This is a genomic window from Pseudomonas migulae NBRC 103157 (genome assembly GCF_002091715.1).
GTDB lineage: Bacteria > Pseudomonadota > Gammaproteobacteria > Pseudomonadales > Pseudomonadaceae > Aquipseudomonas > Aquipseudomonas migulae_A.
Window position 1 is genome coordinate 115344 of the sequence record NZ_BDAG01000007.1, and the last position, 57377, is coordinate 172720.

Annotated in this window: 52 protein-coding genes and 1 pseudogene (1 of these 53 only partly in view); 31 read left to right on the forward strand and 22 right to left on the reverse strand. The window is 60.2% G+C overall.

Annotated features, from left to right (window positions below; all coding sequences use genetic code 11):
- The 4 genes from arcC to arcD (PMI01S_RS07885) all read right to left on the reverse strand — a co-directional run.
- Positions 1-504: the 5' portion of a carbamate kinase gene (arcC, locus tag PMI01S_RS07870; RefSeq protein WP_084318995.1), read on the reverse strand. 426 nt of this gene lie to the left of the window's left edge; 504 of the gene's 930 nt are visible here — the first part of the coding sequence; its start codon is at positions 502-504; its stop codon lies off the left edge, out of view.
- A 159-nt stretch (positions 505-663) separates the two neighbouring features.
- On the reverse strand, positions 664-1674 hold the full coding sequence (locus tag PMI01S_RS07875; protein WP_084318997.1) for an ornithine carbamoyltransferase: 1011 nt from the start codon (positions 1672-1674) through the stop codon (positions 664-666).
- Between the two features lie 69 nt (positions 1675-1743).
- A complete protein-coding gene (gene arcA, locus PMI01S_RS07880) occupies positions 1744-3000 on the reverse strand; it encodes an arginine deiminase (protein ID WP_084318999.1) in 1257 nt (418 codons plus the stop codon).
- Positions 3001-3035: 35 nt separating this feature from the next.
- Entirely contained in the window at positions 3036-4463 is a 1428-nt protein-coding gene (gene arcD, locus PMI01S_RS07885) for an arginine-ornithine antiporter (protein WP_084319001.1), read from the reverse strand.
- Positions 4464-4910: 447 nt separating this feature from the next.
- Here arcD (PMI01S_RS07885) and arcD (PMI01S_RS07890) point away from each other — a divergent pair, with 447 nt between their 5' ends.
- Positions 4911-6338: an arginine-ornithine antiporter gene (arcD, locus tag PMI01S_RS07890; RefSeq protein ID WP_084319003.1), complete on the forward strand. Its 1428-nt coding sequence runs from the start codon at positions 4911-4913 to the stop codon at positions 6336-6338.
- Positions 6335-7198, forward strand: a complete 864-nt coding sequence (locus PMI01S_RS07895) for a DNA-3-methyladenine glycosylase family protein (protein WP_084319005.1) — start codon at positions 6335-6337, stop codon at positions 7196-7198. Before arcD (PMI01S_RS07890) ends, PMI01S_RS07895 begins: the two co-directional genes overlap by 4 nt.
- Before the next feature lie 141 nt (positions 7199-7339).
- On the opposite strand, the gene PMI01S_RS07900 is transcribed toward PMI01S_RS07895, so the two are convergent.
- The 10 genes and pseudogenes from PMI01S_RS07900 to gap form a co-directional block, all read right to left on the reverse strand.
- Entirely contained in the window at positions 7340-8671 is a 1332-nt protein-coding gene (locus tag PMI01S_RS07900; RefSeq protein WP_084319006.1) for a CoA transferase, read from the reverse strand.
- A gap of 195 nt (positions 8672-8866) precedes the next feature.
- Positions 8867-9622, reverse strand: coding sequence for a methyl-accepting chemotaxis protein (locus tag PMI01S_RS32345; RefSeq protein WP_371850911.1), 756 nt, complete (start codon positions 9620-9622; stop codon positions 8867-8869).
- 102 nt (positions 9623-9724) lie between these two features.
- A pseudogene (locus PMI01S_RS32350) lies at positions 9725-11116 on the reverse strand (methyl-accepting chemotaxis protein); the annotation flags it as partial.
- Between the two features lie 91 nt (positions 11117-11207).
- The gene (locus tag PMI01S_RS07910) at positions 11208-11600 is read right to left on the reverse strand and encodes a YbaN family protein (protein ID WP_084319010.1); all 393 of its coding nucleotides are present in this window, start codon (positions 11598-11600) and stop codon (positions 11208-11210) included.
- A 96-nt stretch (positions 11601-11696) separates the two neighbouring features.
- The gene (locus PMI01S_RS07915; RefSeq protein ID WP_084319012.1) at positions 11697-12305 is read right to left on the reverse strand and encodes a biliverdin-producing heme oxygenase; all 609 of its coding nucleotides are present in this window, start codon (positions 12303-12305) and stop codon (positions 11697-11699) included.
- Between the two features lie 115 nt (positions 12306-12420).
- Complete coding sequence (locus PMI01S_RS07920) at positions 12421-15012, reverse strand: TonB-dependent receptor (RefSeq protein ID WP_084319014.1); 2592 nt, start codon at positions 15010-15012, stop codon at positions 12421-12423.
- Between the two features lie 122 nt (positions 15013-15134).
- Complete coding sequence (locus tag PMI01S_RS07925) at positions 15135-16100, reverse strand: FecR family protein (protein WP_084319016.1); 966 nt, start codon at positions 16098-16100, stop codon at positions 15135-15137.
- An 82-nt stretch (positions 16101-16182) separates the two neighbouring features.
- Positions 16183-16701: an RNA polymerase sigma factor gene (locus tag PMI01S_RS07930; protein WP_084319017.1), complete on the reverse strand. Its 519-nt coding sequence runs from the start codon at positions 16699-16701 to the stop codon at positions 16183-16185.
- Positions 16702-16778: 77 nt separating this feature from the next.
- Positions 16779-17243, reverse strand: coding sequence for a methylglyoxal synthase (locus PMI01S_RS07935; protein WP_084319096.1), 465 nt, complete (start codon positions 17241-17243; stop codon positions 16779-16781).
- 215 nt (positions 17244-17458) lie between these two features.
- Positions 17459-18460 carry a type I glyceraldehyde-3-phosphate dehydrogenase gene (gene gap / locus PMI01S_RS07940; protein WP_008031008.1) on the reverse strand — a complete coding sequence of 334 codons (1002 nt, stop codon included), beginning with the start codon at positions 18458-18460 and terminating at the stop codon, positions 17459-17461.
- Positions 18461-18680: 220 nt separating this feature from the next.
- Between gap and edd the strand changes: the two genes are divergently transcribed.
- The 11 genes from edd (at position 18681) to PMI01S_RS07995 (ending at position 32331) form a co-directional block, all read left to right on the forward strand.
- Complete coding sequence (gene edd, locus PMI01S_RS07945; RefSeq protein WP_084319019.1) at positions 18681-20507, forward strand: phosphogluconate dehydratase; 1827 nt, start codon at positions 18681-18683, stop codon at positions 20505-20507.
- Positions 20504-21454: a glucokinase gene (locus PMI01S_RS07950; protein WP_084319021.1), complete on the forward strand. Its 951-nt coding sequence runs from the start codon at positions 20504-20506 to the stop codon at positions 21452-21454. Before edd ends, PMI01S_RS07950 begins: the two co-directional genes overlap by 4 nt.
- A gap of 157 nt (positions 21455-21611) precedes the next feature.
- Complete coding sequence (locus PMI01S_RS07955) at positions 21612-22343, forward strand: response regulator (protein WP_007903365.1); 732 nt, start codon at positions 21612-21614, stop codon at positions 22341-22343.
- Positions 22333-23802 carry an ATP-binding protein gene (locus PMI01S_RS07960; RefSeq protein WP_084319023.1) on the forward strand — a complete coding sequence of 490 codons (1470 nt, stop codon included), beginning with the start codon at positions 22333-22335 and terminating at the stop codon, positions 23800-23802. The genes PMI01S_RS07955 and PMI01S_RS07960 overlap by 11 nt, the downstream gene beginning before the upstream one ends.
- Positions 23803-24027: 225 nt before the next feature.
- Entirely contained in the window at positions 24028-25287 is a 1260-nt protein-coding gene (locus PMI01S_RS07965; RefSeq protein WP_084319025.1) for a D-mannose isomerase, read from the forward strand.
- Positions 25288-25404: 117 nt separating this feature from the next.
- A complete protein-coding gene (locus tag PMI01S_RS07970; RefSeq protein WP_084319027.1) occupies positions 25405-26712 on the forward strand; it encodes an ABC transporter substrate-binding protein in 1308 nt (435 codons plus the stop codon).
- A gap of 159 nt (positions 26713-26871) precedes the next feature.
- Complete coding sequence (locus PMI01S_RS07975; RefSeq protein WP_084319029.1) at positions 26872-27780, forward strand: carbohydrate ABC transporter permease; 909 nt, start codon at positions 26872-26874, stop codon at positions 27778-27780.
- On the forward strand, positions 27773-28618 hold the full coding sequence (locus tag PMI01S_RS07980) for a carbohydrate ABC transporter permease (RefSeq protein ID WP_084319031.1): 846 nt from the start codon (positions 27773-27775) through the stop codon (positions 28616-28618). Before PMI01S_RS07975 ends, PMI01S_RS07980 begins: the two co-directional genes overlap by 8 nt.
- Positions 28619-28622: 4 nt before the next feature.
- Entirely contained in the window at positions 28623-29783 is a 1161-nt protein-coding gene (locus PMI01S_RS07985) for an ABC transporter ATP-binding protein (protein ID WP_084319033.1), read from the forward strand.
- A 193-nt stretch (positions 29784-29976) separates the two neighbouring features.
- The gene (locus PMI01S_RS07990) at positions 29977-31323 is read left to right on the forward strand and encodes a carbohydrate porin (RefSeq protein WP_084319035.1); all 1347 of its coding nucleotides are present in this window, start codon (positions 29977-29979) and stop codon (positions 31321-31323) included.
- Positions 31324-31476: 153 nt separating this feature from the next.
- Complete coding sequence (locus PMI01S_RS07995) at positions 31477-32331, forward strand: D-hexose-6-phosphate mutarotase (protein ID WP_084319036.1); 855 nt, start codon at positions 31477-31479, stop codon at positions 32329-32331.
- Positions 32332-32473: 142 nt separating this feature from the next.
- Here PMI01S_RS07995 and PMI01S_RS08000 read toward each other — a convergent pair whose 3' ends face one another.
- Complete coding sequence (locus tag PMI01S_RS08000) at positions 32474-33334, reverse strand: MurR/RpiR family transcriptional regulator (RefSeq protein WP_173667542.1); 861 nt, start codon at positions 33332-33334, stop codon at positions 32474-32476.
- Between the two features lie 226 nt (positions 33335-33560).
- Here PMI01S_RS08000 and zwf point away from each other — a divergent pair, with 226 nt between their 5' ends.
- The 4 genes from zwf (at position 33561) to PMI01S_RS08020 (ending at position 37404) form a co-directional block, all read left to right on the forward strand.
- Complete coding sequence (gene zwf / locus PMI01S_RS08005; protein WP_084319038.1) at positions 33561-35030, forward strand: glucose-6-phosphate dehydrogenase; 1470 nt, start codon at positions 33561-33563, stop codon at positions 35028-35030.
- Positions 35017-35730, forward strand: a complete 714-nt coding sequence (gene pgl, locus PMI01S_RS08010) for a 6-phosphogluconolactonase (RefSeq protein WP_084319040.1) — start codon at positions 35017-35019, stop codon at positions 35728-35730. Before zwf ends, pgl begins: the two co-directional genes overlap by 14 nt.
- Before the next feature lie 17 nt (positions 35731-35747).
- Complete coding sequence (locus tag PMI01S_RS08015) at positions 35748-36413, forward strand: bifunctional 4-hydroxy-2-oxoglutarate aldolase/2-dehydro-3-deoxy-phosphogluconate aldolase (protein WP_017340425.1); 666 nt, start codon at positions 35748-35750, stop codon at positions 36411-36413.
- A gap of 265 nt (positions 36414-36678) precedes the next feature.
- Positions 36679-37404: an intradiol ring-cleavage dioxygenase gene (locus PMI01S_RS08020; protein ID WP_084319042.1), complete on the forward strand. Its 726-nt coding sequence runs from the start codon at positions 36679-36681 to the stop codon at positions 37402-37404.
- Positions 37405-37406: 2 nt separating this feature from the next.
- Here PMI01S_RS08020 and PMI01S_RS08025 read toward each other — a convergent pair whose 3' ends face one another.
- The gene (locus PMI01S_RS08025; RefSeq protein ID WP_084319044.1) at positions 37407-38588 is read right to left on the reverse strand and encodes an aminotransferase class V-fold PLP-dependent enzyme; all 1182 of its coding nucleotides are present in this window, start codon (positions 38586-38588) and stop codon (positions 37407-37409) included.
- Positions 38589-38597: 9 nt separating this feature from the next.
- The gene (locus tag PMI01S_RS08030; protein ID WP_003213031.1) at positions 38598-38834 is read right to left on the reverse strand and encodes a DUF3820 family protein; all 237 of its coding nucleotides are present in this window, start codon (positions 38832-38834) and stop codon (positions 38598-38600) included.
- 203 nt (positions 38835-39037) lie between these two features.
- On the opposite strand from PMI01S_RS08030, the gene PMI01S_RS08035 reads away from it, so the two are divergent.
- The 4 genes from PMI01S_RS08035 to PMI01S_RS08050 all read left to right on the forward strand — a co-directional run bounded on the left by PMI01S_RS08035 (position 39038) and on the right by PMI01S_RS08050 (position 42767).
- Positions 39038-39505, forward strand: a complete 468-nt coding sequence (locus tag PMI01S_RS08035; RefSeq protein ID WP_084319046.1) for a PA2169 family four-helix-bundle protein — start codon at positions 39038-39040, stop codon at positions 39503-39505.
- 212 nt (positions 39506-39717) lie between these two features.
- Complete coding sequence (locus tag PMI01S_RS08040; protein ID WP_084319048.1) at positions 39718-41706, forward strand: FUSC family protein; 1989 nt, start codon at positions 39718-39720, stop codon at positions 41704-41706.
- Positions 41693-41899 (forward strand): DUF1656 domain-containing protein, encoded by a 207-nt coding sequence (locus PMI01S_RS08045; protein ID WP_084319049.1) that lies wholly within the window; start codon positions 41693-41695, stop codon positions 41897-41899. Before PMI01S_RS08040 ends, PMI01S_RS08045 begins: the two co-directional genes overlap by 14 nt.
- 10 nt (positions 41900-41909) lie before the next feature.
- Entirely contained in the window at positions 41910-42767 is an 858-nt protein-coding gene (locus tag PMI01S_RS08050) for an efflux RND transporter periplasmic adaptor subunit (protein WP_084319051.1), read from the forward strand.
- Between the two features lie 50 nt (positions 42768-42817).
- Here the strand turns inward: PMI01S_RS08050 and PMI01S_RS08055 are convergent, their stop codons facing one another.
- Together PMI01S_RS08055 and PMI01S_RS08060 are read right to left on the reverse strand one after the other, a co-directional pair.
- On the reverse strand, positions 42818-43288 hold the full coding sequence (locus PMI01S_RS08055; protein ID WP_084319053.1) for a MaoC family dehydratase: 471 nt from the start codon (positions 43286-43288) through the stop codon (positions 42818-42820).
- 41 nt (positions 43289-43329) lie between these two features.
- The gene (locus tag PMI01S_RS08060; RefSeq protein WP_084319055.1) at positions 43330-44274 is read right to left on the reverse strand and encodes an alpha/beta hydrolase; all 945 of its coding nucleotides are present in this window, start codon (positions 44272-44274) and stop codon (positions 43330-43332) included.
- 227 nt (positions 44275-44501) lie between these two features.
- On the opposite strand from PMI01S_RS08060, the gene fadD2 reads away from it, so the two are divergent.
- Positions 44502-46190 carry a long-chain-fatty-acid--CoA ligase FadD2 gene (gene fadD2, locus PMI01S_RS08065; protein WP_084319057.1) on the forward strand — a complete coding sequence of 563 codons (1689 nt, stop codon included), beginning with the start codon at positions 44502-44504 and terminating at the stop codon, positions 46188-46190.
- A gap of 360 nt (positions 46191-46550) precedes the next feature.
- Positions 46551-48251: a long-chain-fatty-acid--CoA ligase FadD1 gene (gene fadD1 / locus PMI01S_RS08070; protein ID WP_084319059.1), complete on the forward strand. Its 1701-nt coding sequence runs from the start codon at positions 46551-46553 to the stop codon at positions 48249-48251.
- A 168-nt stretch (positions 48252-48419) separates the two neighbouring features.
- Here fadD1 and PMI01S_RS08075 read toward each other — a convergent pair whose 3' ends face one another.
- Positions 48420-48797 (reverse strand): hypothetical protein, encoded by a 378-nt coding sequence (locus PMI01S_RS08075; RefSeq protein ID WP_007996168.1) that lies wholly within the window; start codon positions 48795-48797, stop codon positions 48420-48422.
- A gap of 200 nt (positions 48798-48997) precedes the next feature.
- Between PMI01S_RS08075 and PMI01S_RS08080 the strand changes: the two genes are divergently transcribed.
- From PMI01S_RS08080 to def, 3 genes are all read left to right on the forward strand, one after another.
- Positions 48998-49189, forward strand: coding sequence for a CsbD family protein (locus tag PMI01S_RS08080; protein ID WP_017340413.1), 192 nt, complete (start codon positions 48998-49000; stop codon positions 49187-49189).
- A 171-nt stretch (positions 49190-49360) separates the two neighbouring features.
- Positions 49361-50317 (forward strand): YihY/virulence factor BrkB family protein, encoded by a 957-nt coding sequence (locus PMI01S_RS08085; protein WP_084319061.1) that lies wholly within the window; start codon positions 49361-49363, stop codon positions 50315-50317.
- Positions 50314-50853 carry a peptide deformylase gene (def, locus tag PMI01S_RS08090; RefSeq protein WP_084319063.1) on the forward strand — a complete coding sequence of 180 codons (540 nt, stop codon included), beginning with the start codon at positions 50314-50316 and terminating at the stop codon, positions 50851-50853. The genes PMI01S_RS08085 and def overlap by 4 nt, the downstream gene beginning before the upstream one ends.
- A gap of 121 nt (positions 50854-50974) precedes the next feature.
- On the opposite strand, the gene PMI01S_RS08095 is transcribed toward def, so the two are convergent.
- The gene (locus PMI01S_RS08095) at positions 50975-51391 is read right to left on the reverse strand and encodes a GNAT family N-acetyltransferase (protein WP_084319064.1); all 417 of its coding nucleotides are present in this window, start codon (positions 51389-51391) and stop codon (positions 50975-50977) included.
- Between the two features lie 403 nt (positions 51392-51794).
- Between PMI01S_RS08095 and PMI01S_RS08100 the strand changes: the two genes are divergently transcribed.
- The 4 genes from PMI01S_RS08100 (at position 51795) to PMI01S_RS08115 (ending at position 55451) form a co-directional block, all read left to right on the forward strand.
- Entirely contained in the window at positions 51795-52736 is a 942-nt protein-coding gene (locus PMI01S_RS08100) for a fatty acid desaturase (protein WP_084319066.1), read from the forward strand.
- A 137-nt stretch (positions 52737-52873) separates the two neighbouring features.
- Complete coding sequence (locus tag PMI01S_RS08105) at positions 52874-53665, forward strand: phosphate/phosphite/phosphonate ABC transporter substrate-binding protein (RefSeq protein ID WP_084319068.1); 792 nt, start codon at positions 52874-52876, stop codon at positions 53663-53665.
- A gap of 242 nt (positions 53666-53907) precedes the next feature.
- On the forward strand, positions 53908-54441 hold the full coding sequence (locus PMI01S_RS08110) for a sigma-70 family RNA polymerase sigma factor (RefSeq protein WP_084319070.1): 534 nt from the start codon (positions 53908-53910) through the stop codon (positions 54439-54441).
- Entirely contained in the window at positions 54438-55451 is a 1014-nt protein-coding gene (locus tag PMI01S_RS08115; protein WP_084319072.1) for an ABC transporter substrate-binding protein, read from the forward strand. Before PMI01S_RS08110 ends, PMI01S_RS08115 begins: the two co-directional genes overlap by 4 nt.
- Before the next feature lie 120 nt (positions 55452-55571).
- Here PMI01S_RS08115 and gstA read toward each other — a convergent pair whose 3' ends face one another.
- Positions 55572-56174, reverse strand: coding sequence for a glutathione transferase GstA (gene gstA, locus PMI01S_RS08120; protein ID WP_084319074.1), 603 nt, complete (start codon positions 56172-56174; stop codon positions 55572-55574).
- 99 nt (positions 56175-56273) lie between these two features.
- On the opposite strand from gstA, the gene PMI01S_RS08125 reads away from it, so the two are divergent.
- The gene (locus tag PMI01S_RS08125; RefSeq protein ID WP_084319076.1) at positions 56274-57146 is read left to right on the forward strand and encodes a LysR family transcriptional regulator; all 873 of its coding nucleotides are present in this window, start codon (positions 56274-56276) and stop codon (positions 57144-57146) included.
- The last annotated feature ends 231 nt before the right edge of the window (positions 57147-57377 follow it).

The following is a 57377-nucleotide window of genomic DNA, read 5'->3' on the forward strand; positions in this document are numbered from 1 at the left end:
CGGACGGATTTCGAAGATGCGTTTCGGTCTCGGGCTGGCCACCACGCGGCGGAACTTGTCGCCGTCCGGGGCAATCGCCCAGCCTTTTTCGGCGGCGAGTTTTTCTGCCTCGGCCTTGGTGTACACCGGGCCGATGGGTTTGCTGGGATGCTGGAAGGCTGGGTCGTTGGCGTCGACTTCGACCTGGGTGAGCAGGGTTGCGAACGGCACTTCGAAGTCCAGCAGGTTGCCCAGTTCCTGTTCGATGATGTAGCCGATCATGCCTTCGGTTTCGGCACCGAGCACGTCCAGCGGGTATGGCGACACCGAGGTGTAGGCCGCCGCTTGCAGCGACAGCAGGCCGACCTGCGGGCCGTTGCCGTGGGCGATGACCAGTTCGTTGCCGGCATGGATCTTGGCGATCTGTTCGGTGGCGATCCGGATATTGGCGCGTTGGTTGTCCGCGGTCATGGGTTCACCACGGCGGAGCAGGGCGTTACCGCCCAGAGCAACGACGATACGCATAATGCAGTCCTTCTGAATGAGGTGACTCGGTCTCCACGTCGAAACCGTATTTCTGTAGGAGCCGGCTTGCTGGCGATGGCATCACCGCGGTGTATTTGACAGACCGAGTCGATGCCATCGCCAGCAAGCCGGCTCCTACAAGGGAACCGGGGCGGGCCGTTAGATATCCGCCAGCGCCGACACCAGAATCGCCTTGATGGTGTGCATGCGGTTTTCCGCCTGCTCGAAGGCGATGTTGGCCGGGGATTCGAAGACCTCTTCAGTCACCTCGACGCCATTGGCCAGGTGCGGATACCGCGCGGCGATGTCCTTGCCTACCTTGGTTTCGCTGTTATGGAACGCCGGCAAACAGTGCATGAACTTCACGCGCGGGTTGCCCGAAGCCTTCATCATTTTCGCGTTGACCTGGTACGGCAGCAGTTGCTCGATGCGTTCGTCCCACGCTTCCACCGGCTCCCCCATCGACACCCAGATGTCGGTGTGGATGAAGTCCACGCCCTTGACCGCTTCTTCCGGGTTTTCGGTGATGGTGATGCGTGCGCCGCTGTCTTCGGCGAAGGCTTTGCACTGGGCGATGAAATCAGCGTGCGGCCACAGCGCTTTCGGCGCGGCGATGCGCACGTCCATGCCCAGTTTGGCGCCGATCATCAGCAGCGAATTGCCCATGTTGTAGCGGGCATCGCCGAGGTAGGCGTAGCTGATGTCATGCAGTGGTTTGTCGCTGTGTTCGCGCATGGTCAGGGTGTCGGCGATCATCTGCGTCGGGTGAAATTCAGCGGTCAGGCCGTTGAACACCGGCACGCCGGCGAACTTGGCCAGTTCTTCGACGATTTCCTGTTCGAAGCCACGGTACTCGATGGCATCGAACATCCGACCCAGCACGCGGGCGGTGTCTTTCATGCTTTCCTTGTGACCAATCTGCGACGACACCGGGTCGATGTAGGTGACGTGGGCGCCCTGGTCATGGGCCGCCACTTCGAAGGCGCAACGGGTGCGGGTCGAGGTTTTTTCGAAGATCAGTGCGATGTTCTTGCCTTGCAGGTGCGGACGCTCGGTGCCGGTGTACTTGGCGCGCTTGAGGTCCCGGGACAGGTCCAGCAGGTAATGCAGCTCGCGAGTGGTGTGGTGCATCAGCGAGAGCAGGCTGCGGTTGCGCATATTGAAAGCCATGATGGATCTCCTTGGGTTTCGGTTATCCGCCTGCTTCACGCGTGATAAGCGTGAAGCAGGACTCAGGAATTAATAGTCGATAGGGTCGCGAATGATCGGGCAGGTCATGCAGTGGCCGCCGCCACGTCCGCGCCCCAGTTCGCCGGCGCTGATGGTGATGACTTCTACACCGGCCTTGCGCAGCAGGGTGTTGGTGTAGGTGTTGCGGTCATAACCGATCACCACGCCCGGCTCCACGGCCACCACGTTGTTGCCGTCGTCCCACTGTTCGCGTTCGGCGGCGAAGCTGTTGCCGCCGGTTTCCACCACGCGCAATGCTTTGAGGTTGAGGGCCTTGGCCACGGCGTCGAGGAAGTTGGTTTCCTCACGGCGGATGTCGATGCCGCCCGGTTTGCTTTCGTCTGGGCGCAGGGTGAAGGCGACGATCTGGTTTACGACTTCAGGGAAGATCGTCACCAGGTCGCGATCGCAGAAGCTGAACACCGTGTCCAGGTGCATTGCTGCGCGGGACTTCGGCAGGCCGGCGACGATGACTTTTTCGACGGCTTTGTTCTTGAACAGGTTCACCGCCAGTTGGCCGATGGCCTGGCGAGACGAGCGTTCGCCCATGCCGATCAATACCACCCCGTTGCCGATCGGCATCACGTCGCCGCCTTCAAGGGTGGCACTGCCGTGATCCTGATCCGGATCGCCGTACCAGATCTCGAAGTCGGCGTTGGTGAATTGTGGGTGGAATTTGTAGATGGCGGTGGTCAGCAAGGTTTCCTGACGGCGCGCTGGCCAGTACATCGGGTTCAGCGTCACGCCACCATAGATCCAGCACGTGGTGTCACGGGTGAACTGGGTATTGGGCAGTGGCGGCAAAATGAAGCTCGAGTGACCGAGAAATTCGCGGAACATCTGAATGGTCTTGCCGCCGAAACTGTCCGGCAGGTCATCGGCGGATACGCCACCGATCAGGAATTCAGCGATTTTTCTCGGCTCCAGGCTGCGCAGCCACGAGCTGGTTTCGTGGACCAGGCCCAGGCCGACCGAGTTGGCCGTGATCTTGCGTTCCAGAATCCAGTCCAGCGCTTCCGGGATCGCGACGATGTCAGTCAGCAGGTTATGCATTTCCAGCACGTCGACGCCGCGTTCGCGCATTTTGGTGACGAAGTCGAAATGGTCACGCTTGGCTTGGGCGACCCACAGCACATCATCGAAAAGCAGTTCGTCGCAGTTGTTCGGGGTCAGCCGCTGGTGGGCCAGGCCGGGGGAGCAAACCATGACTTTGCGCAGTTTGCCGGCTTCGGAATGTACGCCGTACTTAACTTTTTCCGTGGTCATTACAGTGATCCTCCAGATGACAAATCAATCAGGTGTTACAGGGTCAGGAAGCCGTCATACAGACCATAGGCCGCCACCAGGGCGCCCACGATGACTGCAGCGAAAATCAGCTTCTCGACGTTGGTGAAAACCGGTTTGTTGAGTTCCATCTTGGCCTTGGCGAACAGGATCGCGCCGGGGGCATAGAGCAGGGCGGACAGCAGCAGGTATTTGACGCCGCCGGCATAGATCAGCCAGACCGCGTAAATCAACGCGACGGCGCCGATGAACAGGTCTTTGCGGCGTTCGGCCGCGGCGTTTTCATAGCTCTCGCCACGCACCGCCAGCAGCAGCGCGTACGCCGCCGACCACAAGTACGGCACCAGGATCATTGACGTGGCGAGGTAGATCAGCGACAGGTAAGTGCTGGCTGAAAACAGGGTGATGACCAGAAACAGTTGCACCATGGCGTTGGTCAGCCACAAGGCATTGACCGGCACTTGCTTGGCGTTTTCCTTGCGCAGGAACGCTGGCATGGTGTGGTCCTTGGCGGCGGCGAACATGATTTCGGCGCACAACAGCACCCACGACAGCAGCGCTCCCAGTAGCGAGATGATCAGACCGACGCTGATCAGTACCGCGCCCCACGGACCGACCACATGTTCCAGCACGGCGGCCATCGACGGGTTCTGCAGTTTGGCCAGTTCCGGTTGGGTCATGATGCCCAGCGACAGCACGTTCACCAGCACCAGAAACAGCAGCACGGTGATGAAACCGATCACGGTGGCTTTACCGACGTCGCTGCGTTTTTCCGCGCGGGCCGAGAAAATGCTCGCGCCTTCGATGCCGATGAACACCCATACGGTGACCAGCATCATGTTGCGCACCTGGTTCATCACGCTGCCCAGGTCCGGGTTTTTCAGGCCCCAGATGTCGGCCGTGAAAATATCCAGTTTGAATGCGAAAACAGCGATCAACACAAACAGCAGCAGCGGCACGACCTTGGCGACAGTGGTCACCAGGTTGATGAACGCCGCTTCCTTGATCCCGCGCAGCACCAGGAAATGCACGGCCCAGAGCAGCACCGACGCGCCTATGACGGCGGCCACTGTGTTGCCTTCGCCGAAGATCGGAAAAAAGTAACCAAGGGTGCTGAACAGCAGAACGAAGTAACCGACGTTGCCCAGCCAGGCACTGATCCAGTAACCCCACGCGGACGAGAAACCCATGTAGTCGCCGAAACCGGCCTTGGCGTAGGCGTAGACACCGCCGTCCAGATCAGGTTTTCGGTTAGCGAGCGTCTGGAAGACAAAAGCGAGTGTCAGCATGCCGACGGCGGTGATGGCCCAGCCGATCAGCACGGCACCGACATCGGCACTGGCGGCCATATTCTGGGGCAAGGAAAAAATCCCGCCACCAATCATCGAGCCGACAACCAGCGCAACCAGTGCACCGAGTTTCAGTTTTCCGGGGGATTCAGTCATTGCATGACTCCAATGCAGGAGAATGAGAGAAAACAGGTTAAGTTTATTAGCTGTTCAATCATCTGACTTAGATCAATGCATGGGCATATTTCATTGTTAATCAAAGACTTTTGAAACTTTGTTAGGCATAAGGCTACTACCGGTAAAGCCCTTTCCAGAGGCCTCGGCTGGAGGTTGAATCAATAACGCGTACCGTTTGAAGTCTAGACGCTAGTTCGTTTTTGTGTTTTGGCAAGTATCGGTTCCCGATTTTTCAATGGTATTGATTTATTAGGAACTGCCGAGGAAACCGCTATTTATGACCGACGGCGCTAGAGTGAATGGTTATAAATAAAAGAGGTAGATTGGCGTTAATTGATAAACGTTATTACGCTTTACCTATTTAGTTAAAACCAACTATGTGACGGTCTCGCAGTGACAGTCGCGGCGGAAAATGGAGACGCAGGAATGTCGCAACCGACGCAAAAGCTTCGCCTGAGTGCGCTGATCGCGCTGGTGGTGGGATCGATGATTGGCGGCGGGATTTTTTCCTTGCCCCAGAACATGGCCGCCCGGGCTGATGCCGGGGCGATCTTGATCGGTTGGGCCATCACTGCCGTGGGCATGCTGACCCTGGCCTTCGTGTTCCAGACGCTGGCCAATCGCAAACCCGAACTGGATTCCGGGGTGTACGCCTATGCCAAGGCCGGGTTCGGTGACTACATGGGTTTCTCGTCCGCGTGGGGTTACTGGATCAGTGCCTGGCTGGGCAACGTTGGCTATTTCGTTTTGCTGTTCAGCACCCTCGGTTATTTCTTCCCCATGTTCGGCCAGGGCAACACGCCCGTCGCCATTGGCTGCGCGTCGGTGTTGCTGTGGGCGGTGCATTTTCTGGTGATGCGCGGGATCAAGGAGGCGGCGTTCATCAACCAGCTGACCACCGTCGCCAAGATCGTGCCGCTGATCATGTTCATCGTGATCGCCGCCGTGGCGTTCAAGGCCGACATCTTCACCCGTGACATCTGGGGCCGCAGCAACCCGAGTTTCGGCGGCATCATGGATCAGGTGCGCAACATGATGCTGGTGACCGTGTTCGTGTTTATCGGCATCGAAGGCGCCAGCGTCTATTCGGCGCGGGCGGAGAAACGTTCGGATGTCGGACGGGCGACGGTCATCGGTTTTCTCGGCGTGTTGGCGCTGCTGGTGATGGTGAATGTGTTGTCGCTGGGGATCATGAGCCAGCCGGAACTGGCCAAACTGCAGAACCCGTCACTGGCCGCCGTGCTGGAACACATCGTCGGGCCTTGGGGCGCTTTGTTGATCAGCATTGGCCTGGCGATTTCGCTGCTCGGTGCGCTGTTGTCCTGGGCATTGCTCTGTGCCGAGATCCTCTTCGCCACGGCTAAAGACAAAACCATGCCGGCCTTCCTGAAAAAGGAAAACGCCAATCATGTGCCGGTCAACGCGCTGTGGCTGACCAACGTGATGATCCAGATCTTCCTGCTGATCACACTGTTTTCCGCCGGCACTTACACCAGCCTGATCTACCTCGCGTCGTCGATGATTCTGGTGCCGTATCTGTGGTCGGCGGCGTATGCGGTGCTGTTGAGCGGGCGGGGTGAAACCTACGAACACGCGTCGGCGGAGCGCACCAAAGACTTGCTGATTGGCGGCATCGCGCTGAGTTATGCGGTGTGGCTGTTGTATGCCGGCGGGGTCAAATATTTGCTGCTCTCGGCGCTGCTGTATGCGCCGGGGGTGATTCTGTTTGCCAAGGCCAAACACGAGCAGGGCGAACCTTTGTTCACTCACATCGAGAAAGGGATTTTTACCTGCGTGATCATCGGTGCGGGGCTGGCGGCCTACGGTTTGTACAGCGGCTTGCTGTCGCTGTGAGGTTGTTGCTGGAGTATCAGCCGCCCTACGACTGGCCGGCGATGCTGGGTTTTTTGTCGGCGCGGGCTGTGGTCGGGATGGAGACGGTGGTCGATGGCGTGTATTCGCGCAGCATCGGGTTGAACGGTGTGCATGGCACGGTTTCGATCAGGCCCGTGGCGGGCGATGCGCTGGAGGTGAGGCTGGATTTTCCTGACGCTGCGGCAGTGCCGGAGATCGTTGTGCGGCTGCGGCGGATGTTTGATCTGGATGCGCACCTGCCAAGCATCCATCGGCCGTTGAAGACTGATACGTTGATGGCGCGGTTGATTGCCGAGCGGCCGGGGTTGCGGGTTCCCGGCGCGTGGGACGGGCTGGAACTGGCGATCCGTGCGGTGTTGGGTCAGCAGATTACGGTGAGCGCGGCGATCCGGTTGGTGGGGAAACTGGTGGCGCAGTATGGGCAGCCTTTGGCGTCTGTTTTGCCTGGTGTCACGTCTGTGTTTCCTGAGGCGGACATTTTGGCGGAGGCGGATCTGGCGACGCTGGGCATGCCGAAAAGTCGTGGCCGGACGTTGTCGGGTGTCGCTCAGGCGTTGCTCGATGATCCGTTGCTGTTTGAACCGGGGCGTGAGGGCGGTGTGGCGCGATTGCTGGCGTTGCACGGGATTGGCGACTGGACGGCGCAGTACATCGCGTTGCGGCAGTTACGGGAGATGGATTCGTTTCCGGGTGGCGATGTGGGGTTGATGAAGGCGTTGGCGGTGTTGGAAGGCGAAGCGGTGACAGCTCGGGATTTGTTGGCGCGGGCCGAGGCGTGGCGGCCATGTCGAGGGTATGCGGCGCAGCTTCTTTGGACATCATTGAGCCGGTCGGACTGAGCTGATCCGAAAGGTGTGTTGGTTGTTCCGGCCTCATCGCGAGCAAGCCCGCTCCCACATGTGATTGATGTCGTACACATAATGAGTGATCGGCGATGATCCAATGTGGGAGCGGGCTTGCTCGCGAAGAGGCCCTTGCAGTCACCACCACTGCGCGCGATGGGAACCCAATTCGGAAGCCGGAATCGCCCACTGCAACGGCGTTCCGGTGATCTTCAGCGGCACTTGCAACCGATGCGCCGGGCCCCATGGCGTCTGCTCAACCAACAAGCCCTGATCGTTTTCATCCTCTGCCCGCAAGGCCTCGGCTGTGCCTGCGCCATGTTCAATCAACAACTTCGCCGTCCGCGCCAACGACAATCGCGCCGATCCTCCCCGTCCCAACAAGGTGATCGCCGCAGCCGCCATCAAATACCCGGTCGCATGATCCAGCGCTTGCACCGGCAAGGGCGTCGGCTTGTCCGATTTCTTCCACTGCATCCCCGCCTCGGCAATCCCGCTGCTCATCTGCACCAGGCTGTCGAAGCCGCGACGGTTCTGCCATGGCCCACTCCAGCCGTAGGCGTTGAGGCACACATCAATCAGGTCGGGCGCCAGTTTTTGACGCTCGGCGACACCGTAACCGATTTTTTCCAATGCGTCGGCGCGGTAGCCGTGGAGCAAAATGTCGGCGTCCTTGAGCAAGCTTTCAAATACTGCGCGATCAGTCTTGTCGTGCAGGTCCAGTCTTGCGCAACGTTTGCCCAACGTGACTTCCGGCACCACGCCCGGTTCATTCCAGGTCGGTGGGTCGATGCGTAAGACATCGGCGCCCAGGCCCGCGAGAAAACGACTGGCGATAGGCCCCGCGAGCACGCGTGTGAGGTCCAGCACCTTGATCCCGGCCAGCGGTTGCGCCACCGAGCCTTTCCACGATTTTCGCTGTTGCGGGTGACCGGCTCTGAACTGAATCAACGGCTCGGCGTTCACGGCCAAACCTTGTGGATGCGTTTGCCATTGCGCCCAGCTACGCATTTCAGCGGCGCAGCCACCGGCGTCGACCACGGCCTGTTCCAGATCACTTTTCGCCCATTGCGCCACCTTGCTCGCCACGTCTGCGCGGTCGGCACACGCGCCGAGCACGCTTTCGGCGGCCGCGCGGTGATGAGGTGCGTTGGTATGCAGGCGGATCCAGCCATCCTTGGTCGCATAGTCGCCGGCAACCGCGTCCCACAACGGAGGAACGCTCCAGCCGACGGGGCGGATCGACGTTGCGAACCAGAAAGAGGCCAGGCGCCGGTCGACTTCAAGGTTGGGCAAGCGCCCGGTCTGCTGCTGCAACCATTCGCTGGCAGCCTGGCCGGCGGCGGCGATGCTCGCGCAGGCGAGGTCGGTGACGGCAAACGCCGAGGGCAGGGCGCCACTCGAGGTGAACGCAATCGGGGTGTGGGGCAAGCCGAGTGCGGCTTGAATGGACGTGAGTAAACCAGTCATCGAAGGCCCTCCGGAACGAGAGCCCGAGCATAGATCAAAACACGGGGCCGTTAGATGAAAACGCCAGAAGCCCGCCGAACGCGAACTTGTAGGCGCCGGCTTGCTGGCGATAGCGGTGTGTCAGTTGACATCAACGTCGGCTGACATTCCGCTATCGCCAGCAAGCCGGCTCCTACAGGGATTTGCGGTGTGGCTTTACACTCGAAATTGGTCCATCAATTTCATCTGGTGGTTGGTCAAGGCGTTGAGCTGGCTGCTGATCTGCGCCGATTCAGTGGCCTGGCCGGTCAGGGTTTCGGTGACGGTGCGGATCGCCGAGACGTTGCGGTTGACCTCTTCGGCCACGGCGCTTTGCTGTTCGGCGGCGCTGGCGATTTGCAGGTTCATGTCGCTGATCACGGTGACCGCGTCGCTGATTTTGCTCAAGGCTTGCACGGCTTGCTGGATCTGCCCGGCGTTGCTGTGGGCCTGGGTCTGGCTCGAATGCATGGTGGCGACCACGCCGCGGGTGCCGGTCTGGATACGTTCGATGACGAGGCGGATTTCTTCCACCGAATCCTGGGTGCGTTTGGCGAGGTTGCGCACTTCGTCGGCCACCACCGCAAAGCCGCGACCGCTTTCCCCGGCACGGGCCGCTTCGATGGCGGCGTTCAGCGCCAGCAGGTTGGTCTGTTCGGCGATGCTGCGGATGACTTCCAGCACCGAACCGATTTGCTCGCTGTTGACCGCCAATGCTTCGACTTCGGTCACTGCCTTGCTGACTTCGTCGGCCAGTTGATTGATGTCGCGAGTGCTGCGTTCGATGATCGACATGCCATCGCGGGCCGATTGATCCGCACCTTTGGCCGCATTGGCCGCGCTCGAGGCACTGTTGGCGACTTCATGGGCGGTGGCGCTCATTTCGTTCGACGCGGTGGCCACCTGGTCGATTTCGCGGAACTGCACCTGCATGCCTTCGCTGGTCTGGCGGGCGATTTCCGAAGACTGGTCGGCGGTGCCACGGGCATCGGTGATGCTCTGTTTGATCTGGGCGATGGTCGGTTGCAGCTTGTCGAGGAAGCGGTTGAACCAGCTGACGAGTTCCCCCAGTTCATCTTTCTTGCTGTAGTGCAGGCGCTGCGTCAGGTCACCGTCGCCACTGGCAATCGCCTTGAGCATCTCGGCCACGCTGTTGATCGGCCGGGTTATGCCCGATGCCGTCAGCCAGATCAGCAACAGACCGACGAGGCCGGCAGTGACCGCCACCAGCACGGCCTTGATCGTGCCGCTTTGCTGGGCATCATCGAGGACCGCTTGCAGCTTCACCGAATCGGCCAGCAGCACTTGTTTCGGCAGGTCGATCACCACGCCCCAGGCTTTGGAATCGCTGATCGGGCTGACCGGGTACACCGCACGAATAAAATCACCTTGTTCGAGAATTTTCGGCGCGCCACCGCTGAGCAATTGCAGGACATCCTTGCCCTCTGCACCCAGGGTATCGCCGATACTTTTGCCGACCTTGCTCGCGTCGACGCTGTAACCGGCGAGCACGCCGCTGCCGGAGACAATCAGCATGTGCCCGGCGCTGTTGAACAGATCACGCTGGGAGTCGACCGCCGCTGCCTGCAGGGCGTCGAGGGCGATGTCCACACCGACCACGCCAATGGATTTGCCGTCCACCAGCAGCGGAACGGAAATGGTGGTCATCAGCATTTCCTTGCCGCCGACGGTGTCGGCATACGGGTCCAGCAGGCAGGTACGCTTGCTGTCGCGAGGGCAGGTGTACCAGCTGTTGTAAGGGGTGCCGCTGAGGCTCAAGGTGGTTTTGGTCATGTCGTCTTCGACCATGATCGTGTTGAGCGCGGTACCACCGGCGCGGCTCCAGTAACTGGCGAAACGACCGGCTTCGTTGGACTGGCGAGCGGCGTCATTGGCGAACTCGCTGTCCTTGCCGTCCAGCCCGTTGGGCTCGAACGCCAGCCAGATTCCCAGCACCTTGCTGTTGCGTTCAAACGCGGTTTTCAGGCTCTGGTTCAACTCTTCACGCAGGGCACCGGCCTCAAGCGAACGCTTGGCGGCCATATTGCGCATGTCCTTGATCTGGTCCGCCAGGGCGGTCACCACCAGCTGGCTTTCGCCGAACGTCTTCTGCACCCGCACCGCCTGCTCGGCGGCCTTGGCCTGAAGCAGGTCCTGCACACTGTCGGTGAGCATTTTGCTGCTGGAGGCGCTGACCAGTTCATCGTTCTGGTTGGTCTGGTAGATGTTCATGCTGACGATCAGGACGACCACGCCCAGCAGGCAGAGACCGGAGAGCAGAACGATTTTCAGGCGGATGGACAGAGAGTCGAACATAGGACGAACTCGCGAATGAATGAGGTGTTGGCTGTGGGTCGAAGTCGACCCTTCGGTTCGCCAAGTCCATTCAGCGCCATTTACTGCAATCGGCGAGGGGCGGGGATGCATGATGGTGGCTCCGACGAACGGTCATGGTTGACCGTTTGCGCGGAAAAATCTGCCGAAAAGCGGCGTAAAACAGGAAAAATCGCGGTGTGCTTCAGGCAGGTTGCGGCGCTGATTCCGGTCGCGACCAGATCCACAGATTGCCCAGGCCCATGCCGGCGATGGCGAGGTAAACCGGCCAGCCGTGATCGAGCGTGACCCACATCAGTCCTGCGCACAGCAGCATGCTGACGGTGGCGCTGACCTTGGCGCGACGCGCGACGATCTTGCCGTTGCGCCAGTTGCCGAGGATCGGGCCGAACAAGCGGTGGTTCTCCAGCCAGGCGCTCAGGCGCGGCGAACTCTTGGTCGCGGCCCAGGCCGCCAGCAGGATGAACTCGGTTGTCGGCAAACCCGGCACGACGATGGCGATCAGGCCGATGGCGAGGCTGATATAGGCCAGGAGGCCGAACAGGATGCGGGCGAGTTTTGAGGAAGAGCGAGTCATAAAAGTCGACGCTTACCCTGTAGGAGCCGGCTTGCTGGCGATGGCGATTCCAAAGACGCCATCGCCAGCAAGCCGGCTCCTACAAGGACGGTGTTGTCAGGCGAGTTCGGGGGTGGTGGCGTAAGCCTGTCCCAGCAGAACAGTAAAGCGGTTGAACGCTGCGATGGCGCCTCTATCCAGCTCTGCTTCTTCCTGCTCGGTGACCTCCAGACCATCCAGAGTCTTGACGAAGCTTTTCCAGCCTTCAGCGCGGCCACCGGCCGGTTCGCCGAGGTGACGGGCGCCGAAGGTTTCGCTCAGGCCCAAGCCCGCTGCGCGCTTGATCAGGAACGCTGCGCCAAGCTTCGAGCCTTCGGAAACAAACAACCAACCCAGCGCTTCGGCCTTGGTCGGATTCTTCACGGCACCCGCGACGGGTGCCGGCACTCCGGTTTCCAGATCAGCCAGGTCAGCCTTGGCCGCTTCGGCACGGCAGCGTGCCGCCAGATCAGGAACGATGGCGATCAGTTCGGCATCGTTGTACAGCCCCACCAGTTCCGACTGGAACAAATACTGCGCAACCACGAAACGGGCGAAATTGGCCTGGGTTTCGAACGGTGCGTGGGCTTTGACCAAGGCGTCGAGTCTGGTGTGTGGCTCGTTCGTGATCTGGTTCAAACGTTGCGAACGCAAAGCCGGGCGTCGAGCAGTGTCCTGGGTAGTCATGAGAAGTCCTTGAAGAAAAGAGGCGCTTGGTAACGAGACGAACAAGAAAGCGCCTGACAGTAAAAAAAACTCACTGTGCAGCTCTATTAAAAGCCGCACAGCGACATGGGCAGAATCAGATATCCCAGACCAGGTTGACCGCGAAGTTGCGACCCGGTTGGGTCAGGCGATCAAGGTTGGCCGGGCTGATGACCGAAGCCTCGCCGACGCCGTCGTAACCGCGCACGTCATCCCACAGCCAGTACTTCTTGTCGGTCAGGTTGTAGACCCCGGCGCTGACGGTCACCTCGTCGGTCACTTTGTAGAAACCGGTCAGGTCCAGCACGCCGAAGCCCGGTGATTTGAACTGGCTGCTGACGCCATCCGGCGATTTGAATTTGGTGTCGTCGACGCGATCCTTCTTTTTCACCAGCGTCCAGCTGAGCAAGCCACCGTAGTTGTCCTGGTCGTAACCGAGGCCGAACACACCGGTCAGCGGGTTGACGCTGTTGATCGGTTCGCCGTTGTCGTTGTTGCGACCGTAGGCGTAGGCCACCGAGCCTTGGGTATACAGCCCTTGTGGCGCGCCGAACACGTCGAGGTTCAGACGTCCCTTGATCTCTGCGCCCTTGATGGTGGCGTGTTTGATGTTGGCGCTCTGGAAGGTCAGCTCGCTGTAACCGGGGGTGATGGCGTCCTCTTCGATGAAGTCGCGGTACTTGTTATAGAACACGGCCACATCGAAGGAGCCTGACTCGAAATTACCGCGCAGCCCGGTTTCGAAGCCTTTGCTGGTTTCCGGCTCGAGGTTCGGATTCGGTTCCACGCGATAGCCAGTGGTGGTGTTCTCGAAGCGACCGAATAACGCCTTGGCGGTCGGCGTGCGGAAACCTTCGGCGTACTGGCCGTACCAGGTGTAGTGATCGGTCAGCGCGTAGGTCAGGCCGAATTTTGGTGACACACGGTGCCAGGTCTTGGTGTCGTCACTGACGGTGCCGCCAGGAGTAGCCGCCACCGTATTCATGAATTCCTGGGTGATGTGCGGCTTGAGCTCGGTGTAGTCGTAGCGCAGTCCCGGCAGGAAGGTCCATTTGTCCCAGCTGATCTGATCCTGGGCAAACAGGCTGTAGGTGTTGACGGTCGGGTCCGGGAAGTCGCTGGATTTTCTCAGGACATCCAGTGGGCTGACGGCACCGACGACGCGGCAGGAACCAAAAGACTGGTAGCAGGTGCCGTTGCCGCTGCGCGACCCGGTGACTTTCTGCTGCTTGATCGTGGTGCCGTAGGTCAGCAGGTGCTCGGTGTCGGCAATGCCGAAAGCCTTGTCCAGTTGTGCGTCGAATACCCACTGCTTTTCTTCGTAAAGGGTTTCCCGGGTGCGCAGCACTTTGCGCGAGAACGGGAAGTAGAACTCTTCGGTGCTTTGGTCAGTCTTGGCGACCTGATGGTTCAGGCTCCACTTGACGTTATCAACCAGCAGGCTGTCGAGGGCGAAGCTGTGTTCCAGGCCGAAACGCTCGCGGGTGACGGTGTCGTTGCCGGTGCGCCACTGGTACATGCCGCCGGGCAGAGCACTGTTTGAAACGGTTGGTGCGCCTTGGAAATAAGGACCGCCGTAAGCACTTTTCTGATCGGTGTCCCGGTCGTCCTTGTACTTTTCATATGTCAGGCCCAGACGCGAGTCTTCGTTGTAGTTCCAGCCAATCTTGGCCAGCACGTTGTAAGTGCGCACGTCTTCCGGGTTGGCCGCAGTGCGCGCCAGGCCGGTGCCATTGTTGCTACCGTAGGATTCGGTTTCGTGACCGTCGCGCTGGCTGTAATGCAGCAAGCCATCGAACTGGTCGGCGCGGCCGGCCACGGTGGCGGATTTCAGCCAGCTGTCGTCGGCGGAGCTGTAGCCGGTTTTCAGGCGGGCGCCGACGTCTTTGCCGGGCTTGATGATGTCGTTCGGGTCTAGGGTGAAATAGCTGACGGCGCCGCCGATGGCGTTGCTGCCGTACAGCACAGAGGCCGGACCGCGGAGGATTTCGACGCGTTTGATGATCTCCGGGTCGACGTAGTTGCGCTGGGTCTTGGCGTAGGGGCCGTTGAAGAAATCGTTCGGCACTTCGACGCCGTCGACCTGGGTCAAAATCCGGTCGCCGTCGATGCCGCGGATGTTGTAGCCGCTGATCCCGCCGCGCTGGCCGGCACCACCGACCGAAACGCCCGGTTCGTAACGCACCAGGTTCTTGATGGTGTTGACGTTGTTGCGGTCCAGCTCTTCGCGGGTGTGAACAGTGACGGTCCCCGGCACGCTCTCGATGCTTTGTTCCTGGCGGGTGGCGCTGATGGTCACCTGGTCCAGGTTGATCGCATTACTGTTACTGCGCTTCTCCAGCACGATGTTGTTGTTGCCCAGTTTGCGATAGCTCAGGTTGGTCCCCACCAACAGGCGATCCAGGGCTTTCTCCGGCGACAGGGAGCCGCGCGCACCCGGCGAGGCCACGCCTTGCGCGAGTTCTGCCGGCAAGCCGACCTGCCAGCCCGTCACGGCAGTAAAGGCATTGAGTGCCGAGACCAGCGACTGTTGCGGGATGGCAAACGCGTAATCGCCCATGTTGCGCACCGGCTGCTCGGCGGCGGTGGCGGCCATGAGCGGCGCGCTGCCAGCCATGAGGATGGCGGCGGTCAGCAGTGAGAGCACGCGGGAAGGTGAAGAGGAGTGGCGGGTAAGGCGAGAGGACATCGATAGCGCTCCGTGTCGCACGAATCTTTATAGGTGCTGATTGGCATATGAAGATGCGAATCAATTGCATTGGCTATAACGAGACGTACGGGCTCAGGCTATCGAGTAAAAATAATTCTCATTTAGTTCAGGATCACCAGCGCCGGAAATTCCTGGAGCCGTGCCGAGGTGATGTGGGCCAGCGAGCGGACGACGTCCAGCGGCTGGTCGAGGCGGTAATTGCCCGTCACGGCGACGTCCGCCAACTGTTCGTTGGTGTTGATGATCCAGCCCGGGTAGTAGCGCCGCAGTTCGGCCAGCACCTGGCTCAGCGGGCAGTTCTCGAACACCAGTCGGCCCTGGACCCAGGCCAGGTCGGTCGCGGCGTCGAGTTTGGCGGGCCGGTCGAAACCGTTGGGTCCGATGCGAATGCTCTCGCCGGCGGACAATCGGATTCGCGCGTCGTCGCGAGTCGCGCGTAGATCGACATCGCCGCGCTGCACGCGAACCTGGGTCACGCCATCGAGGTAACGTACGGCGAACGCCGTGTCGTGCACGCTGGCCTTCACCGGGCCGGCATCGATTTCCAATGGCTGGCCGAGATGGGCCGGCACTTCGAAAAACGCTTCGCCTTGATACAGACGGGCGACATGCCTTTGATCATTGATGGTGCTGGAGAACGCCGAATTGGTATTGAGCAGGACCTTCGAGCCGTCTTCCAGTTGCAGGCGCTGACGTTCACCGACCACGGTCAAGTGATCGGCCTGAAGGCGCATCGGCACATTGCTGAAGCTGAACAAACCGAGAATCAGCACGGCAGCAGTGGCCAGTGGTTTCCAGTGCGGGCGCAGGCGCGACAGCACCGTCACCCTGGGCGGCAGGGCGGCCAGGTTTTGCGCACATTGCACGACTTGCGGGCCGTCCCAGATTGCCTGGGCCTTGGCGAACGCTTGCGCATGCAATGGATCAGCGTCCAGCCATTCGTGGAACTGCCGGGTTTGTTCCTCGCTCGCACTGCCCATGATGATCAGCCAGTCCAAAGCCTGGTCCATCGCGCTTGCGGCGTCCCGTGCAGGGGAAGGCGGAGGGGAGCGGTGGGTGTCCGTCACGGTGTTTCCTCGGCAGTGTCTGTGCACGGCTGTTTTTTTAGTGAAACCTGAAAGTGGGCAAGGGTAGCAAAGCGTGGCGTGCTCAGTCGCCGTTCAACCGCTCGGCGACACCGACGCAGATGGCCATGATCAGCTTCAGCTCCTTTTGCACGGTGCTCAACGACACGCCGAGTTTCTCGCAAATCTCCAGGTAACTGTGCCCGTGCAGGCGACTGAGGATGAAGATCTGTTGCTGGCGGGCGCTGAGTTCACCAAGGCTCACGTTCAAGCGCTCCAGCAGTTGTTCGGCATGGGCAGCGTCTTCGGCACTGCTGGCGGGGGCGGCGATACTTTCCACCACGTCCGGCGGAACGTCGTCGAGCATCGTGCGGGACTGAATGCGCCGCGCACGCAAATGGTCCAGCGCCAGGTTGCGGGCGGTCTGGAAAACAAAGGGTTCAAGGTGATCGATGGCGCGCTCGCCAAGGGCCCGGGTCACGCGCAGGTAGGTTTCCTGCAGGAGGTCTTCGGCGGTGCTGTGATTGTTGACCATCCGCTCCAAAGTGCGCAGCAGCGAAACCCGCTGGGCGATGAAGACGTGATTGAAGCGCGATTGACTCACGGGAAGACCTGATCCATTTCGAGCGAATGATAATGCTTATCATCCGCTCGAGTGGTCAAGTATTGATTTGTGAAGGTTTATGCCCGGCCCAACAGATACGTCGCGTAATCAGGGATGCGCTGTGAGTGCGCCTGATCCATCAGCGGGCTGCTGAGCAGGTAGTCGGCGCTGCATTCGTTGCAGGCTACCGGAATGTTCCAGACCGCCGCGACCCGCAGCAACGCCTTGATGTCCGGGTCGTGGGGCTGCGGTTCGAACGGATCCCAGAAGAACACCAGCATGTCGACCCGCTGCTCGGCGATTCGCGCGCCGAGTTGCTGGTCGCCGCCCAATGGGCCGCTGATCATGCTCTCCACCGGCAGGTCGAGGCGTTGTTGCAACAACAACCCCGTGGTACCAGTGGCAACCAGCTCATGTTGCGCGAGCTTGTCTTTGTGCCGCTCGGCCCAGTCCAGCAAAAACAGCTTGCAGTGGTCATGGGCAACCAGGGCGATACGCTTGCGCGCTGCCACGGTCTTTTGCGTAAAGCTGATTCCGATCATGGGGTAGTCCGAAGGCAAATTACCGACGATGGTGTTCATGAGGCCGCCATCGCCAGCAAGATCGGGTACGCCGCAACCTTGTAGGAGCCGGCTTGCTGGCGATAGCGGTGTCACGGACGCCAACTTGAGTACGCCATCGCCAGCAAACCGGTCGGGTACGGTACAACCCTTGTAGGAGCCGGCTTGCTGGCGATGGCGGCATCACAGGTGCCAACTTACTCGGCGTTGCACAACGCCAGGCAGTTATCGAGCATGCGGTTGGAGAAGCCCCATTCGTTGTCGTACCAGGCCAGGACCTTGAGCAGCTTGCCGCTGGACTTGGTGTGGTTGGCGTCGAAGATCGACGACAGCGGGTTGTGGTTGAAGTCGCTGGAGACCAGCGGCAGGGTGTTGTAGCCCAGAATCTTCGAATGCTGGCTGGCTTCCTTGAGCAGCGCGTTCACTTCATCGGCCGACGCTTCGCGCTTCAGTTGCACGGTCAGGTCCACCAGCGAGACGTTGATCACTGGAACACGCACCGCCATGCCGGTCAGTTTGCCTGCCAGTTCCGGCAGCACCAGGCCGACCGCTTCAGCGGCGCCGGTTTTGCTCGGGATCATGTTCTGAGTCGCCGAACGGGCGCGGTACGGGTCGGTGTGGTAGACGTCGGTCAGGTTCTGATCGTTGGTGTAGGCGTGAATCGTCGTCATCAGACCGCTTTCGATGCCCAGCTCGCGGTGCAGCACCTGAGCCACCGGTGCCAGGCAGTTGGTGGTGCACGACGCGTTGGAAATAATCTGATGGGATTGGCGCAGAATGTCGTGGTTAACCCCATACACCACAGTGGCGTCGGCGCCTTTGGCCGGGGCTGAGATGATCACTTTGCGTGCGCCGGCCGTAATATGCGCAGCGGCTTTGGCCCGGTCGGTGAACAAACCGGTGCATTCGAACACGACATCAATCTTTTCCGCGGCCCAGGGTAGCTCGGCCGGGTTACGAATGGCGCTGACGGAAATCCGGTCGCCGTTGACGGTCAGGCTTTCCTGATCGTGCTGGACATCGGCATCGAACGTGCCGTGAACGGTGTCGTACTTGAGCAGATGAGCGTTCATCGCGCTGTCGCCCAGATCGTTGATGGCAACGATCTGCAGATCCTGGCGGTAGCCTTGGGTATACAGTGCGCGCAGGACGTTGCGGCCGATTCGGCCAAAACCATTGATTGCGATTCGAAGAGTCATTTAACAGGGCCGCCGTCGTTTTGTTGTTGGAATTACAAGATTATTCGCATAAAAATAGAAAACAAGCCTTTTTAATGGCAATATTTTGTTCAATCTACAACGAGTGACCTGAATCAACTGGTCCGAATGATCAAGAAAGCCGTCTGTCATCCCAACAACAACGGCTCTTGTTCAGCATAGACAATCAGGTCGCCACATCCGTTAGCCTGGAGTTCTACACATGCATCCCCGCGTCCTTGAGGTCACCGAACGGCTTATCGCCCGCAGCCGCGCAACACGCGAGGCTTACCTTGCGCTCATTCGCGGTGCAGCCAGCGACGGCCCGATGCGCGGCAAGCTGCAATGCGCCAACTTCGCCCACGGCGTGGCCGGTTGCGGCACCGAAGACAAGCACAGCCTGCGGATGATGAACTCCGCGAACATTGCGATCGTTTCGTCCTATAACGACATGCTCTCGGCGCACCAGCCGTATGAAGTCTTCCCTGAACAGATCAAAAAAGCCCTGCGCGAAATCGGCTCCGTCGGCCAGTTCGCCGGCGGCACCCCGGCGATGTGCGATGGCGTGACCCAAGGCGAGCCGGGCATGGAACTGAGCCTGCCAAGCCGTGAAGTGATCGCGCTGTCCACCGCTGTTGCCCTTTCCCACAACATGTTCGACGGCGCGCTGATGCTCGGCATCTGCGACAAGATCGTGCCGGGCCTGATGATGGGCGCGTTGCGCTTCGGTCATCTGCCGATGATTTTCGTACCGGGCGGGCCGATGGTCTCGGGCATTTCCAACAAGCAGAAAGCCGATGTGCGTCAGCGTTATGCCGAAGGCAAGGCCTCGCGCGAAGAGCTGCTGGAGTCGGAAATGAACTCCTACCACAGCCCCGGCACCTGCACCTTCTACGGCACCGCCAACACCAACCAGTTGCTGATGGAAGTCATGGGCCTGCACTTGCCGGGCGCCTCGTTCGTCAATCCGAACACGCCGTTGCGCGAAGCCCTGACCCGCGAAGCGGCGCATCAGGTCACGCGCCTGACCAAGCAGAATGGCAATTTCATGCCGATCGGCGAAATCGTCGATGAGCGTTCGCTGGTCAACTCCATCGTGGCGCTGCACGCCACTGGTGGTTCGACCAACCACACGCTGCACATGCCGGCGATTGCCATGGCGGCGGGCATTCAACTGACCTGGCAGGACATGGCCGACCTCTCCGAAGTCGTGCCGACCCTGAGCCACGTCTACCCGAACGGCAAAGCCGACATCAACCACTTCCAGGCGGCGGGCGGCATGTCGTTCCTGATCCGCGAACTGCTGGAAGCCGGCCTGCTCCACGAAAACGTCAACACGGTTCTGGGCCACGGCCTGAGCCGTTACACCAAGGAACCGTTCCTCGATAACGGTGAGCTGGTGTGGCGCGAAGGCGTCACCGACAGCCTCGATGAAACCATCCTTCGCCCGGTGGCGCGTGCGTTTTCGCCCGAGGGCGGCTTGCGCGTGATGGAAGGCAACCTTGGACGTGGCGTGATGAAAGTCTCGGCGGTCGCCCTGGAAAACCAGATCGTCGAAGCACCGGCGATGGTGTTCCAGGATCAGCAGGATCTGGCTGACGCGTTCAAGGCCGGTTTGCTGGAGAAGGACTTTGTCGCGGTGATGCGCTTCCAGGGGCCGCGCTCTAACGGTATGCCGGAACTGCACAAGATGACGCCGTTCCTCGGCGTGCTGCAGGATCGCGGTTTCAAAGTCGCGCTGGTGACTGACGGGCGCATGTCCGGCGCCTCGGGGAAAATCCCGGCGGCGATTCACGTCAGCCCCGAAGCATACGTGGGCGGCGCTTTGGCGCGAGTCCAAGAGGGCGATATCATCCGCGTCGATGGCGTCAAAGGCACCCTGGAGCTTAAGGTGGACGCCGAAGAATTCGCAGCGCGCACGCCGGCCAAGGGCCTGTTGGGCAACAACATTGGCACCGGTCGCGAACTGTTTGGTTTCATGCGCATGGCCTTCAGCTCCGCAGAGCAGGGCGCCAGCGCCTTTACTTCTGCCCTGGAGACGCTTAATTGAAACTGGCTTTGGTCGGTGACATCGGTGGGACCAACGCACGTTTCGCGTTGTGGAAAAACCAGCAGCTGGAATCGGTCCAGGTGCTGGCGACGGCGGATCATGCCAGCCCGGAAGAAGCCATCGGCGTCTACCTGAGCGGGCTCGGTCTGGCGTTGGGTTCGATCGGTTCGGTGTGCCTGTCGGTGGCCGGTCCGGTGAGCGGTGATGAATTCAAGTTCACCAACAATCACTGGCGCCTCAGCCGCAAGGCGTTCTGTCAGACCTTGCAGGTCGATCAACTGCTGCTGGTCAACGACTTCTCGGCGATGGCGCTGGGCATGACCCGTTTGCAACCGGGCGAATTCCGCGTGGTGTGCGAAGGCACGCCGGAACCGTTGCGACCGGCGGTGGTGATTGGTCCTGGCACGGGCCTGGGCGTCGGCACCTTGCTCGACCTGGGCGAGGGCCGCTTCGCCGCATTGCCGGGCGAGGGTGGTCACGTCGATTTGCCGTTGAGCAGCCCGCGTGAAACTCAGCTGTGGCAGCACATCTTCAATGAAATCGGGCATGTCAGTGCTGAAACGGCGTTGAGTGGCAGCGGTTTGCCGCGCGTCTATCGGGCGATTTGTGCGGTGGACGGGCACACGCCTGTGCTCGAAACACCGGAAGCGATTACGGCGGCCGGTCTGGCAGGTGATCCGATTGCGCTGGAAGTGCTGGAGCAATTCTGCTGCTGGCTCGGTCGCGTCGCCGGCAACAATGTGCTCACCCTGGGCGCACGCGGTGGTGTGTTTATCGTCGGTGGGGTGATTCCGCGGTTTGCCGATTTCTTCCTTGAAAGCGGTTTCGCCCGGTGTTTTGCCGACAAGGGCTGCATGAGCGATTACTTCAAGGGGATTCCGGTGTGGCTGGTGACGGCGCCGTATTCCGGGTTGGTCGGCGCAGGTGTGGCGCTCGACCAGGCTTGAGACCGGGTTGGTTTCATCGCCAGCAAGCCGGCTCCTACCAAGACTCCGCGGCCCCCTGTAGGAGCCGGCTTGCTGGCGATGGGGCCAGAACAGACACCAACGATTTATGATCGATCAGGCATAATCCGCCCAATTCAAACAACAAGGACGCCGCCCCGTGAGCTCAGTCAACAAGTCGATTTTGTTGGTCGATGACGATCAAGAGATACGCGAGTTGCTGGACACCTACCTGACCCGCGCGGGTTTTCAGGTGCGTACCACGCCCGATGGCGCCGGTTTCCGCCAGGCGTTGAACGAGGCGCCGAGCGATCTGGTGATCCTCGACGTGATGCTGCCCGACGAAGACGGTTTCAGCCTCTGCCGCTGGATTCGCCAGCATCCGCGTCAGGCGCAGGTGCCGATCATCATGCTCACTGCCAGCTCCGATGAAGCCGACCGCGTCATCGGTCTGGAGCTGGGCGCCGACGACTACCTCGGCAAACCCTTCAGCCCCCGTGAATTGCAGGCGCGCATCAAAGCCTTGTTGCGCCGCGCGCAGTTCGGTCAGGAGCGTTCCGGCAGTGAAGTGCTGGCGTTCGATGACTGGCGTCTGGACATGGTCAGCCATCGGCTGTTCCACATCGACGGCGAGGAAGTGATTCTCTCTGGCGCCGATTTCGCCCTGTTGAAACTGTTCCTTGATCACCCGCAGGAAATCCTCGACCGCGACACCATCGGCAACGCCACCCGTGGCCGCGATCTGATGCCGCTGGACCGGATCGTCGACATGGCAGTCAGCCGTTTGCGCCAACGCCTGCGCGATACGGAAAAGCCGCCACGGCTGATCCGCACCGTGCGCGGCAGTGGCTACCAACTGGCAGCCAATGTGGTTGCCAGCAATGGTCACTGAGTTTTTCCGCAAGCTCGCGGCCAAGGTGCCAGTGCCACGTTCGCTGCTCGGGCGGATGTTGTTGCTGACCCTGCTGGCGGTGCTGTTCGCCCAGGCGCTGTCGAGTGTGATCTGGGTCTCGCAACTGCGGGCCACGCAGCTTGAAGGCCTGGTCACCAGCGCCCGCAGCCTCGCCCATTCGATGACTGCCAGCGTCAGTTACTTTCGTTCGTTGCCGGTCGCGTTCAGGCCGCTGGTGCTCGACCAGTTGCGCAGCATGGGCGGCACCCGTTTTGTCGTGACCCTCAATGACAAACCCTTGGGCATGGAAGTGCTGCCGGTTACCCCGCGCAAAGAAGCCGTGCTCAAAGCGGTGGACGAAGTGCTGCGCCAGTCGCTCGGCCAGGACACGGATATTTCGGTGACGTTCGTGAGTCCCGAAGACCTGCGGATTTTCAACGGTGGCCTGAAACTCGATGAGCTGCCGCGCTCCTGGGCGCATTACGCGTTGACCCTGGAACCGGTGAATCCGCCGGTGCTGGTCACGCAAATCCAGATGGCGCCGGGCGAGTGGCTGTACATCGCCTCGCTGTTGCCCGAGCCCTACACCAGCCTTGAAGAGCAGGGGCTGCCGGCGCAGCAAGTCTGGTTCATCGTCCTCACCAGCGGTTTTTTGCTGTTGTTCATCGGCCTGCTGGTGCACTGGCAGAGCCGGCCGCTCAAGCGTCTGGCGCGTGCTGCGCGGGACATGTCCCTCGGTGCCGAAGTCGAACCGGTGGCGGAGGGCGGCGGCAGTGAGGTGGTTGAAGTGGGTCGCGCCTTCAACGCCATGCGCGAACGCATCAGCCGTTACCTGACTGAACGCAGCCAGTTGTTCAGCGCGATTTCCCATGATTTGCGCACACCGATTACACGACTGCGACTGCGGGTGGAATTGCTCGAAGACGAAAAGCTGCAAGCCAAGTTCGGCCGCGATCTAGATGAGCTGGAGCTGCTGGTCAAAGGCGCGTTGCAATGCGTGAAAGACACAGACATCCACGAAAACATCGAGCAGGTGGATCTTAACCATGTGCTCGATTGCCTGGTGGAGCCGTATCTGGCGCCCAACGGCAACGGTCGCGTGACTCAGCAGGGCCGGGCGCTGGCGGCGTATCCGGGCAAACCGCTGGCGCTCAAGCGCTGCATCGGCAACCTGATCGACAACGCCCTGAAGTACGGGCAGAACGCGCACCTGTATATCGATGACGACGAGAACGCGTTTGTTCTGCATGTCGATGATGAAGGGCCGGGCGTGCCGGAGCAGCGGCTGGAGCAGGTGTTCGAGCCACACTTTCGCCTGGCCGGGCAGCAGCAGGGTTATGGGTTGGGGTTGGGCATTGCGCGCAATATTGCCCATAGTCATGGCGGGGAAGTCAGCCTGCAGAATCTGCGTGAAGGTGGATTGCGGGTGACCCTCCAATTGCCTCGATCAATCGACTGACACACAACCCCGTAGGAGCCGGCTTGCTGGCGATCAGCGATAACGCGGTGTGCCTGACACACCGCGTTATCGCTGATCGCCAGCAAGCCGGCTCCTACACAAACGACCAGGCGCCACGCCCGAGAATTGTCACGGGTTGGTGACATAACTCGCCCCCTTCGTTACAAGCCCGCCACTGCCCGTTGTTTAGACTGCCCGCAGTCATAACAACAAAAAAGGCACCCCATGGACACCTTCCAACCCGCCTTCAGCAGTTGGCTGAACGCACCGGCCCATCAGCAGTGGCTCGCCGCCGAAGGCCTGCGCCTGCTGGCGTTTGCCAAGGCATCGAAGCTCCCCGAAGGCTTCGGCAATCTCGATGAAAAAGGCCGGCTCCCGGCCGGCGCCCACGCCGAAACCATGAACACCGCACGCATGACCCACAGCTTCGCCATGGCGCACATCCAGGGCCTGCCGGGTTTCGCCGAGCTGGTGGATCACGGCATCAATGCCCTTCGCGGGCCGTTGCGCGATGCCGAACATGGTGGCTGGTTCGCCACTGCGCATCCTCTTGATGACAACACCGGCAAGGCCGCTTACCTGCACGCCTTCGTTGCCCTGGCCGCCAGTTCCGCCGTGATTGCGCAGCGTCCCGGCGCGCAAGCCTTGCTCGATGACGCGATCAACATCATCGACACGCATTTCTGGAGCGAAGAGGAGGGCGCGATGCGCGAATCCTTCAATCGCGACTGGAGTGAAGAAGAACGCTATCGCGGCGCCAACAGCAACATGCACGCCACCGAAGCCTTCCTCGCCCTGGCCGATGTCACGCAAGACAATCGCTGGTTGTGCCGCGCGCAACGGATCGTCGAGCGCGTGATCCACGGTCACGCCGCCGCCAACGATTACCTGGTGGTCGAGCATTTCGACCGCGACTGGCAGCCGCTGCGCGAGTACAACCACGACAACCCGGCCGACGGTTTCCGTCCTTACGGCACCACGCCGGGCCACGGCTTTGAATGGGCCCGGCTGTTGCTGCACCTCGAAGCCGCGCGAGTACAGGCCGGGATGCTGACGCCGGGGTGGCTCGCCACCGACGCGCAAAAACTCTTCGAGCACAACTGCCGCCACGGCTGGGAGGTCGACGGGCTGCCCGGGATTGTCTACACCCTCGACTGGGACAACCGCGCGGTGGTTCGCCATCGCCTGCACTGGACCCATTGCGAAGCCAGCGCCGCCGCCAGCGCGTTGCTCAAACGCACGGGCGAGGCGCATTACGAAACCTGGTACCGACTGTTCTGGGAATTTTGTGACAGTCATTTCATCGACCGTTGCGATGGCAGTTGGTATCACGAGCTCGATCCGCAGAACCGCCCGAGCGCCGATATCTGGGCCGGCAAACCCGATCTCTATCACGCCTGGCAAGCCGTGCTTATTCCGCGCCTGCCACTGGCGCCGAGCATGGCCAGTGCCTTGGCGAGGTTGTCCCAGAGCGGTTCTATGTAACCATGCGGTGACATTCACGCGTCCCTTCGTTACCTGCGAGGGGATGACTCCTGTTTAAAATCCAATACAGCGCAAGCACCAGACTTGCATGCATAACAACAAGAAAGGTACTTCTAGATGAACGCGATTTCTCGCCTCGCTACTGTCATTTCTCTCGCGTCGCTGCTTCCCCTCAGTGCATTTCCCCTCAGTGCCCTTGCCGCCGATTCCAAAGGTTCAGTGGAAGTCGTTCACTGGTGGACGTCGGGTGGTGAAAAAGCAGCGGTCGATGTCCTCAAGGCTCAAGTCGAAAAAGACGGCTTCACCTGGAAGGACGGCGCAGTCGCCGGGGGTGGCGGTTCCACGGCCATGACCGTACTGAAAAGCCGCGCCGTCGCCGGTAACCCACCGGGCGTTGCACAGATCAAGGGGCCGGACATCCAGGAGTGGGGCAGCACTGGTCTGCTCAGCACCGACACCCTGAAAGACGTTTCCAAGTCTGAAGGCTGGGATAACCTGCTGATCAAGAAAGTCTCCGACACCGTCAAATACGAAGGTGACTACGTTGCTGTTCCGGTGAACATTCACCGTGTGAACTGGCTGTGGATCAACCCACAAGTGTTCAAGAAAGCCGGCATCGACAAAGCACCGACCACCCTCGAAGAATTCTACGCCGCTGGCGACAAGCTCAAGGCCGCCGGCTTCATCGCGCTCGCCCACGGTGGCCAGCCTTGGCAGGACAGCACCGTGTTTGAAGACGTGGTGCTCTCGGTCATGGGCGCCGACGGTTACAAAAAAGCCCTGGTAGACCTGGATCAGAAAACCCTCTCCGGGCCTGAAATGACCAAGTCGTTCACCGAGCTGAAAAAACTCACCGGCTACATGGACCCGAACCGCGCCGGTCGTGACTGGAACATCGCTGCCGCCGACGTCATCAACGGCAAGGCCGGCATGCAGATGATGGGTGACTGGGCGAAAAGCGAATGGACCGCGGCCAACAAAGTCGCCGGCAAGGACTACCAGTGCGTGCCGTTCCCGGGCACCGAAAAAGCCTTCACCTACAACATCGACTCGATGGCTGTATTCAAGTTGAAAGCTGATCGCAAGGGTGACATCGCCGCCCAGCAAGACCTGGCCAAGGTCGCTCTGGGTACCGATTTCCAGAAAGTCTTCAGCATCAACAAGGGTTCGATCCCGGTCCGTACCGACATGCTGAACGAGATGGACAAGCTCGGTTTCGACGCCTGCGCTCAAACCGCCGCCAAGGACTTCCTGGCGGACGAGAAGACCGGCGGCCTGCAACCGAGCATGGCGCACAACATGGCCACTTCCCTGGCTGTGCAAGGCGCGATCTTCGACGTGGTCACCAACTTCATGAACGACAAGAACGCTGACCCGGCCAAGGCCAGCGCGCAACTGGCATCGGCTGTCAAAGCCGCCCAGTAATCCCGAGCGCCACGGGTTGACCTGTGGCCTCATTCGACGCGCTCTCCTGTAGGAGCCGGCTTGCTGGCGAGGCGGTGTGCCTGACACACCTCGCCGCCTGAATCGCTAGCAAGCCAGCTCCGACAGATTGCTCTTCAATTCTTACACTGGATTATCCCGATGAGCTCTGTGGCGGTTTTCAGCAAAGCCTCACCGTTCGATGCGCTGCAACGCTGGTTACCCAAGTTGGTACTCGCGCCAAGCATGCTCATCGTGTTGGTTGGTTTCTACGGTTACATCATCTGGACATTCGTACTGTCCTTCACCAATTCCAGCTTCATGCCGAGCTACAAATGGGTCGGCCTGCAGCAATACATGCGCCTGATGGACAACGACCGCTGGTGGGTCGCGAGCAAGAACCTCGCGCTCTTCGGCGGCATGTTCATCGGCATCAGCCTTGTCCTGGGCGTGTTCCTCGCGGTGCTGCTGGACCAGCGCATTCGCAAGGAAGGCTTCATCCGCACCGTTTACCTGTACCCGATGGCGCTGTCGATGATCGTCACCGGTACCGCCTGGAAATGGCTGCTCAACCCAGGCCTGGGCCTGGACAAAATGCTGCGTGACTGGGGCTGGGAAGGCTTCCGTCTCGACTGGCTGGTGGATCAGGATCGCGTGGTTTACTGCCTGGTGATCGCCGCTGTGTGGCAAGCCTCCGGGTTTGTGATGGCGATGTTCCTGGCCGGTCTGCGCGGTGTCGATCAATCGATCATCCGTGCCGCGCAAGTCGACGGTGCGAGCCTGCCGACCATCTATTTGAAGATCGTCCTGCCGAGCCTGCGCCCGGTGTTTTTCAGCGCCTTCATGATCCTTGCGCACATCGCGATCAAGAGCTTCGACCTGGTGGCGGCGATGACGGCGGGCGGTCCCGGCTACTCGTCCGACCTGCCGGCAATGTTCATGTACTCCTTCACTTTCAGCCGTGGCCAGATGGGCATCGGTTCGGCCAGCGCCATGCTGATGCTCGGTGCCGTGCTGACCATCCTCGTGCCGTACCTGTACTCCGAGCTGCGAGGCAAACGCCATGACTAATCAACTCGGAAAACCGACGCTGAGTTTCAGTCGCATCGCGATTTACGCCACGCTTCTGCTGGCTGCTGCGGTGTACCTGATTCCGCTGATCGTGATGCTGCTGACCAGCTTCAAATCCCCGGAAGACATCCGTACCGGCAACCTGCTGAGCTGGCCGACCGTCATTGACGGCATCGGCTGGATCAAGGCCTGGGATGTGGTCGGCGGCTACTTCTGGAACTCGGTGAAAATCACTGTGCCAGCGGTTCTGATCTCGACCTTCATCGGTGCCATGAACGGTTACGTGTTGTCGATGTGGCGCTTCCGTGGCTCACAGTTGTTCTTCGGCCTGCTGCTGTTTGGCTGCTTCCTGCCATTCCAGACCGTGCTGCTGCCGGCGTCGTTCACCCTCGGCAAGTTCGGCCTGGCCAACACCACCACAGGTTTAGTGCTGGTACACGTGGTCTACGGCCTGGCGTTCACCACGCTGTTCTTCCGCAACTACTACGTGAGCATTCCGGATGCGCTGGTCAAGGCTGCACGCCTGGATGGCGCAGGCTTCTTCACGATTTTCTGGAAGATCCTGCTGCCGATGTCGATCCCGATCGTGATGGTCTGCCTGATCTGGCAGTTCACCCAGATCTGGAATGACTTCCTGTTCGGCGTGGTCTTCGCCAGTGGCGATGCCCAGCCAATTACCGTGGCCCTGAACAACCTGGTCAACACCAGCACCGGGGCCAAGGAATACAACGTTGATATGGCTGCCGCGATGATCGCCGGGCTGCCGACACTGCTGGTCTACATATTCGCTGGCAAGTATTTCCTGCGTGGGCTGACGTCCGGCGCGGTCAAGGGGTAGAAACATGGCAACTCTCGAATTACGCAACGTCAACAAGACCTACGGCACCGGTTTGCCGGACACCCTGAAAAATATCGAACTGAAGATCGATGACGGTGAGTTCCTGATTCTGGTCGGCCCGTCGGGCTGCGGTAAATCCACACTGATGAACTGCATCGCCGGTCTGGAAAACATCAGCGGCGGCGCGATCCTGGTGGATGACGCCGACATCAGCGGCATGAGCCCGAAAGATCGCGACATCGCCATGGTGTTCCAGTCCTACGCGCTGTACCCGACCATGAGCGTGCGCGACAACATCGCCTTCGGCCTGAAGATCCGCAAAATGCCCGCCGCTGAAATCGACGAAGAAGTCGCTCGCGTCTCCAAGCTGTTGCAGATCGAACATCTGCTCAGCCGCAAGCCCGGACAGCTTTCCGGTGGTCAGCAACAGCGCGTGGCGATGGGCCGTGCCCTGGCGCGGCGGCCGAAGATTTACCTGTTCGACGAACCGCTGTCCAACCTCGACGCCAAGCTGCGCGTCGAGATGCGCACCGAAATGAAACTGATGCACCAGCGCCTGAAAACCACCACGGTCTACGTGACCCACGACCAGATCGAAGCGATGACGCTGGGCGACAAGGTGGCGGTGATGAAGGACGGGATCATTCAACAGTTCGGCACGCCGAAAGACATCTACAACAACCCGGCCAACCTGTTCGTGGCGAGCTTCATCGGTTCACCGCCGATGAACTTCATTCCCCTGCGTTTGCAACGCAAGGACGGTCGTCTGTTGGCGCTGCTCGACAGCGGTCAGGCGCGCTGCGAGTTGCCGTTGGGCATGCAGGATGCCGGTCTGGAAGACCGCGAAGTGATCCTCGGCATGCGCCCTGAGCAGATCGTGCTGGCGGGCAGCGAGCCGAATGGTTTGCCGACCATTCGCGCCGAAGTGCAGGTCACCGAGCCGACCGGTCCCGACACGCTGGTGTTCGTCAATCTCAATGAAACCAAGGTCTGCTGCCGTCTGGCGCCGGACGTTGCACCGGCCGTGGGCGAGACCCTGACGCTGCAATTCGATCCATCGAAAGTGTTGTTGTTCGATGCCAAGACCGGGGAACGCCTGGGGGTGGCCGGTCAACCGCAACTCGAAGCACGAGCTGCCAACGTGACCCAGTTCAAAGGCCGCTGAAGATCAATTGCAGGAGCCGGCTTGCTGGCGATAGCGGTGTGTCATTCAACGCAAATGTCGACTGACACACCGCTATCGCCAGCAAGCCGGCTCCTGCAAGGGGGAATCCGCGGCGGGTGGCCTGTCATCCGTCGCAACTGATGTAACCGCGTTAAATAAAAACAGTTAATAACAATAAAACGAGGATGTAGGGATGAAGAAGAACAACAGCGCTCAGCTTATCTGCCAGTTGTCAGCGATTGCGGCAATGATGCTGGCCGGCAGTGTGCACGCGGCTGACGCGTTCAGCGCCGATTCCGAATGGATGACCGGTGATTGGGGTGGTGAGCGGACCAAGCTGATCGAGCAAGGCATCGACATCAAGATGGACTACGTCGGTGAAGTGGGCGGCAACCTTCACGGCGGCTACAACAATGACAAGACAGCGCGTTACGCCGACCAGTTTGGCCTGGGCGTGGCGCTGGATCTGCAAAAGCTGTGGGGCTGGGATAACACCCAGGCGAAGATCCAGCTGACCAACCGTAACGGTGAGAACATCTCCAATGACCGTGTCGGCGACCCGCGTGCCGGCACCTTGAGTTCTTCCCAGGAAGTCTACGGTCGTGGCCACATGGTCCGACTGACCCAGTTGTGGATCAAACACCAGTTCCTCGACGGTAAACTGGACGTCAAGGCGGGTTACTTCGGCGAAGGCGAAGACTTCAACACCTTCCCTTGCGAGTTCCAGAACCTGGCGTTCTGCGGTTCCCAGGTGGGTAACTGGGCGACCAATATCTGGTACAACTGGCCGGTCAGTCAGGCCGCGATCCGTGTGAAGTACAACATCTCGCCCGAGTTCTATGCGCAGATCGGCGCCTACAACCAGAACCCGTCGCAACTGGAGCACGGCAACGGCTTCAAGCTCAGCGGCAGTGGTACCAAGGGCACCGTGTTGCCGGTCGAACTGGTCTGGTTGCCTAACCCGAACAACCTGCCGGGCGAATACCGTGTCGGTTACTACAAAAGCACGGCCAGCGCCGATGACGTTCGTGAAGACGACAACGGCAATGATGCGGCAACCAGCGGCAACGCTTACCGCAGCCACAGCAGCAAGTCCGGCTACTGGTTCGTGGCGCAACAACAGCTGACCGACCACAACGGTGACAAGAGCCGCGGCCTGACCGTTTCGGCCAACGCCACGTTCCACGACAAGGACACCAACATCGTCGACAACTATCAGTCGCTGATGTTTGTGTACAAGGGCCCGTTCGATGCTCGTCCGAAAGATGACGTCGGTATCGGTTTCGCCCGTATCCATGTCAACGATGACGTGAAGAAAAACGCCGAGCTGGTCAACGCCTCCAATGGTGTCACCCAGTACGAAGATCCACGCTTTGCGCCACTGCGTGACACTGAATACAACTACGAGATCAACTACGGCTTCCACGTTACCAACTGGCTGACCGTGCGTCCCAACCTGCAATACATCACTCACCCGGGCGGTGTGGATGAAGTCGACAACGCGCTGGTGGCCGGCCTGAAAATTCAGTCGGTGTTCTAACGCTGTTGCGATAAGCTCCTCTCTATGTGCGCATTTTTGCGGACAGCCCAGGCTGTCCGCTTTTTTTTGTGGTATGCCAACGCACACCTGTGGCGAGGGGATTCACTGGGCACAAGAGTATGAGTACATCCATGATTTTCAGGACCGTGGCACATGCATGAGCATCCGCTACAACGCTTCTTCAAATCCTTGCGCGAACGTCCGGTGTTTGCGTGGGAGCGCTATCAGATGCGCGACGTGCTGGTGATCGATCATCCCCTGTGTCAGGCGGTGTTCAGTCGGCAGGGCGCGCAATTGCTGCACTTCCAGCCCAAAGGGCAGAAACCCTGGCTCTGGTGCGCGGCGAAGTGGCCGCATGTCGGCGCGATTCGCGGCGGCGTGCCGGTGTGTTGGCCGTGGTATGGCCGGCATCCGAGTGAAAACGCGTGGCCGTCCCATGGCTGGGCGCGGTTGCTGGACTGGAAACTGCTCGACAGTCGCCATGACGAAGAGGGCGTGCACCTGCATTGGCAACTGCAGTTGTGTGACTGGCAAGTGGACCTGCATGCCCACCTTGGCGAACGCATGGAATTGCGCCTGAGCACCGAGCATCAGGACAGCCTGCCGTGCCAATTGAGTCAGGCGTTGCATGCCTATTGGCGTATCGGTGACGTCGGTGAGGTAGCGCTGTCTGGGCTCGACGGTGCGCAAGGTTACGACCAGTTGAACCGCCAGGTTTGCCAGCAGGAAGGCGAGTTGCGGGTAGAGGGTGGCTGTCAGCGAGTGTTCCAGCATGACGGCGAATTGCAGCTCAAGGATCACGCCTGGCAGCGGGAATTGTGCATTGATACCGGGGATGATGCGGACACGGTGGTCTGGCATCCCGGGACGCGTCCACTATTGGGCGTCAGTTGGAACGAGATTTCCGAGTTTGTCTGTGTGGAAGCGGCGAGTGGCGGGACCGATAGCCTGAGCCTGGCGCCGGGGCAGAAGGCTCATCTGAGTTTGCAGGCGCGGGTGGGGGCATGATTTTTTGGTGTTGCCGCCGACCCCTTCGCGAGCAAGCCTGCTCCCACAGTTGACCAGGTTCCTTGAGTTGGAATGGGGTCGAATGTGGGAGCGGGCTTGCTCGCGAAGGTGGCCTATCAGGCAACGAAGAACTCGGGCGATATCAGTTGAACTCATCCCCAATCGGATACCGACTGGCATTCAGACTCTCTTTGATCTTGCGCAGATGCGGCTGGAAGTCCACGCCACGGCGCAACGTCATGCCGGTCGCCAGCACGTCCAGCACGGTGAGCTGAATGATCCGCGACGTCATCGGCATATAGATGTCGGTGTCTTCCGGCAGCGGAATGTTCAGGCTCAGCGTACTGGCCTTGGCCAGCGGCGAGCCTTCGGCGGTCAGCCCAAGCACCGAGGCGCCGTTTTCCCGGGCGATGCGCGCCACTTCCACCAGTTCGCGGGTGCGGCCGGTGTAGGAAATGATCACGAACAGCTCGCCGGTGTGGGCCACCGAAGCAATCATCCGTTGCATCAGCACATCGGCATGGGCGGTGACTGCCAGGTTGAAGCGGAAGAATTTGTGCTGCGCATCCAGTGCCACCGGGGCCGAGGCGCCGAGGCCGAAGAAGTGGATCTGCCGGGCCTGAATCAACAGGTCGACGGCGCGGCTGATCAGGTTCGGGTCCAGCGCCTGCAAGGCACTGTCCAATGACGCGATGGCGCTGCCGAAAATCTTCTTGGTATAGGCTTCCGGATTATCGTCGGCCTCGACCGCGCGGCTGACATAAGCGGCGCCACTGGCCAGGCTCTGGGCCAGCTGAAGCTTGAGTTCCGGGTAGCCGCTGACGCCGAACGAGCGGCAGAAACGGTTCACTGTCGGTTCGCTGACCTTGGAGGCCTGGGCGAGGGCGGCGATGCTGAACCGGGTGGCCTGCTCTGGGTTGAGCAGGATCACTTCGGCGACTTTGCGTTCCGCCTTGTTCAGGTCTTCAAGGCGATTCTGGATTTGTTCCAGTAAATTTCGCACGCGGTCCATATGATTTCCTAGGTTTTGCAATGCAAATAAGGGCTCGGCTATGCAAATTGGGCCTTTGATGCGGCCCCAAGCGGTGGCCTATCCTACTGATGGCTCCGACCGACCACCACTCGGAATCTGTATTTTGCGAAAATGTTGTGGTTATTACTACATTTTCTCTTGAGCGATGCCTTGAAAAAAGGTATTTGTAGCTTAACTTGATAAAAGAACAAACATCATGCCTTCGATTACGGTTGAACCGTGCACCTTTGCCTTGTTCGGCGCCCTTGGCGATCTGGCCTTGCGCAAGCTGTTTCCTGCCCTTTATCAACTCGATGGCGCAGGCCTGCTGCACGAGGAGACGCGCATCATCGCGCTGGCCCGTGAGCCCGGCAGCGAGCAGGAACATCTGGCGTTCATCGCTTCCGAGCTGCGCCGCTACGTCGGCGCCAAAGAGCTGGACGAAGCGGTGGTCGAGCGTTTTCTGGCCCGCCTGACCTATCTGCACGTCGACTTCCTCAAGTCCGAAGACTATGTGGCCCTGGCGGAAATGGCCGGCAGCGCCCAGCGAGTGATCGCCTACTTCGCCACGCCGGCCGCTGTTTACGGTGCGATCTGCGAGAACCTGGCGAAGGTCGGTCTGGCCGAGAACACCCGTGTGGTGCTGGAAAAACCCATCGGTTCGGACCTCGAATCCTCGCGCAAGGTCAACGACGCCGTGGCGCAGTTCTTCCCGGAGAACCGCACCTACCGCATCGACCACTACCTGGGCAAAGAGACCGTTCAAAACCTCATCGCCCTGCGTTTTGCCAACAGCCTGTTCGAAACCCAGTGGAACCAGAATTACATCTCCCACGTGGAAATCACCGTGGCCGAGAAGGTCGGCATCGAAGGCCGCTGGGGCTACTTCGACAAGGCCGGTCAGCTGCGGGACATGATCCAGAATCACCTGCTGCAACTGCTCTGCCTGATCGCCATGGACCCGCCGGCCGACCTGTCTGCCGACAGCATCCGCGACGAGAAAGTCAAAGTGCTCAAGGCACTGGCGCCGATCAGCCCGGAAGGCCTGACCACCCAAGTGGTGCGCGGCCAGTACATCGCCGGTTACAGCGAAGGCAAACCGGTGCCGGGCTACCTCGAAGAACCGAACTCCAACACCCAGAGCGACACCGAAACCTTCGTCGCTCTGCGTGCCGACATCCGCAACTGGCGTTGGGCCGGCGTGCCGTTTTATCTGCGCACCGGCAAGCGCATGCCACAGAAACTGTCGCAGATCGTCATCCACTTCAAGGAACCGTCGCACTACATCTTCGCCCCGGAGCAGCGCCTGCAGATCAGCAACAAGCTGATTATCCGCCTGCAACCGGACGAAGGCATTTCCTTGCGCGTGATGACCAAAGAACAAGGCCTGGACAAGGGCATGCAGCTGCGCAGCGGTCCGTTGCAGCTGAATTTTTCCGACACCTGGCGCAGCGCACGGATTCCCGATGCCTACGAGCGGTTGTTGCTGGAAGTGATGCGCGGCAATCAGAACCTGTTTGTCCGTAAAGATGAAATCGAAGCCGCGTGGAAGTGGTGTGACCAGTTGATCGCCGGGTGGAAGAAATCCGGTGATGCGCCCAAGCCGTACGCGGCAGGGTCCTGGGGGCCGATGAGCTCCATTGCTCTGATCACGCGGGACGGGAGGTCGTGGTATGGCGATATCTGATTTGAAACTGCCTCAGGGCGTCAGCGCCCATGAGTTCAAGAGCCCGGTGCTGCTGGCCGATGGTTTGGCGCTGAAAGTGGCCAAGCAACTGAGTGACGCTATCGACGCTCGCGGGACCGCGACGCTGGTGGTGTCCGGTGGACGCAGCCCGGTGGCGTTTTTCCAGAACCTGGCGAAGCAGAAGCTGGACTGGTCCAAGGTCGTCGTGACTCTGGCCGATGAGCGTTGGGTGCCGGTGGAACACGCCGACAGCAACGCCGGTCTGCTCAAGCGTTACCTGTTGCAAGGTCTGGCGGCCAAGGCTCAGTTCCTGAGTCTGTACAGCGCCAGCGCCAACCTTGATCAAGCGGCCGAGCAAGCCGACCGGTTGCTCGCCGAGTTGCCTGCTATCGACGTGCTGGTACTGGGCATGGGCGACGACGGCCACACCGCGTCGTTGTTCCCGAACAGCCCGAACCTGGCCGACGCCTTGAAAGTCGACGGCACGCGTCGTTGCTACCCGATGCTGGCACCGACCGTGCCGCATCAGCGCCTGACCATGAGTCGCGCGTTGCTGGCCTCGGCCAAACACACCGTTCTATCGATTTCCGGTCAGTCCAAGCTGACCACCCTGAGTGCCGCATTGGCCGGTGACGATGTCGCCGCCATGCCGATTCGCGCGTTTCTGCAACCTACGTTAGAGATTTACTGGTGCCCATGAGCCAAGGAACAGCCGCTATGACAACCCCATCCCCGACCGTTTCCATGGCGGACAAAGTTGCCCTGATCGACAGTCTCTGCGCCAAGGCGCGGATTCTGCCGGTGATCACCATTGCTCGCGAACAGGACGTGCTGCCGCTGGCCGACGCCCTCGCGGCCGGTGGCCTGACAGCCCTGGAAGTGACCCTGCGTTCGCAGTTCGGCCTCAAGGCCATCCAGATCCTGCGCGAGCAGCGTCCGGAGCTGGTGACCGGTGCCGGCACGGTGCTCGATCGCCACATGCTGGCCGCTGCTGAAGCGGCGGGTTCGCAGTTCATCGTCACGCCGGGCATCACCCGTGACTTGCTCGAAGCCAGCGTCGATAGCCCGATTCCGCTGTTGCCGGGCATCAGCAACGCCTCGGGCATCATGGAAGGCTACGGCCTGGGCTATCGCCGCTTCAAACTGTTCCCGGCGGAAGTCAGCGGCGGCGTCGCAGCAATCAAAGCCCTGGGCGGCCCGTTCGGCGAAGTGAAATTCTGCCCGACCGGCGGCGTCAGCCCGGCCAACATCAAGAGCTACATGGCGTTGAAAAACGTGATGTGCGTGGGCGGTAGCTGGATGCTTGATCCGGAGTGGATCAAGAACGGCGACTGGGCCCGCATTCAGGAATGCACCGCCGAGGCCTTGGCGCTGCTGGACTGATCTGCTTTTACCTGACACTTCGTTGTGTGTTCTACGGCTTTAACGGTGCGCTTGGTCGGTGCACCGTTTTTTTTTGCCCAACGAAAAACCATTTTCCGTAGGAGCCGGCTTGCTGGCGATGGTATCGACTCGGTCTGTCAGATGCACCGAGTCGATACCATCGCCAGCAAGCCGGCTCCTATGGGACACCACGCGATACATAGTTACCGCATCTCGCCGCTCGTCCGGCGTTAACCTGCGTTCATCTTATGGAAGAGAGAACGTCATGGACGACAACACCTTGGTTACATCCGCACAACCGGCTTGCCTGCTGTCACCCGAACAGATCGCCGGCCCCTATTTTCGAAACCCGAAACTGATCAGACGAAACATCAGCGAAGGCCTGGACGGTGTTCCCCTGGTGCTGAAACTGACGATCGTCGATGCGATGACCGGGCAGCCGGTCAACGGCGCCATCGTCGATATCTGGCATTGCAATGCACGTGGTGCGTATTCGGGCTGGAGCAAGATCGACCCGGACAAGGAAGTCGATGACGGCGCTATCGGCGCGATCCCGCGTACCGACGACGATACGTATCTGCGCGGCGGGCAGTTCACGGATCAGAACGGCATCGTGCGCTTTACCACGATCTATCCGGGGTTCTATGCCGGACGCGCGCTGCACATCCACGTGGCAGTCCGAGTCACCGCTGGCAACAACTATCTTGAAGAGCGGCATGTCGCCTGGGTCGGCCAGTTGTACTTCCCCGAAGTAGCCTCGCGCTCGGTCCTCAACACCCGGCAATACAGCGGCCGAACCGTCGCACCACTGACCAACGATCAGGACGTTCTCTATGAAACCATGGGCGGCGAAGCCTCGACCCTGACCGTTCACACCCTCAGCCGAGACTCGAAAGAAGACGGATTTTTCGGGCACATGACCATCGGCATCGATACGTTCGCGGCGTCATCGCAGATCAAACCGGAGGACTTCGACAAGTACACCGTGTGACGTCAGCGCAGTTCGCTCAACGCGTTGCTCAGCCTATCCATCTGCGCCGCAGTGCTGGTCAGCCCCGGTGTGATGCGGATGCACGGGCCAGACGCCGCACCGCTGCGCGTCACGGTAAACAGGTTGTAGTCCTTGAGCAGCCGTTCGGCCATTGCCTGCTGATCGGCGTGCCGGGTAAAGCGCATCGCCGTGATGCCGCAATACAGCCGAGGGTCGTCCGGGGTCATGACTTCGATGCCCGGCAAATCACGCACTGCGCTGACCCAACGGTTACGCAGGTAATTGAGCCGAGTGCCCTTGGCGGTCGAGCCGCCCATGGCCCGATGCTCCTCGAACACCAGCGGCAGCGTCAGCAGTGCCGGGATGTTGGGCGTGCTGTACGGCGTGCGGGCGCGAATGTCGGTGATCGGGAAATGCATCTCGCCCATGTCCGGGTCGATGTCGGCCAGGCGCTCCGGAGCGATATACAGGAAGCCCAGGGTCAGCGGCGCACCGATCCACTTGTGCAGGTTATAACCGGCGAACGCGACGCCGAGGTCATCAAGGTTGAATTCGATCTGGCCCAGTGCATGAGCGCCATCGAGGATCACGTCGATACCCTGTTCTTTGGCGGCAGCGACAATGGCCTTCACTGGCATCACCAGCCCGGTGCGGTGAGTGACGTGGGTCAGCGCCATCAGCTTGAGCTTTGGATAACGCGCGAAGGTCTCGCGGTAAGTGGCCAGCAGACTGTCGAAACTGGCGGGGTGCGCGTGATCGATCTCGATCACTTCAGCACCGCGATGGCGCGCGAGCCAGCGCATGGCGCCTTTGACCGTGTCGTACTCCAGATCACAGATCAGCACCTGATCGCCCGGTTGCAGGCGATTGTAATTGCGGATCAGCGATTGCAGAGCATCCGACGCATTGCGCGTGAAGGCAACGGAATCGGTCGTCACGCCTATCAGTGCCGCGAGCTGTGCAGCGATCGCAAGGCTTTGGCCCTGTTCGAAGCGCTGGCGCACGTGCACCGAGTTGCTGCGGTTGATGAGTTCGATGTTGCGTTGGTATTCCTCGACCACCGTGCGCGACATGCGGCCGAAGTAACCGTTCTCGAGGTTGATCGGGCCGGGTTCGACGGCATAGCGGTCGGCAAAGGTCTGCCAAAACATTTCATCACGGGCGCGGCGGGTGTTATCGGGCATGGGGACGACTCAGTGGCGAGGGGCAGGTTTGCCATGTTTGGCGCGCAGAGGCTCAAGCAACTCCGACAGGCCGTTGTGATCGATTTCCTGCATCAGGGCCAGCAAGCCGCCCAGTTCGCCATGGGGGAAACCTTCCCGGGCGAACCAGTTCAGGTAGGGGCCGGGCAGGTCGGCAATGATGCGGCCCTTGTATTTGCCGAAGGGCATTTCACGGGTAATCAGCAGTTCGAGCTTTTCAGGGTTCATCAGTCAGTCGTCTTGAATCGGTCAGTCTGGAAAATACAGGCATTCTGCATGCAGGCCAATTGACAGATCATGCAAATAACGCGGATACAGATGGCGGTTAAAAAGTTAACTAATTGAAATATAAGAAATAAATTACCAATTCGAAGCTGGCATGCAGGGTGCAACAGCTATTGCATCTTTCATCAACCCGTGAGGAATTGAAAATGACCGACATGAATAAAGAAGCGATCTCTGTACTCAACGACCTGATCGAAACCAGCAAAGACGGTCAGGAAGGGTTCAAGACTTGCGCTGAAGACATCAAGCACCCAGAACTGAAATCGTTGTTCGCCAAACGTTCCGCCGACTGCGCCACTGCGGCCTCGGAACTGCAAACTGCCGTGCGCTCGATGGGTGGAGATCCGGAAACGTCCACCAGCGTCAGCGGTGATCTGCACCGTCGCTGGGTAGACGTGAAAGCGATGTTCACCGGCAAGGATGAAGAAGCCGTGCTGAACGAAGCCGAACGCGGTGAAGACCATGCGCTGAAGGCTTACAAAGAAGCCATGGAAAAAATCAACAAGCACAACCTGGTGGGCATCCGTGACCTGGTTGAACGTCAGTATCACGGCGTGCAACGCAATCACGATCAGGTGAAAGCCCTGCGTAACCAGGCTCGCGCACGCTCGTAAGCGCGCAACACCTGTCAGAAACGCCAGCCAGTCTGGCGTTTTTTTGTGCCCGCGAATTAACACGGTAATTGCCCTTGTAGGCGCGGGCGAAGGCTGCGATCTTTTGACGGTATAGAGTTCGCCGAACAGCACGATCAAAAGATCGTCCGAACGCGGCCCGAGCCTTCGGCAGCTCCTACAATCGTTAAACCGTGCCTTCAAGAGAGCTTTACGTGCCTATCACTTTGCAGGCTTTGTTTGCGCCTGACCGCCATGCCCTGCAGTTCGCAATCAAGACCCTGCTCGGCGGCGGCCTCGCGCTGTGGCTGGCATTGCGCTGGGGGCTGGAGCAACCGGCCTGGGCATTGATGACGGCGTTCATCGTCGCTCAGCCACTGTCCGGGATGGTGGTGCAAAAGGGCCTGGCGCGGCTGTTGGGGACGCTGATCGGAACGATCATGTCGGTGGTGTTCATGAGCCTGTTCGCCCAGACGCCATGGTTGTTTCTTCTGGCATTGGCGCTGTGGCTCGGGCTGTGTACGGCGAGTTCGACGTTGCTGCGCAGTGCCTGGTCCTATTCGTTTGTGCTGGCCGGTTACACGGTCGCAATCATCGCGTTGCCGGCCATTACCCATCCGCTGACGGTGTTCGATCAAGCCGTGGCGCGCTGCACGGAAATCTGTCTGGGCATTCTCTGTGCCACCGCCGCCAGTGCTTTGCTGTGGCCGATGCGGGTCGAGCGACAACTGGCGGATCAGGCGCGAGCGGCTTGGCAGAGCGGGATGAATGCCGCGCGCGCGACGTTGGCCGGCGATGGTCAGGCGCGCAAAGGGCTGCTGGAAATCCTCGGTCGAATCGTCGCGGTGGATGCTCAGCGCGAGCACGCCTGGTTCGAAGGCGGGCTGGGCCGGCAACGTGCGCGGGCCATCAGCGGGCTGAGTCAGAAACTGTTGATGCTGCTGCGCATCGCCCGTTCGGTGCGGCGGCAGTGGAAGCAGTTGGAGCCATTGGAAGCCGAACAGTTGGCGCCGTGGATGACCGAAGTTCAGGAAGCACTCGCCAGCCCGGATACCGCGACGTTGCAAGCCTTGCGACCGCGCCTGCTCGATGCGTCCCATGACCCTCGGATCAGCTCAGCGCAAAGTTATTGCCTGGTCCGATTCACCCTGCTGATGGACACCGCGATGGCGGCGAGTACGGCATTGCGTGCGGTGGAGGAGGGCCAGGAAACCGTCGACCCGCCGCGCACCCTGGCACCGCACCGCGACCTGTCATTGGCGCTGGTCTTCGGGGCGCGCAGTGCATTGGCGTTTCTGGTGGTGTCGTGTTTCTGGCTGGCGACTGCCTGGCCCGCCGCCTCAGGCGCATTGGTGCTGACTTGCGTGGTGTGCAGCCTGTTCGCCAGTCGCGAGAACGGCGCGCAGATCGGCATGAGTTTCATGCGCGGAATTTTTCTGGCGATCCCGGCGGCGTTTATTGTCGGGCAGATTCTGCTGCCGCAATGGAGTGGTTTTGCGCTGCTGTGCATGGGCATGGGCGTGCCGTTGTTTTTCGGCGCGCTGGGCATGGCCAAGCCACAGATCGGCGCCACGGCGACTTCGTTCTGCCTGCACTTCATCGTGCTGGTCTCGCCGCTCAATGCGATGAAGTTCGATGTCGCAACGTTCTTCAACAGCGCTCAAGCCATGGTGGTGGGCGTCGGCGCGGCGGTGTTGGCGTTTCACTTGCTGATCCTGCGCAACCCGGCCTGGCACGGGCGACGTTTGCTCGCGGCGACTCTCGACGATCTGGTGCGCCTGACCCGACGCAATCTGCGCGGTGCCGAAAGCTGGTTCGGCGGGCGCATGGCCGACCGTTTGCTGCAACTGGCGCGGCACTATCCGGAGCTACCGGAGCCGGCGCGCAGTCGTTGGGATGACGGCTTGCTCGGTCTGGACATCGGCGATGAACTGCTGCATTTGCGCTTGAGCCTGGCGGTGGCTCAGGTGCCGGTCAGTGCGCCGCAGCGGCGCTATCTCGAGGCACTGGAAAAAGCCCTCGAGCAAGGCCCGAGCGGTCGTTGTGCCGATGCCTTGGAACAACCCAGCCAAGAATTCTTGAAAACCTTGTTCGCGTTGCCGCCCAGCGATGCCGTGAAACTGGCCCAGGGCGCCGTGCTGCAATTGCAGAACAGCTGGCGCGCCTGGTGTCGTCAACAGGAGCAAAGCCATGGGCTTGCGTGAATGGTCGGTGGGCGGCGTGCTGCTCAGTCCGTTTCTGATTTATGTGCTGCTGGCGCTGCTCGTCACCGCAGGCTTGCACCTGTTGTTGCGCCTGACTCCGGTCGGTCGCTGGATCTGGCACGAAGCGCTATTCGATTGCGCCTTGTACGTCTGTGTATTGACCCTGATCACCGTCGTCCTCGGACCTTTATAAGGAGTTGAACATGCGTACCTCCGTACGTGTCGCGGTTACCCTGTGCCTGGTGGCGGTGGCGATTTTTGCCGGTTTCCATTTGTGGCAGTACTACATGCTCACGCCGTGGACCCGGGACGCGAGGATTCGCGCCGACGTGGTGGTGATCGCCCCGGATGTGTCGGGTTGGGTGCGTGAGCTCAAGGCCTTCGATAACCAGAAGGTCAAGGCCGGCGACCTGTTGCTGAGCATCGACCGCGACCGGTTCGAAGCCGCGCTGGAGAAGGCGCAAGCGGTGGTGCAGACCCGTCAGCAGCAACTCAACCTGCGCGAGCGCGAAGCCAGCCGTCGCGCCAGCCTCGGGCCGCAAGCGATCAGTGCCGAGCTGCGCGAGAATGCGCAAATCAACGCCGGCATCGCTCGTGGCGAACTGCGTGAAGCCCAGGCCGAAGCCAAGGTCGCCGAACTCAACCTCGCCCGCAGTCAGGTCCACGCGCCACGTAGCGGACACATCACTAACCTGCGTCTGGCCCAAGGCAATTACGTGAATGCCGGACAACCGGTGATGGCGTTGATCGATGATTCAACGTTTTATGTGCAGGCGTATTTCGAAGAAACCAAACTGCCGCGGATTCGCGTCGGCGACCCGGTGAAGGTCTGGTTGATGAGTGCGGGCGAGGCGCTGCAAGGGCAGGTGGAAAGCGTCAGCCGCGGGATCACCGATCGCAACACCACGCCGGATGGGCAGTTGCTGGCGGAGGTGGAGCCGACGTTCAACTGGGTGAGGCTGGCGCAGCGCATTCCGGTGCGGATCAAACTGGACAAAGTGCCCGAGGGGATCAATTTGAGTTCGGGGATGACAGCGAGTGTGCAGGTGCAGGAGCAGTAGAAGTCCTTGTGGCGAGGGGGCTTGCCCCCTCACCACAGGGGAGCGGTGGATCAGCCGATGCTGATTGCCGGCAGTTTCGGCAATGTCACGGTCTGCTGTTTACGCGGCGCCAGAATCTCCGCCTCACCATCCACTACCAACTCATCGCGCTGATTGAACACACGGGTGGCAATGCGCACACGAAACTTCGGCAGCTTCTCCAGGATTTCCAGGCGCACCGTCAGCGTGTCGCCAATTTTCACCGGCTTCTGAAAGCTCATCTGCTGACCGATATAAATGGTGCCCGGCCCAGGTAATTCACAGGCAACGGCTGCGCTGATCAGTGCACCGCTGAACATGCCGTGAGCGATACGTTCCTTGAACATGGTGCCGGCGGCGAATTCAGCGTCCAGGTGCACCGGGTTGTGGTCACCGGACATCGCGGCGAACAGTTGAATGTCGCGCTCTTCGACCGTCTTGGTGTAGCTCGCGGTCTGCCCGACTTCAAGGGCTTCGTAAGGGGTGTTGGTAACCTGGGTCATCGGTCTCAATTCCTGTGACAAATAAAAAAACCACAAAAAAACTATTCGGATCGGGGTGGGCGGCGGTGGCTCAGGGCTTGCGCGATCCAGCTCAACACGTCGGCCGTCACTTCATCGCGATTGCTCTCGTTGAACAGTTCGTGCCGTGCCTGCGGGTAAATCGTCAGTTGCAGACTCTGGCTGCCAGCGGCACGTAGCGCATTGGCCAGATCTTTCAGACGCTTGCCTTCACTCACCGGATCACATTCGCCGCCAATCACCAGCAACGGCAGGCCCGGATCAATCTGAGCGAGATTGGACGCTTTGCTGATTTGCTGCAAGCCGCCAAGCAAGTCGATCCAGAACTGATTGGTGCAGCGAAAGCCGCAGAGCGGGTCGCGGGCGTACTTGTCGACTTCGGCCGGGTCGCGGCTGAGCCAGTCGAACGCGGTGCGGGCCGGTTTGAACTTCTTGTTGAACGAGCCGAACGACAGCCATTCGATCAGCGCGCTGCGCCCCTTCGGCCCTTGGCGCAAGCGTTCGAGGCGCGCGATTTGCCGGGCGGCGCGATAAAGCGCAACCGGTTGAAAGTTCGAACCACTGAGGACCGCGCCATACAGGCTGGCGCTGTGATGCAGCAGATAGGCCTGGGCGATGTAACTGCCCATGCTGTGGCCGAGCAGCACGATCGGCACGCCGGGATGTTGCTGGCCGATGTGCTGATTGAGGCTGGCCAGGTCACCGACCACCTTGCACCAGCCTTCGTCATCGGCGAAATGACCGAGAGTCCCGTTTTCGGCAGTTTTGCCATGTCCACGCAAGTCTGGTGCGTAGACGCCATAACCCTGTTCACAGCATTTTTCGGCCAGGCGGGCATAGCGACCACTGTGCTCGGCCATGCCGTGGGCCAGCAGGATCACGGCTTTCAACGGCGCGGCAGGCAGCCACTGGTTGACGAAGAGGCGGCTGCGGTCACTCGCGGTCAACCAGAAGGTGTCGTGGATCATGGCGATTCCTTTGCATGGGCTCGGTGCATTGTATAGCGCATCCTTCGCCAGACGTCTGATCAGGCCACGCCACGGCACCAAGATTCACAGGATCAATGACGGGCGTTGGCATATTTGCCTGTTTCGTCATAGCTGCTAGTGTCCGTGAAGCTCCGCTTTTTGCTTTCTGTTTTTCAGACAGCGCAGAGAGTGGCCCCGGATAGGTTCAGGTAAAGAGGACAAGAACAATGCAACCTGATTTCTGGAATGACAAACGCCCGGCCGGCGTACCCCTGGACATCGATCAAGGGGCTTACAAGTCGGTGATCGAGGTGTTCGAGCGTTCCTGCAAAAAATTTGCGGACCGCCCGGCCTTCAGCAACATGGGCGTGACCCTGACCTACGCCGAACTGGAACGCTACAGCGCCGCGTTCGCCGGTTACCTGCAAGCCCATACCGACCTGGTGCCGGGGGATCGCATCGCGGTGCAGATGCCCAACGTCCTGCATTACCCGATTGCCGTGTTCGGTGCGTTGCGCGCCGGGCTGATCGTGGTCAACACCAACCCGCTGTACACCGCGCGGGAGATGCGTCATCAGTTCAAGGATTCCGGTGCCCGGGCGCTGGTCTACCTGAACGTGTTCGGGCAGAAAGTCCAGGAAGTGCTGCCCGACACCGACCTCCAGTACCTGATCGAAGCGAAGATGGGCGACATGATGCCCGCCGCCAAGGGCTGGCTGGTCAACACCCTGGTGCGCAAGGTCAAGAAAATGGTCCCGGACTATTCCTTGCCGCAAGCCGTTTCCTTCAAGAGCGCGTTGCGCCTGGGCCGGGGCCTGGGCATCAAGCCGCTGAACGCCGGTCTCAACGATATCGCCGTGCTGCAATACACCGGCGGCACCACCGGCCTGGCGAAGGGCGCGATGCTGACCCACGGCAACCTGGTGGCAAACATGCAGCAGGCGCGGGCGTGCCTGGGGCAGTTCGGCAGCGATGGCCAGCCGCTGCTGCGCGAAGGTCAGGAGGTGATGATCGCGCCGCTGCCGCTGTACCACATCTATGCCTTCACCGCGAATTGCATGTGCATGATGGTGACCGGCAACCACAACGTGCTGATCACCAATCCGCGAGACATTGGCGGTTTCATCAAGGAACTGAAGAACTGGCGGTTTTCGGCCCTGCTGGGCCTTAACACGCTGTTTGTCGCGTTAATGGACCATCCGGATTTCAAGACCCTGGATTTCTCCAGCCTCAAACTGACCAACTCCGGTGGCACTGCGCTGGTCAAGGCCACCGCCGAGCGCTGGGAGCAACTGACCGGTTGTCGCATCACCGAAGGCTATGGCCTGACCGAAACCTCGCCGGTGGCGTGCACCAACCCGTACGGCGACAAATCGCGGATCGGCACGGTCGGCCTGCCGGTGCCGGGCACGACGTTGAAAGTCATCAATGACGAAGGCATCGAGCAACCGCTGGGCGAGCGCGGCGAACTGTGCATCAAGGGCCCGCAGATCATGAAGGGCTATTGGCAGAAACCCGAAGCCACCGCCGAAGTGCTGGATGCCGAAGGCTGGTTCAAGTCCGGCGACATCGCGGTGATCGACCCGGACGGTTTCGTGCGCATCGTCGATCGCAAGAAAGACATGATCATTGTCTCGGGTTTCAACGTGTACCCGAACGAGATCGAAGACGTGGTGATGGCTCACCCGAAAGTCGCCAACTGCGCGGTCATTGGTGTGCCGGACGAGCGTTCGGGCGAGGCGGTGAAGTTGTTTGTGGTGGCGCGTGAGTCGGGGGTCAGCCTTGAAGAGTTGAAGGCCTACTGCAAGGAAAACTTCACGGCGTACAAAGTGCCCAAGCACATCGTGTTGCGTGAGTCGTTGCCGATGACGCCGGTGGGCAAGATTCTGCGGCGGGAGCTGCGGGATATCGCCTGATCGGTCATGGATCTGGGCGGTGCCAAAAGATCGCAGCCTTCGGCAGCTCCTACAGGGAATCGTATTCCTCCGTAGGCGCTGCCGAAGGCTGCGATCTTTTGCTTTGATGCCCCGGTTTTCGGGGCTTTTAGCGTCTTATAGAATCTTTGCTCTAAAATGACTGCTTGTTATTCTTGAGTCACCAATGTGACTGTAGAGGCTGCTTTTGGCTCTAGTCGGCCCTTGGCAAAGCTGCTACTCTCGGCGCGCTTTGGGACCTCTCGGCCAGCTTCAACAGCCAGACTCACCCATAATCAAACACCAATAATAACCGCATCAAAATGCGGTATTTGAATTCGCGTTGCTGAGGAGTGGGCTTCCATGATCGAAGACTTCTGGAAGGATAAGTACCCTGCCGGGATTGCTGCCGACATCAATCCGGACGAGTATCCGAATATTCAGGCAGTGCTGAAACAGTCCTGCCAACGCTTCGCCGACAAACCGGCTTTCAGCAACCTGGGCAAGACAATTACCTACGGTGAACTGTACGAATTGTCCGGCGCCTTTGCCGCTTACCTGCAACAGCATACCGACTTGCAGCCGGGCGATCGAATCGCCGTGCAGTTGCCTAACGTCTTGCAGTACCCGGTCGCTGTGTTCGGTGCCATTCGCGCCGGGCTGATCGTGGTCAATACCAACCCGCTGTACACCGCGCGGGAAATGGAACACCAATTCAACGACTCCGGCGCCAAAGCCCTGGTGTGCCTGGCCAACATGGCGCACCTGGCCGAGACCGTCGTGCCGAAAACCGGCGTCAAGCATGTCATCGTCACCGAAGTGGCGGACCTGTTGCCGCCGCTCAAGCGCCTGCTGATCAACAGCGTCATCAAGTACGTGAAGAAGATGGTCCCGGCGTATCACTTGCCAAAGGCCGTCAAGTTCAACGACGTGTTGAGCAAGGGCCATGGCCAGCCAGTGACGGAAGCCAACCCGGCCAGCAGCGACGTGGCGGTGCTGCAATACACCGGCGGCACCACTGGCGTGGCGAAGGGCGCAATGCTGACCCATCGCAACCTCGTCGCCAACATGCTGCAGTGCAAGGCGCTGATGGGTTCCAACCTCAACGAAGGTTGCGAGATCCTGATCACGCCGCTGCCGCTGTACCACATCTATGCGTTCACCTTTCATTGCATGGCGATGATGCTGATCGGCAACCACAACATCCTGATCAGCAACCCGCGTGACCTGTCGGCGATGGTCAAGGAACTGTCGAAGTGGAAGTTCAGCGGCTTCGTCGGCCTGAACACGCTGTTCGTTGCCCTGTGCAACAACGAAGGTTTCCGCAAACTGGATTTCTCGGCGCTGAAAGTCACCCTGTCCGGCGGCATGGCCCTGCAACTGGCGGCGGCCGAACGCTGGAAAGCGGTCACCGGCTGCGCCATCTGCGAAGGTTACGGCATGACCGAAACCAGCCCGGTGGCGACGGTGAACCCGATCCAGAACATCCAGATCGGTACCATCGGTATCCCGGTTCCGTCGACCCTGTGCAAAGTCATCGACGATGCCGGCGTTGAACAGCCGATGGGCGAAATCGGCGAGTTGTGCGTGAAAGGTCCGCAAGTGATGAAAGGCTACTGGCAGCGCCAGGATGCCACCGATGAAATCCTCGACAGCGAAGGCTGGTTGAAGACCGGTGACATCGCGCTGATCCAGCCGGATGGCTACATGCGCATCGTCGATCGCAAGAAAGACATGATTCTGGTGTCCGGTTTCAACGTGTACCCGAACGAGCTGGAAGACGTGCTCGCGACCCTGCCGGGCGTGCTGCAATGCGCGGCCATCGGCGTGCCGGACGAGAAGTCGGGCGAGGCGATCAAGATTTTCATCGTCGCCAAACCGGGCGTGACGCTGACCAAGGAACAGGTGATGGAGCACATGCGCGCCAACGTCACCGGCTACAAGGTGCCGAAAGCCGTGGAGTTCCGCGATGCGCTGCCGACCACCAACGTGGGCAAGATCCTGCGTCGGGAATTGCGTGATGAAGAGCTGAAGAAGATCAACGCGAAGAAAGTAGGCGCGTAAATAAAAAGCCCCGCAGATGCGGGGCTTTTTGTTACCTGACAGTAAAAAATTCTGCGTCTGTCAGACCGCTTTCGCGAGCAAGCCCGCTCCCACATGTGACCGAGTTCATTCAGTAGGAATGCGATCGAATGTGGGAGCGGGCTTGCTCGCGAAGCTTTTGCTTTTGTTTTACAAGCGGAACGGCGCGAAATTGACGTTGGTCCCCGCCGGGCGCATGTCCTGCAAGTACGAATCCTTGTCCGCACTCAATTCCAGGCTCAACGCAGCCTTGCGCTTGCCCTGGTTACGCACGACCAGCCCTTCGAGCTTCTCGCGCAGGAACACCGTCGGCACCTTCAGGTGCAGCAGTTCATCGGTGTCCGGCGTGTGCATCAGCAGGTGAATCCATTCGTACTGACCAACGGCCAGGCGTGCCACCGGGATATCGAACCACCAGATGTTGCGGTTACGGTTCAATTCGGTGAAATGGCAATTGTTGACGCCAAGCACAGCACCGCCGAGTTCCTGGTTTCTGCGGGCAATGGCCTGCTTTTTATCGAGTTTCATAACATTCCTACGGGATTGGATCTTCAGCGCCACGGCCTGAATACGTTGCGCATTCTCGGGGGTTGGTCGGCAAACATAAAGCCCAACCTGCACGGAACGATGAAATGTCGCCGGGAAAATAAATGAAACTCCGCGCAAACGCCCTCGGTCAATCCTTGTGTAACGACTTTTCTCGTTCAATTGTTCACAGGAGAAACACCATGAGCAGCACTGGCGATAAAGTAAAAGGCATGGCCAACGAAGCCGCCGGCAACGTCAAGCAGGGCGTCGGCAAGGCCACCGGTAACGACAAAATGCGCGCCGAAGGCGTCGTGCAGGAAAGGAAAGGCGAAGCTCAGCAAGCAGTGGGCAAAGCCAAGGACGCGATCAAAAAGGGTATCGACAAGGCTTGATTCGGCCTTGGATAAATATCAGAAGCGGCCATCCACGGATGGCCGTTTTTGTGTCAGCCTGAACTTGCACACTGAAATTGTTTCAAAGTCGCCAAGTAGGCTACTTTGATGTAGAAAACGGCCCCTGAGTCGCCACGACTTCTACCCAATTTGCGGCGAAAGGAGACGCTAATGTTTTTCCCACACATGAAAGGCCTGCGCCTGCACCGTGTCATGGTGCGCACGGTGACCGAATTCGTCGACGACGAGATGTCGACCTATGCCTCGGCGCTGGCCTATCAAATGCTGTTTTCGCTGTTTCCCTTCATCCTGTTCCTGATCGCCCTGATCGGTTTCCTGCACCTGCCGGACTTCTTCTCCTGGCTGCGCCTGCAATCGGAACTGGTCCTGCCGCCCCAGGCGCTCGAGCAGGTGAACCCGGTGATTGACCAGCTTCAGCAATCCAAGGGTGGCCTGCTGTCGGTCGGTATCGTCATCGCGCTGTATACGGCTTCGGCCGGCGTGCGCCTGATGATGAGCGCGATGAACGCCGCTTACGATGTGGTGGAGGGCCGTCCTGCGTGGAAACGTTTTCCGCTGTCGATTATCTACACCATCGGCATTGCCGGCATGTTGCTGGTCGCCGCCGCGTTGATGGTGCTCGGGCCGCAGGTGATGGGCTGGATTGCTGCGCAGGTCGGGCTGGAAGACTTCATCGTCACGGTCTGGACGATCGCCCGCTGGCCGGTCATCGTTGTCCTGATGATGATTGCGGTGGCGTTGATCTATTACGTCATGCCCGACGTCAAGCAAGAGTTTCGCTTCATCACCCCCGGCTCGGTGCTGGCGGTGGCGGTGTGGATCGTCGCTTCCCTGGGGTTCGCGTTCTACGTCAAGACGTTCGCCGACTACAACGCCATGTATGGCAGTATCGGCGCGATCATCGTGCTGTTGCTGTACTTCTATATTTCCGCGGCGGTGCTGTTGCTCGGTGCGGAGATGAATGCGGTGATCGAACACATGTCGAGCGAAGGCAAGGACCCTGGTGAAAAGGTCCCCGGCGAGCTCGCCCATGCACACAAACACCACGTTTCGGGACTGGGTCGGGATCACTCGATCAAGCCGAACACAGACGAAGTCATCAAATGATCCGTGAAATCCTGAAAATGGGCGACGAGCGCCTGCTGCGTGTCGCGCCACCGGTCCCGGCCGAAATGTTCGACAGCCCGGAGTTGTGGCAACTGATCGACGACATGTTCCAGACCATGGAAAGCGTCGGTGGCGTTGGCCTGGCGGCGCCGCAGATTGGTGTCGACCTGCAACTGGTGATCTTCGGCTTCGAGCACAGCGAGCGCTACCCGGATGCCGAAGCGGTGCCGCAGACCATTCTGATCAACCCGCTGATCACGCCGCTGAGCCCGGTCATGGAGGAGGGGTTCGAAGGTTGCCTGTCGGTGCCCGGCCTGCGTGGCGCGGTGGAGCGCTATCAGCAGATTCGTTACGAAGGTTTCGACCCGAAGGGCGAGCCGGTCGTGCGCATCGCCGAGGGCTTTCATGCCCGTGTGGTGCAGCACGAATGCGATCATTTGATCGGCCGGTTATATCCTTCGCGGATTACCGACTTCAGCAAGTTCGGGTTCACTGAAGTGATGTTCCCGGATCTCGATCCCAACGCCGACGACTGATTTCACCGCAAAACCCTGTGGGAGCGGGCTTGCTCGCGATGGCGGAGAGTCAGCCAACATTGATGTCGACTGACACACCGCCATCGCGAGCAAGCCGCTCCCACATTAGATCTCCATACGCCTACCCGACCGGCTCCAGCCCCATCGCAATCATCGGCTTGCTGCGCGCATAGCGGCTCAAGCGTTCGACCATGGCGTAGGGCATGGCCGGATCGAAGGTAAAACCGCGTCGTTCATAAAATTCGCGCAAATCCGGATGGCAGAACAGCCACACCGGTTGTTCGAGACCTTTCACCGCTTCGGCGATCAATGTCGCCGCAATCCCTTGTTCGCGGCACGCCGGATCGACGAACAAGCCGGTCAGCCAATGTCCGCCCGAAACCGGGCGCAAACACAGCGCGCCAATGATCTCGTCGCGCCTGGCGACCCACAATTGAGCGTCGCGTACCGCTTTCATCGACGATTGATGGGCACGATAAAACTTGTTCATCAGCGGCCAAAGCGGTTCGGCGAGCAAGGTGTACTGGGTGTCGGGCATGGAGGTGATCTGTCGGGGCGCAAAGCGGGCGATTATAAAAGAACGCGCGCCCGGCGATAGGTGTATACCTGATCTCACATCCCGTATGAGTGGAGTACGTATCATGGCCAAAGGCATGGATTCAAAAAAAGCGGCAAAAAAGAAACCGGCGAAAACCGCCGATGAAAAGCGCGCGGACAAGAAAGCCAAGAAGGTGGGTGTGTTCGGTCATTAAGCGGTAAGCCAGAAACGCACGCCCCCCTGTAGGAGCCGGCTTGCTGGCGATTCAGACCACTCGGTGTGTCAGGCACCGCGTTGCCTGAATCGCCAGCAAGCCGGCTCCTACAGACAGCGAAAAAATAATCTGCAAGATTTCCCTGCGCCATTGCACAGAGAGGGACTGGTCCCCGATCTGAGCAACGCCATGCCCCATTACTTCGACAGTGCCCACCGAGCAGAAATCGAAACCCTGCGTCAACGCCTGACCGCTCGCACCGAGTGGCCGACCTGGTTGCTGCTAATCGGCGTGTACGCCGGTTGGTTCAGCATCGTGCTCGGCAGTGCAAAGTTGGGTGTGTGGTGGAGCACGCTGTTGCTGATTCCATTGGTGGTGCTGTGGTTGTCGGTGCAGCACGAATTACTGCACGGTCATCCCACCCGCTGGACCCCGCTGAACAAAGTCCTCGGCTACGCACCGTTCGCCGTTTGGTATCCCTACACCCTCTATCGCGACAGCCACTTGCTGCATCACCGCGACGACGACTTGACCCTGCCGGGTCTCGATCCGGAAAGCCGCTACCTGAGCGCCGAGCGGTGGCATGGCAGCTCAGTGTTCGAACAGAGCCTGCACTGGCTGAACAAAACCGTGCTCGGGCGCTTCATCCTCGGTGCACCGCTGGCCTTGCTGGCGCTGGCGCGGGAAGAGCTGCAACGTCTGAAAGCGGGCGAACGGCAGGCCTGGTTGATGTGGCTGACCCACGGCACACTGACCCTGTTGATGTTGCTGTTCATCGCCCGCTACAGCGTGCTGCCGGTGTGGCATTACCTGTTGCTGATCAGTGTGCCGGCGTTGTCGATTGCGATGATCCGCTCTTACTACGAACACCGACCCCATGCGCAACCGGAGCAACGCACCGTGCTCAACGAAGCCGGCTGGCCATGGCGCTGGTTGTTCCTGAACCTGAACTTTCATCTGGTGCATCACGACCTGCCAGGCCTGCCCTGGTACGACTTGCCCCGTGCCTATCACGCGCGCCGCGAGCAATGGGTGGCACGCAGCGGCGGGTTTCTGGTGCAGGGTTATGGCCAGTTGTGGCGGGAGAATGGGATAAAGGCGATCGACAGCCCGAAACACCCCTTCCACTGATTACGAACCCATTCCCCTTGTAGGAGCCGGCTTGCTGGCGATGAGGGTGTGTCAGTCGACATCGATGTTGGCAGAAAGAACGCAATCGCCAGCAAGCCGGCTCCTACGGTTGATTTTTGTTGTATGGGAATAATTTGATGACTCAAGACATCGCTGAGCTACTCATGTACGTCGCCCCAGAGCCGATCCGCCAGGCCAACGAACGCTGGCTGACGCGAATCCTCGAACGTCTGGGCATTACGCGCCGCAACGCCGAAGCGCTGTCGTTAAGGGACCTGTGGCTGTCCCCGCATTTACTGCTGACCCAAACCTGCGGCTATCCGCTGATGACCGCATTGCGCGGCCAGGTGCGGATCATCGGCCGGCCTCGCTACGAACTGCCGGACAGCACCGGCGGCAACCATTGCAGCCTGTTGCTGAGTCGTGCCGATGATTCACGCCGGACCTTGCCCGCTTTTTTTGGCAGCCGAGGCGTGATCAACGGCGAAGACTCCAACAGTGGTATGAACCTGCTGCGTCAACGACTGGCATCGCTGCATCGCGACGGACAGTTCTTCGCCCGTGTCGGTATCAGCGGCAGCCATCGCGAGAGCCTGCGCTGGCTGCGTGAAAACCAGGCCGATCTGGCGGCCATCGACAGCGTGACCTTCGCCTACCTCGCGCGCCACGCCGAAGAGGAAGTGGCGGGATTGCGGGTGGTGGCGCGCAGTGCGCTCAGCCCGACCTTGCCTTACATCACCGCTGCGACGCTGACTGATGAACAGGCAGAGGCGCTGCGGCAGGTGATGAACGAGGCGTTGCGGGAGCTGCCTGATGTGGCTGAAATTCTCGGCTTGCAGGAGGTTTTGCCGGCGAGTGAGGGCGACTATCAAATCGTTCTCGACTATCAACAAGCAGCCGAGGCGTTGGGGTTCGGGCGCCTGCGTTGACTGAAGATTTTTCGCGGGCAAGCCACGCTCCCACAGGTTCTGTGTCGATCTCTGGATCGATGAACGACACAGAACCTGTGGGAGCGTGGCTTGCCCGCGAAGGCGATCTATCGAACGCCACATAAATTCCAAAAATGCATATAAAAATGCTTTTTAAATATTATTAATGAATAAGGCTCCTTGCTAGGATTCGCGTCACCGGACCACCGGACATTCAGCGACCCCTAACCTTTGGAGCCTCTATGTCCGGCACCGACTTATCCCATCGCACCGACGTGGGCGGATTGTTCCGCGCCCATTACCCCTGGCTGTGCGCTCGGTTGCGACGGCATCTGGGGGCCAGCTCCAGTGTCGAAGACATCGCCGCCGAAACCTTCGCGCAACTGCTCGAATCCCCTGGGCTGACCCCGATTCGCGAGCCACGCGCGCTGCTCACCACCATTGCCCATCGGCTGATTTACCAACTCTGGCGTCGCCGTGATCTGGAACGTCAGCACCTCGATCAACTGCAACACTTCGATCAGCCGCAAGCGAGTTCGCCCGAGGAGTTGCTGCAACTGACCCAGACGTTGCACGGCCTCGACCGAACGCTTCAGCGCTTGCCGGGCAAGGTCCGGGCGACGTTCCTGTTGTCACGAATCGATGGCCTGACGTACCCGCAAATCGCCGCCGAACTGGGCATTTCCCAGCGTTCGGTCAGCGTCTACATGACCCGCTCCCAAACGCTGTGCGCCCAGCACAGCGCCAATGAACCCTTGCACCAGAGGTCCGCATGAAATCGATCAAAACCCTGCTCGGCAGTTCGCTGCTGGCCCTTAGCCTTGTGGCCAGCCACGTTCCCGCCGCTGAAAAAACCGCGCCGATCCACTTCGGCGACATCACTTGGGAGAGCGGCAGCCTGATCACCGAGATCCTGCGGCTGATCGTCGAAAAAGGTTACGGCTACCCGACTGACACGTTGCCGGGCAGCACCGTCAGCCTCGAAGCGGCATTGGCCAAGAACGATATCCAGGTGATCGGCGAAGAGTGGGCCGGGCGCAGTCCGGCATGGGTCAAGGCGGCATCGGAAGGTAAAGTGTTTGGTCTGGGCGACACCGTCAAAGGCGCCACCGAAGGCTGGTGGGTGCCGGAGTACGTGATCAAGGGTGACCCGGAGCGCGGGATCAAACCGCTGGCGCCAGAGCTGAAATCCGTCGCCGACCTGGCGCGCTACAAGGACGTGTTCCGAGACCCCGAGGACCCGAGCCGCGGACGCTTCCTCAACAGCCCGACCGGGTGGACCTCGGAAATCGTCAACAGTCAGAAACTCAAGGCTTACGACCTGACCGCCAGCTTCGTCAACTTCCGCACCGGTTCCGGCGCGGCGCTGGATGCCGAGGTCGCATCGTCGATCCGCCGCGGCAAACCGGTGTTGTTCTACTACTGGTCGCCAACGCCGCTGTTGGGGCGCTTCAAACTGGTGAAGCTCGAAGAACCGCCCTTCGACGCCGAAGCCTGGAAGACCCTGGCCGATGCCAACAACCCGAACCCCAAAGGCACGCGCTCGATGCCGGCGAGCCTGGCCATTGGCGTGTCCGCACCGTTCAAGACGCAGTATCCGGATTTGGTGGCGTTCTTCGAGAAAGTCGATTTCCCGATCGATCTGCTGAACCGGACGCTGGCGCAGATGAGCGAAAAGCGCCAACAACCGCGTCAGGTGGCGGAAGCATTTTTGCGCGATCAGCCGCAGATCTGGAAAGGGTGGGTGCCGGGGGAGGTGGCTACCAAGGTGAGTGCGAGTCTGTAATTTCTTAAGCGCCTGTTCCACCGCGTTCGCGAGCAAGCCCGCTCCCACATTTAACCGAGTTCTCCCTGAAAGAAAGCGATCAAATGTGGGGGCGGGCTTGCTCGCGATGGGTCTAAAGCCTTACACCAACTCCGCGGCCAATGCCGCCTTCACCGCCGGCCGCTCATCAACCCGCGCCTGAAACTGCACCAACGCCGGCCACTCATTCAAATCAATCGAAAACAACGGAGCCCACCGCAACACCGTAAACAAATACGCATCGGCAATGCTGAACCCACCCGCCAGCAAATAATCCTGCCGCTCCAGCGTCTGGCACAACACCGCAAACCGCTTGAACAGCTTCTCCTTGATCAGCGCCTTCACTTCCTCCGGGAACTGCGCGTTGAACAACCACCCCAGTCCGCCATGAATCTCCGTCGACACAAAGTTCAACCACTCCTGCAACCGCACCCGCTCGAACGTCCTCTGGGCTGGCGCCAGGTTCGCCTCGGGTCGCAGATCCGCCAGGTACTGCAGGATCGCCGGGCCTTCGGTCAGCACTTCACCGTTGTCCAGTTGCAGCGCCGCGACGTAACCCTTCGGGTTGATGGCGAGGAAGTCGGCACCGCTGGCGGTCCGTTTGGTGCGGTTATCGACGCGAATCAACGCGAAGGGCAGGTCCAGTTCGCGCAGCACAATGTGCGGTGCGAGCGAGCAAGCGTGAGGGGCGTAATACAACTTCATCGGCAGGCCTCTGGTTCGGGGTTTTCGCCAGTGTCATAGTGCGCGGCGCCCTCGGTAAAATTAATCTTTCAGAACACGGCCATAAGGAAAGCTACTGCCATGATGAATCTGATGCACTGGCGAATGGTGGTGGCGGTGGCGGACACAGGCAACATCACCCGCGCGGCCGAGCGGGTCGGCATGACCCAGTCCGGTGCCAGCCAGGCGCTGGCGCTGATCGAAGAAACCCTCGGCGTTCAACTGTTCAGCCGGGAAAACCGCCAGACCCTGCCGACCGCCATTGGTCTGCCGGTCATCGAGCAGGCGCGCGCCATGCTCGGTGCCCTGGAAAACATCCGCAGTACCGTCGATGCCGCCAAAGGCATCCAGCGCGGGACGATTCGCCTGGCGAGTTTCCCCATGGTACTGGCGACCTTTCTGCCGCCGCTGCTGCGCCAGTTCAATCGGCTTTATCCCGGCATACAGGTGGTTGCCCTGGAAGTCAGCGACGATGAAGTGGAAACGCTGCTCGGCGGCGGTCTGGTGGATGTCGGTGTGGTGTTGAACCCGGCGCCGGAGCTCAATGCCGGCCGATTGGGGCGCGATGCCTGGGTGGCGGTTCTGCCGGGTGGCCATCCTTTGGCGCGGCGTTCGGTCGAAGAGGGTGTCTCCCTCGCCGAGTTGGCGGAGCAACCCTTTGTGCTGGCCACCGGCGGCTGTTCAACCAATGCCCGCAGTCTGGCCATCGACGCCGGTTTGCAGTTGCATGACGTCCGTGTCGAGGTCCGTGAATGGAGCAGTGCGTTCACCCTGGTGCGGGAAAACATCGGTGTGACTCTGGTGCCGGAAATGACCCTGCCGAGCCAGCTCCAGGGGCTGCGTGTGGTGCCGCTGATACCGCGAATCGATCGCGAATTCGCCTTGGTGGTCGCGGCGAACAAGCCTCCCTCGGCAGCGGTGCAGGCGTTGTTGAGCATGCTGGCTGAAAACTGAATCGGTTTCAGCTGAACCGATTTTGTCCTCGATGATGGCCGACTAGTGGCCTTGCAAGCCGATTGCGGCTGACTATGCTCACTCCTGACAACCATGTCGGTCGCAATATGAAGGCCGTCATGCACGCTTCAAGAGTGCGCAGTCCAAGGCACCGATGCGAGCAACAGGGAGCTTTTCATTCATTAAAGGGAGTTACTTTGAAAACATCAGGGCTGGCCCGGTCCCGGGCTA

Coding starts and splice junctions, on each gene's coding strand:
- PMI01S_RS07875 (WP_084318997.1), bottom strand. CDS start 1,674: ATGGCTTTCAATATGCGCAACCGCAGCCTGCTCTCGCTGATGCACCAC.
- arcA (WP_084318999.1), bottom strand. CDS start 3,000: ATGACCACGGAAAAAGTTAAGTACGGCGTACATTCCGAAGCCGGCAAA.
- arcD (WP_084319001.1), bottom strand. CDS start 4,463: ATGACTGAATCCCCCGGAAAACTGAAACTCGGTGCACTGGTTGCGCTG.
- arcD (WP_084319003.1), top strand. CDS start 4,911: ATGTCGCAACCGACGCAAAAGCTTCGCCTGAGTGCGCTGATCGCGCTG.
- PMI01S_RS07900 (WP_084319006.1), bottom strand. CDS start 8,671: ATGACTGGTTTACTCACGTCCATTCAAGCCGCACTCGGCTTGCCCCAC.
- PMI01S_RS32345 (WP_371850911.1), bottom strand. CDS start 9,622: ATGCAGGTGCAGTTCCGCGAAATCGACCAGGTGGCCACCGCGTCGAAC.
- PMI01S_RS07910 (WP_084319010.1), bottom strand. CDS start 11,600: ATGACTCGCTCTTCCTCAAAACTCGCCCGCATCCTGTTCGGCCTCCTG.
- PMI01S_RS07915 (WP_084319012.1), bottom strand. CDS start 12,305: ATGACTACCCAGGACACTGCTCGACGCCCGGCTTTGCGTTCGCAACGT.
- PMI01S_RS07920 (WP_084319014.1), bottom strand. CDS start 15,012: ATGTCCTCTCGCCTTACCCGCCACTCCTCTTCACCTTCCCGCGTGCTC.
- PMI01S_RS07935 (WP_084319096.1), bottom strand. CDS start 17,243: ATGATCGGAATCAGCTTTACGCAAAAGACCGTGGCAGCGCGCAAGCGT.
- gap (WP_008031008.1), bottom strand. CDS start 18,460: ATGACTCTTCGAATCGCAATCAATGGTTTTGGCCGAATCGGCCGCAAC.
- edd (WP_084319019.1), top strand. CDS start 18,681: ATGCATCCCCGCGTCCTTGAGGTCACCGAACGGCTTATCGCCCGCAGC.
- PMI01S_RS07960 (WP_084319023.1), top strand. CDS start 22,333: ATGGTCACTGAGTTTTTCCGCAAGCTCGCGGCCAAGGTGCCAGTGCCA.
- PMI01S_RS07965 (WP_084319025.1), top strand. CDS start 24,028: ATGGACACCTTCCAACCCGCCTTCAGCAGTTGGCTGAACGCACCGGCC.
- PMI01S_RS07970 (WP_084319027.1), top strand. CDS start 25,405: ATGAACGCGATTTCTCGCCTCGCTACTGTCATTTCTCTCGCGTCGCTG.
- PMI01S_RS07975 (WP_084319029.1), top strand. CDS start 26,872: ATGAGCTCTGTGGCGGTTTTCAGCAAAGCCTCACCGTTCGATGCGCTG.
- PMI01S_RS07980 (WP_084319031.1), top strand. CDS start 27,773: ATGACTAATCAACTCGGAAAACCGACGCTGAGTTTCAGTCGCATCGCG.
- PMI01S_RS07985 (WP_084319033.1), top strand. CDS start 28,623: ATGGCAACTCTCGAATTACGCAACGTCAACAAGACCTACGGCACCGGT.
- PMI01S_RS07990 (WP_084319035.1), top strand. CDS start 29,977: ATGAAGAAGAACAACAGCGCTCAGCTTATCTGCCAGTTGTCAGCGATT.
- PMI01S_RS07995 (WP_084319036.1), top strand. CDS start 31,477: ATGCATGAGCATCCGCTACAACGCTTCTTCAAATCCTTGCGCGAACGT.
- zwf (WP_084319038.1), top strand. CDS start 33,561: ATGCCTTCGATTACGGTTGAACCGTGCACCTTTGCCTTGTTCGGCGCC.
- pgl (WP_084319040.1), top strand. CDS start 35,017: ATGGCGATATCTGATTTGAAACTGCCTCAGGGCGTCAGCGCCCATGAG.
- PMI01S_RS08015 (WP_017340425.1), top strand. CDS start 35,748: ATGACAACCCCATCCCCGACCGTTTCCATGGCGGACAAAGTTGCCCTG.
- PMI01S_RS08020 (WP_084319042.1), top strand. CDS start 36,679: ATGGACGACAACACCTTGGTTACATCCGCACAACCGGCTTGCCTGCTG.
- PMI01S_RS08025 (WP_084319044.1), bottom strand. CDS start 38,588: ATGCCCGATAACACCCGCCGCGCCCGTGATGAAATGTTTTGGCAGACC.
- PMI01S_RS08030 (WP_003213031.1), bottom strand. CDS start 38,834: ATGAACCCTGAAAAGCTCGAACTGCTGATTACCCGTGAAATGCCCTTC.
- PMI01S_RS08035 (WP_084319046.1), top strand. CDS start 39,038: ATGACCGACATGAATAAAGAAGCGATCTCTGTACTCAACGACCTGATC.
- PMI01S_RS08045 (WP_084319049.1), top strand. CDS start 41,693: ATGGGCTTGCGTGAATGGTCGGTGGGCGGCGTGCTGCTCAGTCCGTTT.
- PMI01S_RS08050 (WP_084319051.1), top strand. CDS start 41,910: ATGCGTACCTCCGTACGTGTCGCGGTTACCCTGTGCCTGGTGGCGGTG.
- PMI01S_RS08055 (WP_084319053.1), bottom strand. CDS start 43,288: ATGACCCAGGTTACCAACACCCCTTACGAAGCCCTTGAAGTCGGGCAG.
- PMI01S_RS08060 (WP_084319055.1), bottom strand. CDS start 44,274: ATGATCCACGACACCTTCTGGTTGACCGCGAGTGACCGCAGCCGCCTC.
- fadD2 (WP_084319057.1), top strand. CDS start 44,502: ATGCAACCTGATTTCTGGAATGACAAACGCCCGGCCGGCGTACCCCTG.
- fadD1 (WP_084319059.1), top strand. CDS start 46,551: ATGATCGAAGACTTCTGGAAGGATAAGTACCCTGCCGGGATTGCTGCC.
- PMI01S_RS08075 (WP_007996168.1), bottom strand. CDS start 48,797: ATGAAACTCGATAAAAAGCAGGCCATTGCCCGCAGAAACCAGGAACTC.
- PMI01S_RS08080 (WP_017340413.1), top strand. CDS start 48,998: ATGAGCAGCACTGGCGATAAAGTAAAAGGCATGGCCAACGAAGCCGCC.
- PMI01S_RS08085 (WP_084319061.1), top strand. CDS start 49,361: ATGTTTTTCCCACACATGAAAGGCCTGCGCCTGCACCGTGTCATGGTG.
- def (WP_084319063.1), top strand. CDS start 50,314: ATGATCCGTGAAATCCTGAAAATGGGCGACGAGCGCCTGCTGCGTGTC.
- PMI01S_RS08095 (WP_084319064.1), bottom strand. CDS start 51,391: ATGCCCGACACCCAGTACACCTTGCTCGCCGAACCGCTTTGGCCGCTG.
- PMI01S_RS08100 (WP_084319066.1), top strand. CDS start 51,795: ATGCCCCATTACTTCGACAGTGCCCACCGAGCAGAAATCGAAACCCTG.
- PMI01S_RS08105 (WP_084319068.1), top strand. CDS start 52,874: ATGACTCAAGACATCGCTGAGCTACTCATGTACGTCGCCCCAGAGCCG.
- PMI01S_RS08110 (WP_084319070.1), top strand. CDS start 53,908: ATGTCCGGCACCGACTTATCCCATCGCACCGACGTGGGCGGATTGTTC.
- PMI01S_RS08115 (WP_084319072.1), top strand. CDS start 54,438: ATGAAATCGATCAAAACCCTGCTCGGCAGTTCGCTGCTGGCCCTTAGC.
- gstA (WP_084319074.1), bottom strand. CDS start 56,174: ATGAAGTTGTATTACGCCCCTCACGCTTGCTCGCTCGCACCGCACATT.
- PMI01S_RS08125 (WP_084319076.1), top strand. CDS start 56,274: ATGATGAATCTGATGCACTGGCGAATGGTGGTGGCGGTGGCGGACACA.